60 protein-coding genes and 8 pseudogenes (2 of these 68 running past the window's edge) are annotated in these 53,549 nt (G+C 58.8%); 36 read left to right on the forward strand and 32 right to left on the reverse strand.

Going from position 1 to position 53,549, the window contains the following annotated elements:
* The 3 genes in view from IB244_RS18820 to IB244_RS18830 are tightly spaced (at most 2 nt apart) and all read left to right on the forward strand, a layout consistent with a single transcriptional unit that may run on beyond the window.
* A protein-coding gene (locus tag IB244_RS18820; RefSeq protein ID WP_169682111.1) for an amino acid ABC transporter permease crosses the window boundary here: on the forward strand, positions 1-677 show its 3' portion. Its footprint begins 472 nt before the window's first position; only the last 677 of its 1,149 coding nucleotides appear in the window; the start codon falls outside the window, past its left edge; the stop codon is at positions 675-677.
* A 2-nt stretch (positions 678-679) separates the two neighbouring features.
* Positions 680-1,777: an amino acid ABC transporter permease gene (locus tag IB244_RS18825; protein WP_169682109.1), complete on the forward strand. Its 1,098-nt coding sequence runs from the start codon at positions 680-682 to the stop codon at positions 1,775-1,777.
* A complete protein-coding gene (locus tag IB244_RS18830) occupies positions 1,770-3,212 on the forward strand; it encodes an amidohydrolase family protein (protein WP_169682108.1) in 1,443 nt (480 codons plus the stop codon). Before IB244_RS18825 ends, IB244_RS18830 begins: the two co-directional genes overlap by 8 nt.
* A gap of 325 nt (positions 3,213-3,537) precedes the next feature.
* Here the strand turns inward: IB244_RS18830 and vapB are convergent, their stop codons facing one another.
* The 4 genes from vapB to IB244_RS18850 form a co-directional block, all read right to left on the reverse strand.
* A complete protein-coding gene (vapB, locus tag IB244_RS18835) occupies positions 3,538-3,768 on the reverse strand; it encodes a type II toxin-antitoxin system VapB family antitoxin (protein ID WP_169682104.1) in 231 nt (76 codons plus the stop codon).
* Positions 3,769-4,114: 346 nt separating this feature from the next.
* A complete protein-coding gene (locus tag IB244_RS18840) occupies positions 4,115-4,867 on the reverse strand; it encodes an ABC transporter ATP-binding protein (RefSeq protein ID WP_192305233.1) in 753 nt (250 codons plus the stop codon).
* Positions 4,861-5,925 carry a FecCD family ABC transporter permease gene (locus tag IB244_RS18845; RefSeq protein ID WP_169682100.1) on the reverse strand — a complete coding sequence of 355 codons (1,065 nt, stop codon included), beginning with the start codon at positions 5,923-5,925 and terminating at the stop codon, positions 4,861-4,863. Before IB244_RS18845 ends, IB244_RS18840 begins: the two co-directional genes overlap by 7 nt.
* Before the next feature lie 3 nt (positions 5,926-5,928).
* Positions 5,929-7,059 carry an ABC transporter substrate-binding protein gene (locus tag IB244_RS18850; protein WP_192305235.1) on the reverse strand — a complete coding sequence of 377 codons (1,131 nt, stop codon included), beginning with the start codon at positions 7,057-7,059 and terminating at the stop codon, positions 5,929-5,931.
* Positions 7,060-7,161: 102 nt separating this feature from the next.
* On the opposite strand from IB244_RS18850, the gene IB244_RS18855 reads away from it, so the two are divergent.
* Both IB244_RS18855 and IB244_RS32285 read left to right on the forward strand, forming a co-directional pair.
* Positions 7,162-7,977, forward strand: coding sequence for a class I SAM-dependent methyltransferase (locus tag IB244_RS18855; protein WP_192305237.1), 816 nt, complete (start codon positions 7,162-7,164; stop codon positions 7,975-7,977).
* Between the two features lie 206 nt (positions 7,978-8,183).
* Positions 8,184-8,402, forward strand: coding sequence for a hypothetical protein (locus IB244_RS32285; RefSeq protein ID WP_246733690.1), 219 nt, complete (start codon positions 8,184-8,186; stop codon positions 8,400-8,402).
* 50 nt (positions 8,403-8,452) lie between these two features.
* Here the strand turns inward: IB244_RS32285 and IB244_RS18860 are convergent, their stop codons facing one another.
* The 5 genes from IB244_RS18860 to IB244_RS18875 form a co-directional block, all read right to left on the reverse strand.
* A complete protein-coding gene (locus IB244_RS18860) occupies positions 8,453-8,827 on the reverse strand; it encodes a hypothetical protein (RefSeq protein ID WP_192305239.1) in 375 nt (124 codons plus the stop codon).
* A 234-nt stretch (positions 8,828-9,061) separates the two neighbouring features.
* A complete protein-coding gene (locus IB244_RS18865) occupies positions 9,062-10,480 on the reverse strand; it encodes a DUF2252 domain-containing protein (protein ID WP_192305241.1) in 1,419 nt (472 codons plus the stop codon).
* Between the two features lie 53 nt (positions 10,481-10,533).
* Complete coding sequence (locus IB244_RS32290) at positions 10,534-10,824, reverse strand: sodium-independent anion transporter (RefSeq protein WP_312867247.1); 291 nt, start codon at positions 10,822-10,824, stop codon at positions 10,534-10,536.
* A 44-nt stretch (positions 10,825-10,868) separates the two neighbouring features.
* A complete protein-coding gene (locus IB244_RS18870) occupies positions 10,869-12,236 on the reverse strand; it encodes a SulP family inorganic anion transporter (protein WP_246733689.1) in 1,368 nt (455 codons plus the stop codon).
* A 189-nt stretch (positions 12,237-12,425) separates the two neighbouring features.
* The gene (locus tag IB244_RS18875; RefSeq protein WP_169682095.1) at positions 12,426-12,650 is read right to left on the reverse strand and encodes a hypothetical protein; all 225 of its coding nucleotides are present in this window, start codon (positions 12,648-12,650) and stop codon (positions 12,426-12,428) included.
* Positions 12,651-13,488: 838 nt separating this feature from the next.
* Here IB244_RS18875 and IB244_RS18880 point away from each other — a divergent pair.
* From IB244_RS18880 to IB244_RS32295, 4 genes are all read left to right on the forward strand, one after another.
* Positions 13,489-13,830 carry a DUF3302 domain-containing protein gene (locus IB244_RS18880; protein WP_169682972.1) on the forward strand — a complete coding sequence of 114 codons (342 nt, stop codon included), beginning with the start codon at positions 13,489-13,491 and terminating at the stop codon, positions 13,828-13,830.
* Complete coding sequence (locus IB244_RS18885; RefSeq protein WP_169682974.1) at positions 13,830-14,987, forward strand: HlyD family secretion protein; 1,158 nt, start codon at positions 13,830-13,832, stop codon at positions 14,985-14,987. Before IB244_RS18880 ends, IB244_RS18885 begins: the two co-directional genes overlap by 1 nt.
* Before the next feature lie 460 nt (positions 14,988-15,447).
* A complete protein-coding gene (locus IB244_RS18890) occupies positions 15,448-16,242 on the forward strand; it encodes a DUF2092 domain-containing protein (RefSeq protein ID WP_192241084.1) in 795 nt (264 codons plus the stop codon).
* Between the two features lie 22 nt (positions 16,243-16,264).
* Positions 16,265-16,465 carry a hypothetical protein gene (locus IB244_RS32295; RefSeq protein ID WP_246733760.1) on the forward strand — a complete coding sequence of 67 codons (201 nt, stop codon included), beginning with the start codon at positions 16,265-16,267 and terminating at the stop codon, positions 16,463-16,465.
* 95 nt (positions 16,466-16,560) lie between these two features.
* Here IB244_RS32295 and IB244_RS18895 read toward each other — a convergent pair whose 3' ends face one another.
* From IB244_RS18895 to IB244_RS18905, 4 genes and pseudogenes are all read right to left on the reverse strand, one after another.
* Positions 16,561-17,223: a hypothetical protein gene (locus tag IB244_RS18895; RefSeq protein WP_192241085.1), complete on the reverse strand. Its 663-nt coding sequence runs from the start codon at positions 17,221-17,223 to the stop codon at positions 16,561-16,563.
* Between the two features lie 236 nt (positions 17,224-17,459).
* A complete protein-coding gene (locus tag IB244_RS18900; protein WP_192241086.1) occupies positions 17,460-17,909 on the reverse strand; it encodes an EF-hand domain-containing protein in 450 nt (149 codons plus the stop codon).
* A 51-nt stretch (positions 17,910-17,960) separates the two neighbouring features.
* Positions 17,961-18,213: pseudogene (locus IB244_RS33145) on the reverse strand (haloacid dehalogenase); the annotation flags it as partial.
* A 155-nt stretch (positions 18,214-18,368) separates the two neighbouring features.
* The gene (locus IB244_RS18905) at positions 18,369-19,352 is read right to left on the reverse strand and encodes a zinc-dependent alcohol dehydrogenase family protein (protein ID WP_192305242.1); all 984 of its coding nucleotides are present in this window, start codon (positions 19,350-19,352) and stop codon (positions 18,369-18,371) included.
* A 155-nt stretch (positions 19,353-19,507) separates the two neighbouring features.
* Between IB244_RS18905 and IB244_RS18910 the strand changes: the two genes are divergently transcribed.
* A complete protein-coding gene (locus tag IB244_RS18910; protein ID WP_169682982.1) occupies positions 19,508-19,819 on the forward strand; it encodes a hypothetical protein in 312 nt (103 codons plus the stop codon).
* A 62-nt stretch (positions 19,820-19,881) separates the two neighbouring features.
* On the opposite strand, the gene IB244_RS18915 is transcribed toward IB244_RS18910, so the two are convergent.
* Positions 19,882-20,139 carry a hypothetical protein gene (locus IB244_RS18915; RefSeq protein ID WP_169682984.1) on the reverse strand — a complete coding sequence of 86 codons (258 nt, stop codon included), beginning with the start codon at positions 20,137-20,139 and terminating at the stop codon, positions 19,882-19,884.
* 149 nt (positions 20,140-20,288) lie between these two features.
* On the opposite strand from IB244_RS18915, the gene IB244_RS18920 reads away from it, so the two are divergent.
* Together IB244_RS18920 and IB244_RS18925 are read left to right on the forward strand one after the other, a co-directional pair.
* Positions 20,289-21,122 (forward strand): universal stress protein, encoded by an 834-nt coding sequence (locus IB244_RS18920; RefSeq protein ID WP_192305244.1) that lies wholly within the window; start codon positions 20,289-20,291, stop codon positions 21,120-21,122.
* A gap of 76 nt (positions 21,123-21,198) precedes the next feature.
* Positions 21,199-22,011, forward strand: a complete 813-nt coding sequence (locus tag IB244_RS18925) for a universal stress protein (RefSeq protein WP_169682988.1) — start codon at positions 21,199-21,201, stop codon at positions 22,009-22,011.
* On the opposite strand, the gene IB244_RS18930 is transcribed toward IB244_RS18925, so the two are convergent.
* Positions 22,008-22,334, reverse strand: coding sequence for a hypothetical protein (locus IB244_RS18930; RefSeq protein WP_246733761.1), 327 nt, complete (start codon positions 22,332-22,334; stop codon positions 22,008-22,010). The genes IB244_RS18925 and IB244_RS18930 overlap by 4 nt on opposite strands.
* A 242-nt stretch (positions 22,335-22,576) precedes the next feature.
* Here IB244_RS18930 and IB244_RS31890 point away from each other — a divergent pair, with 242 nt between their 5' ends.
* Both IB244_RS31890 and IB244_RS18940 read left to right on the forward strand, forming a co-directional pair.
* The gene (locus IB244_RS31890) at positions 22,577-22,933 is read left to right on the forward strand and encodes a hypothetical protein (protein ID WP_312867251.1); all 357 of its coding nucleotides are present in this window, start codon (positions 22,577-22,579) and stop codon (positions 22,931-22,933) included.
* Positions 22,934-23,037: 104 nt separating this feature from the next.
* Positions 23,038-23,976, forward strand: coding sequence for an ABC transporter ATP-binding protein (locus tag IB244_RS18940; RefSeq protein WP_113164021.1), 939 nt, complete (start codon positions 23,038-23,040; stop codon positions 23,974-23,976).
* Positions 23,977-24,035: 59 nt separating this feature from the next.
* Here the strand turns inward: IB244_RS18940 and IB244_RS18945 are convergent, their stop codons facing one another.
* Complete coding sequence (locus IB244_RS18945) at positions 24,036-24,419, reverse strand: phasin family protein (RefSeq protein ID WP_113164022.1); 384 nt, start codon at positions 24,417-24,419, stop codon at positions 24,036-24,038.
* Positions 24,420-24,457: 38 nt separating this feature from the next.
* Complete coding sequence (locus IB244_RS18950) at positions 24,458-24,895, reverse strand: universal stress protein (protein WP_169682992.1); 438 nt, start codon at positions 24,893-24,895, stop codon at positions 24,458-24,460.
* 350 nt (positions 24,896-25,245) lie between these two features.
* On the opposite strand from IB244_RS18950, the pseudogene IB244_RS18955 reads away from it, so the two are divergent.
* Positions 25,246-25,632, forward strand: a pseudogene (locus IB244_RS18955) (DUF2254 family protein); the annotation flags it as partial.
* Between the two features lie 480 nt (positions 25,633-26,112).
* Here IB244_RS18955 and IB244_RS18960 read toward each other — a convergent pair.
* Entirely contained in the window at positions 26,113-27,477 is a 1,365-nt protein-coding gene (locus tag IB244_RS18960) for an ATP-binding protein (protein WP_169682994.1), read from the reverse strand.
* Positions 27,474-28,133 (reverse strand): response regulator transcription factor, encoded by a 660-nt coding sequence (locus tag IB244_RS18965; protein ID WP_169682996.1) that lies wholly within the window; start codon positions 28,131-28,133, stop codon positions 27,474-27,476. The genes IB244_RS18960 and IB244_RS18965 overlap by 4 nt, the downstream gene beginning before the upstream one ends.
* A gap of 156 nt (positions 28,134-28,289) precedes the next feature.
* Between IB244_RS18965 and IB244_RS18970 the strand changes: the two genes are divergently transcribed.
* The 5 genes from IB244_RS18970 (at position 28,290) to IB244_RS18990 (ending at position 32,908) form a co-directional block, all read left to right on the forward strand.
* Positions 28,290-28,604, forward strand: coding sequence for a hypothetical protein (locus tag IB244_RS18970; protein ID WP_169682998.1), 315 nt, complete (start codon positions 28,290-28,292; stop codon positions 28,602-28,604).
* Positions 28,605-28,639: 35 nt separating this feature from the next.
* On the forward strand, positions 28,640-29,110 hold the full coding sequence (locus IB244_RS18975) for a DUF2271 domain-containing protein (RefSeq protein ID WP_025662080.1): 471 nt from the start codon (positions 28,640-28,642) through the stop codon (positions 29,108-29,110).
* Positions 29,111-29,128: 18 nt separating this feature from the next.
* Positions 29,129-31,327: a PepSY domain-containing protein gene (locus IB244_RS18980; RefSeq protein WP_169683000.1), complete on the forward strand. Its 2,199-nt coding sequence runs from the start codon at positions 29,129-29,131 to the stop codon at positions 31,325-31,327.
* Position 31,328: 1 nt separating this feature from the next.
* A complete protein-coding gene (locus tag IB244_RS18985; protein WP_169683002.1) occupies positions 31,329-32,249 on the forward strand; it encodes an FAD:protein FMN transferase in 921 nt (306 codons plus the stop codon).
* 269 nt (positions 32,250-32,518) lie between these two features.
* Entirely contained in the window at positions 32,519-32,908 is a 390-nt protein-coding gene (locus IB244_RS18990; protein WP_169683004.1) for a DUF302 domain-containing protein, read from the forward strand.
* Positions 32,909-33,092: 184 nt separating this feature from the next.
* On the opposite strand, the gene IB244_RS18995 is transcribed toward IB244_RS18990, so the two are convergent.
* Positions 33,093-33,788 carry a VIT family protein gene (locus IB244_RS18995; RefSeq protein ID WP_113164025.1) on the reverse strand — a complete coding sequence of 232 codons (696 nt, stop codon included), beginning with the start codon at positions 33,786-33,788 and terminating at the stop codon, positions 33,093-33,095.
* 374 nt (positions 33,789-34,162) lie between these two features.
* Between IB244_RS18995 and IB244_RS19000 the strand changes: the two genes are divergently transcribed.
* Entirely contained in the window at positions 34,163-34,996 is an 834-nt protein-coding gene (locus tag IB244_RS19000) for a universal stress protein (protein ID WP_169683006.1), read from the forward strand.
* Between the two features lie 401 nt (positions 34,997-35,397).
* Here IB244_RS19000 and IB244_RS19005 read toward each other — a convergent pair whose 3' ends face one another.
* Both IB244_RS19005 and IB244_RS19010 read right to left on the reverse strand, forming a co-directional pair.
* Positions 35,398-35,679, reverse strand: a complete 282-nt coding sequence (locus tag IB244_RS19005) for a hypothetical protein (protein ID WP_169683008.1) — start codon at positions 35,677-35,679, stop codon at positions 35,398-35,400.
* 131 nt (positions 35,680-35,810) lie between these two features.
* Entirely contained in the window at positions 35,811-36,029 is a 219-nt protein-coding gene (locus IB244_RS19010) for a hypothetical protein (RefSeq protein ID WP_169683010.1), read from the reverse strand.
* Positions 36,030-36,052: 23 nt separating this feature from the next.
* Between IB244_RS19010 and IB244_RS19015 the strand changes: the two are divergent.
* Positions 36,053-37,192: pseudogene (locus IB244_RS19015) on the forward strand (ABC1 kinase family protein).
* Here the strand turns inward: IB244_RS19015 and IB244_RS19020 are convergent.
* The 3 genes from IB244_RS19020 to IB244_RS19030 all read right to left on the reverse strand — a co-directional run bounded on the left by IB244_RS19020 (position 37,144) and on the right by IB244_RS19030 (position 39,786).
* A complete protein-coding gene (locus IB244_RS19020) occupies positions 37,144-38,055 on the reverse strand; it encodes a phosphatase PAP2 family protein (RefSeq protein WP_246733763.1) in 912 nt (303 codons plus the stop codon). The pseudogene IB244_RS19015 and the gene IB244_RS19020 sit on opposite strands and share 49 nt — an antisense overlap.
* Before the next feature lie 661 nt (positions 38,056-38,716).
* Positions 38,717-39,142, reverse strand: a complete 426-nt coding sequence (locus IB244_RS19025) for an ArsR/SmtB family transcription factor (RefSeq protein ID WP_169683012.1) — start codon at positions 39,140-39,142, stop codon at positions 38,717-38,719.
* Positions 39,139-39,786, reverse strand: coding sequence for a peroxiredoxin (locus tag IB244_RS19030; RefSeq protein WP_169683014.1), 648 nt, complete (start codon positions 39,784-39,786; stop codon positions 39,139-39,141). The genes IB244_RS19025 and IB244_RS19030 overlap by 4 nt, the downstream gene beginning before the upstream one ends.
* Positions 39,787-39,893: 107 nt before the next feature.
* Here IB244_RS19030 and IB244_RS19035 point away from each other — a divergent pair, with 107 nt between their 5' ends.
* The 8 genes and pseudogenes from IB244_RS19035 (at position 39,894) to IB244_RS19070 (ending at position 45,598) form a co-directional block, all read left to right on the forward strand.
* The gene (locus tag IB244_RS19035) at positions 39,894-40,832 is read left to right on the forward strand and encodes an MBL fold metallo-hydrolase (RefSeq protein WP_169683017.1); all 939 of its coding nucleotides are present in this window, start codon (positions 39,894-39,896) and stop codon (positions 40,830-40,832) included.
* Positions 40,833-40,838: 6 nt separating this feature from the next.
* Positions 40,839-41,267 carry a YeeE/YedE family protein gene (locus tag IB244_RS19040; protein ID WP_025662572.1) on the forward strand — a complete coding sequence of 143 codons (429 nt, stop codon included), beginning with the start codon at positions 40,839-40,841 and terminating at the stop codon, positions 41,265-41,267.
* Positions 41,267-41,707, forward strand: a complete 441-nt coding sequence (locus IB244_RS19045) for a YeeE/YedE family protein (protein ID WP_169683019.1) — start codon at positions 41,267-41,269, stop codon at positions 41,705-41,707. Before IB244_RS19040 ends, IB244_RS19045 begins: the two co-directional genes overlap by 1 nt.
* A gap of 38 nt (positions 41,708-41,745) precedes the next feature.
* On the forward strand, positions 41,746-42,537 hold the full coding sequence (locus IB244_RS19050; protein ID WP_169683021.1) for a sulfite exporter TauE/SafE family protein: 792 nt from the start codon (positions 41,746-41,748) through the stop codon (positions 42,535-42,537).
* A gap of 217 nt (positions 42,538-42,754) precedes the next feature.
* Positions 42,755-43,021, forward strand: a complete 267-nt coding sequence (locus tag IB244_RS19055) for a PepSY domain-containing protein (protein WP_169683023.1) — start codon at positions 42,755-42,757, stop codon at positions 43,019-43,021.
* A 1-nt stretch (position 43,022) separates the two neighbouring features.
* A pseudogene (locus tag IB244_RS19060) lies at positions 43,023-43,590 on the forward strand (cytochrome b/b6 domain-containing protein).
* Positions 43,587-44,264, forward strand: coding sequence for a response regulator transcription factor (locus IB244_RS19065; RefSeq protein ID WP_169683025.1), 678 nt, complete (start codon positions 43,587-43,589; stop codon positions 44,262-44,264). Before IB244_RS19060 ends, IB244_RS19065 begins: the two are co-directional and overlap by 4 nt.
* Positions 44,261-45,598, forward strand: coding sequence for a sensor histidine kinase (locus IB244_RS19070; RefSeq protein WP_192305246.1), 1,338 nt, complete (start codon positions 44,261-44,263; stop codon positions 45,596-45,598). The genes IB244_RS19065 and IB244_RS19070 overlap by 4 nt, the downstream gene beginning before the upstream one ends.
* Positions 45,599-46,070: 472 nt before the next feature.
* Here the strand turns inward: IB244_RS19070 and IB244_RS19075 are convergent.
* From IB244_RS19075 to IB244_RS19090, 5 genes and pseudogenes are all read right to left on the reverse strand, one after another.
* Positions 46,071-46,272: pseudogene (locus tag IB244_RS19075) on the reverse strand (transposase); the annotation flags it as partial.
* A gap of 341 nt (positions 46,273-46,613) precedes the next feature.
* Positions 46,614-46,895, reverse strand: a complete 282-nt coding sequence (locus tag IB244_RS32305; RefSeq protein WP_246733765.1) for a hypothetical protein — start codon at positions 46,893-46,895, stop codon at positions 46,614-46,616.
* Between the two features lie 9 nt (positions 46,896-46,904).
* Positions 46,905-47,204: a DUF982 domain-containing protein gene (locus tag IB244_RS19080; RefSeq protein WP_169683031.1), complete on the reverse strand. Its 300-nt coding sequence runs from the start codon at positions 47,202-47,204 to the stop codon at positions 46,905-46,907.
* A 70-nt stretch (positions 47,205-47,274) separates the two neighbouring features.
* Positions 47,275-47,751, reverse strand: a complete 477-nt coding sequence (locus IB244_RS19085; RefSeq protein WP_169683033.1) for an Hsp20 family protein — start codon at positions 47,749-47,751, stop codon at positions 47,275-47,277.
* A 641-nt stretch (positions 47,752-48,392) separates the two neighbouring features.
* A complete protein-coding gene (locus IB244_RS19090; RefSeq protein ID WP_169683123.1) occupies positions 48,393-48,617 on the reverse strand; it encodes a hypothetical protein in 225 nt (74 codons plus the stop codon).
* 233 nt (positions 48,618-48,850) lie between these two features.
* Between IB244_RS19090 and gatC the strand changes: the two are divergent.
* The 3 genes and pseudogenes from gatC to IB244_RS33150 all read left to right on the forward strand — a co-directional run.
* Positions 48,851-49,006: pseudogene (gene gatC / locus IB244_RS19095) on the forward strand (Asp-tRNA(Asn)/Glu-tRNA(Gln) amidotransferase subunit GatC); the annotation flags it as partial.
* Between the two features lie 243 nt (positions 49,007-49,249).
* Complete coding sequence (locus IB244_RS19100; RefSeq protein WP_246733767.1) at positions 49,250-49,552, forward strand: DUF982 domain-containing protein; 303 nt, start codon at positions 49,250-49,252, stop codon at positions 49,550-49,552.
* Positions 49,553-49,650: 98 nt separating this feature from the next.
* Positions 49,651-49,848, forward strand: a pseudogene (locus IB244_RS33150) (Tn3 family transposase); the annotation flags it as partial.
* Between the two features lie 216 nt (positions 49,849-50,064).
* On the opposite strand, the gene IB244_RS33155 reads toward IB244_RS33150, so the two are convergent.
* Positions 50,065-50,430, reverse strand: coding sequence for an SPW repeat protein (locus tag IB244_RS33155; RefSeq protein ID WP_169683038.1), 366 nt, complete (start codon positions 50,428-50,430; stop codon positions 50,065-50,067).
* Between the two features lie 561 nt (positions 50,431-50,991).
* On the opposite strand from IB244_RS33155, the gene IB244_RS19110 reads away from it, so the two are divergent.
* Complete coding sequence (locus tag IB244_RS19110) at positions 50,992-51,297, forward strand: DUF982 domain-containing protein (RefSeq protein ID WP_169683040.1); 306 nt, start codon at positions 50,992-50,994, stop codon at positions 51,295-51,297.
* Between the two features lie 332 nt (positions 51,298-51,629).
* Here IB244_RS19110 and IB244_RS19115 read toward each other — a convergent pair.
* Positions 51,630-51,893, reverse strand: a pseudogene (locus IB244_RS19115) (aspartate-semialdehyde dehydrogenase).
* Positions 51,894-52,172: 279 nt separating this feature from the next.
* Here IB244_RS19115 and groES point away from each other — a divergent pair.
* Entirely contained in the window at positions 52,173-52,487 is a 315-nt protein-coding gene (gene groES / locus IB244_RS19120; RefSeq protein WP_169683042.1) for a co-chaperone GroES, read from the forward strand.
* A 47-nt stretch (positions 52,488-52,534) separates the two neighbouring features.
* A protein-coding gene (gene groL / locus IB244_RS19125; RefSeq protein WP_169683044.1) for a chaperonin GroEL crosses the window boundary here: on the forward strand, positions 52,535-53,549 show its 5' portion. The gene runs 614 nt beyond the window's last position; 1,015 of the gene's 1,629 nt are visible here — the first part of the coding sequence; it begins with the start codon at positions 52,535-52,537; the stop codon falls past the right edge of the window.

Genomic DNA, 53,549 nt, shown 5'->3' on the forward strand with positions numbered 1-53,549 from the left:
ACAGCGGCCTCGTTATCCCCTCCGTCACCTTCGAACGCGGCCTTGCCTTGGGGGCCGCCGCTCTTGTCATCGGCATAGCCTGTGCCATTGTCATCCGGCACGTCGCCATGCGCCGCCGGGTTGCAACCGGCCAGCCGAACCACGGCGTACTTTTCGCCTGGATCTCCGCGATCACACCGATCGCGCTCGTGCTTTTCCTTGGCGGTATCGCCATGACATTCGATCTTCCGGAAAAAGGCCGTTTCCGTCTGAGCGGCGGCCTGCAGGTGAAGCCCGAATTCGTCGCGCTGCTGTTCGGGTTGGCGCTTAGCGTCTCGGCAAACGTCGCCGAGATCGTGCGCGCGGGCATCCAGGCCGTCAACAAGGGGCAATGGGAAGCCTCGATGGCACTCGGTCTCCCCCGGCGCCGCGCTATGCGTCTGGTCATCCTGCCGCAAGCGCTGCGGCTGATCATTCCGCCGCTCACCAACACCTATCTTACCGTCTTCAAGAACAGCTCGCTGGCGATTGCCATCGGATACCCCGATCTCGTGATGGTCTCCAACACCGTCATGAACCAGACGGGTCAAGCGATGGAAACCATTGCGATCTTTATGGGAACCTATCTCGGCCTGTCGATCGCCATTTCGTTGCTCATGAACTGGTATAACAGCCACGTAGCTCTAAAGGATCGCTGACCGTGACGGAACTTCAACTCGTGCTCGTCACAACAACCACAAGCCAAGCCCCTCCTCCGCGGCAATCCGGCTGGCGGCGCGATCTGTTCGGCACACCGGGCAATGCGCTGATAACGGTGCTTTGCGTCGTGGTCCTTGCCACAATAGGCTGGCTCGCAACCCAGTGGCTCGTTCTCAACGCGACGTTTACCGGCACGCCGGAAGCCTGCAAGACAGCGAGCGGCGCCTGCTGGCCGTTTCTCAGCACGAAGCTTCGCTACATGGCATTCGGCTTCTACCCCTTCGAAGAGCAATGGCGGCCGTTGCTGGCACTCATCGTCTTCCTTGGCGCCTCCTTCCTTTCGATGGTGCCGCGGCTGTGGAGCAGCAGGCTCCTACTGCTCTGGATCGTCGTTATCCTGCCGGGACTTTGGGTTTTGATGGCCGGCGGCATCTTCGGCCTGCCTGCGATCCCGACCACACAGTGGGGCGGCCTTCCGCTCTCCTTCATGCTTTCCTTCATCGGTCTTATCTGCGCGCTGCCGCTCGGCATCCTGCTTGCCTTATCGCGCGCCTCTGATCTGCCTGTCATCCGGGTGTTGGCGACAAGCTTCATCGAAATCGTGCGCGGCGTACCGTTGATCAGCATTCTCTTCATGGCAACGGTGATGCTGCCGCTGTTCATGCCAGATGGCATCACCGTGGATAAGCTGCTGCGCGCCCAGATCGCCATCATCATCTTTGCGGCTGCCTACATCGCCGAAATCGTTCGCGGCGGCCTGCAGGATGTACCGAAGGGCCAGCTCGAAGCCGGGGCGGCTTTGGGGATGGGCTATTGGCTCGTCATGTTCAAGATCGTACTGCCGCAGGCAATCAAGAAGGTTATTCCTCCACTTGTCGCGCTTTTCATCGGCTTCTTTCAGGACACAACGCTCGTCACCATCGTCGGTCTGCTCGACTTTCTCGATACGGTGCGCTCGGCGATGCGCGACCCATCATGGCAAGGCATCGCGGTGCTGGAGGGCTATATCTTCGCCGCTGTCGTCTATTTCATCTTTAGCGCGCTGATGGGAGCCTATAGCCGCTTCCTGGAGCGATATTTCAGGACCACCCATGACTAGGCCAGTTCATGTCATCAGAAAAGTCGAAACCATCGTCGCCCATGACGACCAGACCGGCACCCATGCTTATATGTCCGATGGCGATATCGCCTTCGATGAGACTGCGATCCTGCATGTTGGCGGTCGCTACAATGGTCCCTTCGACCGGGAAGAGTACGGGCACGGTCGCATGTTGCTCCCGGGCCTGATCAACATTCACTGCCATTCCGACGAAGAGCCCTTGTCTAAAGGCATTTTCGACGACGTCGGTACCGCCGCCCTCTGGGGGCAGGCGATGTATGAATATTCGACACTGATCGAGATCAGTGAGGAGGCCCGCGAAGCCTCTCTGACCGTCATGCTCGGAGACTTGATCCGCAGCGGAGTCACCACGCTGGTGGATATCGCGGGCCCGCACGATGCTTGGCTCCCCACGCTCGTCAAAAGTGGAGCCCGCGCCTACGCCGCGCCGGGCTTTCGCGAGGCCAGGTGGCATGTTGCAGACAGCCACCGCCTCGATTATCACTGGGACCGGCGCCGTGGGCGGGAGGCTTTTCAAGAAGCACTTGCCTGCGTCGACGCGGCACAAGCTCACCCATCAAGCCGTCTCGGCGGCATCGTTTCGCCGTCCCAAGTCGAAACCTGCTCGCCAGATCTACTTATCGAAGCCGCCACCGCCGCAAAAGACCGCGGCGTCCCGATCACGCTCCACGCAGCTCAAACCATGGCTGAACATGAAGAGTTGGTGCGTCGAACCGGCATGACCGCCGTGCAATATCTGGAAAGCATCGGTATTCTCGATGAAAGACTGATCCTCGGACATTGCATCTTCATCGACAGCCATTCCTGGACCCGAGAGCGCACCGAGACAGATATGGCGCTCCTTGCACGACGTGGCACAACGGTAGCACACTGCCCAGTTACCTTCTCCCGCAGCGGCATGATCCTGGAGTCCATCGGCCGCTATCGCCGCGCCGGCGTGAATGTCGGCATCGGCACGGATAGCTATCCCTACAACATGCTGGAAGAGATGCGCAGGGCGCTCATCTGCTCCCGCGTCGCCGGCAAAAGCGTGTTTGACATCAAGACATCCGACATCCTCGACATGGCGACCCTTGCGGGTGCGAATGCGCTGGGCCGAAAGGATATCGGACGGATCGCAGTCGGTGCCAAACCGGATTTCTCGTTGATCGACCTCAATCACCCCGCCATGCAACCGGTTTACGACCCGTTGCGCAATCTTCTCCATTGCGCAGCCGAGCGGGCAGTCAAGGCTGTCTATGTCGACGGAAGGCGCATTGCCAGCGACGGGAAGCTTGAGGGGCTGGACTATGACGGCGCGGTTCAGGTCATGCGGGAAGCATTGAAATTCACGACAGGCCGTATTGCTGCGAACGACCCGCGCGGCAGGTCGCTATCCGAGCTCGCGCCCTTGTCCCTTCCTACCAAAACGTAGGCAAACACACAGCTTTTAAATTCATAGTCGGGAGTACGCATCCTGAGAACGACGTCAGGAGTGGCTTTCATCGGCAGCGGAAAACGACGATCGGAATGATCGACTCGATTCGCTTTTTCCAATCGTACAGCGTTCATGAGTGCGGTTGGCCAGTCCAGTCCTCGACGCGTAAGCCGGGCACACAATCAAACTCGCGCCGATTACTCGATCGGGGGGAGCGTAGCAAAAGCCCTTGATAGAATACGAACTGCCGCCTCGCGCACCTGCTGCCGGCGGTTCTTCATCGTAAAGATACAGACGTTTGTATCCAGCATGTACTGCAGCATTAAAATGCTTCACGCTCCCGCAGGGCCGGTTGATCACGTTCGTTCATAAAATCCGAGGTAGCCGCTTCGCCATCGAACCAGCTGTCCCAAACTTCTCCGGCAGGGGCGATAATCCTCGTGCGTCCAACTGCGACAATATCGACGCGCTTTACATCATCAGGCAGAGCGACGGCCTTCGGCAACCGAACGGCCTGGCTGCGATTGCTTTGAAACACTGCACCTTGTTCCATTTCCTATCCTCCGCGATATACGAAAGCCATATCCCACTTAGTTTTGCGAATGGGATATGGCAATGGGATATACCTCGGCACACTGGGCGAGGTTTGAGAACTCGGTCCAACGCCGCGGCCTGTGTCGATGCGCTCAAGGCCGGACATCAGCACCATGCTGGAGGTATTTTCGACGACCTGCCACCAGACACTGCGATCATCGGTATCGCGGCACGCAGCTGACTCGAAGGTCAGGTCGTCGAATAGCCTGCCTGAAGCGAAAATGAGTCATCGTGCCTGCGCGAAGCGAGCGATTCTGGATTTGCGATCGGAATCGCTCCGGCTTATCGCGGCAGCATCAACTCGATCAGAGCGCACCGTCGACGACGACTACGGGTCGCCCGCGCGAGCAGGTTTCGATGCGGGCATCCACACGATAGATGTCGCGCAGCATTTTCGATGTGATCACGTCAGCGGTCGCGCCGCTCGAGGTCATTTCCCCATTGGCGATAACGATCGTGTTTGTGCAATAGCGCAAGGCGTGATTGAGATCATGGAGCGCAATGAGCACGATCGTGCCGGTGCGGCTGGCGAGATCGACGACGAATTCCAGTACATCGATCTGGCGATGGAGGTCGAGGGCCGAGGTCGGCTCGTCCATCAGCAAGACCTCGGGTTTGCGCACCAGCGCCTGGCCGAGCGAGACGAGCTGTCGCTGGCCGCCCGACAGGGCGTCTAGCCCCCGGAAGGCAAGGTCCTCGATATGCAACGCTTTCAGGATCGCGTCGATCTCGAAAAGCTCTTCGTCCTTTACCTGCCAGCCGCCGCCCTGTTTTGTGGCAAGCAGGAGCGACTCGTAGACCGTCAGCACGGCATTCGAGCCGGTGTCCTGCGGCATGTAGCAGATCGCCCGGTCGCCGCGCGTCGCATCCGAAAGCTGCACGACACCGGGGCCGGAAATTAGACCGGCGATTCGCTTGAACAGCGTCGACTTGCCGGCCGCATTTGGGCCGATCACGGCCGTGATGGAACCGGGCGTCAAGAGCTCGATTGCGACCTTTGACAGAACCGTCGTGCTGCCATAGCTGGCGCCGAGATCCTTAAGCACCAGACTTACCATGCACGCCTCCGGTTCGAGAAAATCAGGACGAAGAAGAAGGGAACGCCGACAAGCGCGGTGATGACGCCGATCGGCAGGATGGCGCCGGGGATCAGCACCTTGCTGACGACCGACGTCGCCGAGAGCAGCAGCGCACCGCAGATCACGGAACCGGGCAGAAAGAACCGCTGGTCCTCTCCGACGACCATGCGCGCGATATGGGGGCCGACAAGGCCGACAAAGCCGATCGTCCCGACGAAGGAGACAGGAATGGCGGCAAGCAGGCTGACGACAAGCATGGTGTGAAGGCGCAGGCGCCGGACATTGACGCCCATACTTGCAGCCTTGTCGTCCCCGAGCCTCAGGGCTGTCAACGCCCAGGCGTTACGCACGAAGAGCGGTAGCGTCACGACGAGAATTGCGCCGGTGACGAAGACTTTGTCCCACGTCGCCTTGGTCAGGCTTCCCATGGTCCAGAACACGACTGCGGCGAGCGCCTGTTCGGAGGCGAGGTATTCGAGAAGCGACAGGGCGGCATTGAACGTGAAGACGAGGGCGATGCCGAGCAGCACGATCGTCTCGACCGTAACACCGCGCAGCGTCGATGCGAAATGGATGAAGAGCGCGGCCACCATCGCCATGACAAAGGCATTGACCGGAACCATGTATTGAACCGCGCCCGGAAAAATGGCGACACCTGCAACGAGCCCCAGCGCCGCGCCAAAGCTGGCGGCCGCCGAAATGCCGAGCGTGAAGGGACTGGCGAGCGGGTTCGAAAGGATCGTCTGCATCTGCGCACCTGCCACCGAGAGCGACGCGCCGACCGTGATCGCCATCAGCGCAATCGGCATGCGGATATCCCAGATGACGACACGCAGCTGGTCACCGGCAGCCTCCGGGGAAGCGAGCGCCGACAGCACCTCGGCAAGGCTGTAATTCGCGGGGCCCAATGCCATGTCGGCAGCCATGCTTGCCGCAAGCGCGACGACAAGACCTGCCAGGATAAGGATGCGCCGAAAGGCAAGGGCGCGATATTGATCGCGCCCCGTCACCTTCGTTTCGATCGTCGCAACGCTCATCGCCTATTCGCCCTTCAACGAGACAAAGTAGCCTGGCTTGTAGTCGAGCGGCAGGAAGCGAGCGTGCAACTCCTTGAAGGTCGCTTCCGGGTCGAGTTCGTTGAACAGGTCAGGGTGCAGCCACTTGGCGATCTGCTGGATTGCGACGAACTGATAGGGATTGTTGTAGAACTGGTGCCAGATGGCATGGACATTGCCATCCTTGACTGCCTTGATGCCGGTAAAGGCCGGGCGTTTCGTCAGGTTTTCCAGCTTGCGGTGCGCTTCGGCGATATCTGCGCCATAGCCGACGCCGACCCACTTGCCACCAGGCACATAGCCTTCCCACATGCCGCCGGTGATGATGACCTGATCAGGATTGAAGGCGATGATCTGTTCCGGGTTCACCGTGCCGAAGGTGCCTGGAATGATGTCCTTTGCCATGTTGATGCCGCCGGCCAGCTCGACCATCTTGCCGAAATTCTCGCTGCCGAAGGACATGCAGCAATCGTCGGAATAGCCGCCCGCACGCTCCATGAAGACGACCGGCTTTGCGGGGTTACTCTTCTCCAGGACATCCGTGACCTTCTTGATGGCGTCGGCGCGGAAGGTGATGAAGTCTTCGGCAACCTTCTCCTTGCCCATCAGCGTGCCCATGATACGCATGCTAGGCTCGGTGTTTTCCATAGGCTTTTCCCGGAAGTCGACATAGACCAAGGGAATGCCGACCTTGGCGAGCTTGTCGATATAGCCGGCCTCTTCCGTAGCTGTCTTGGCGTCAACATTCATCAGGATGACGTCGGGTTTCAAGGCTACTGCCTGTTCGATATCGAACGTGCCATCCTTCATACCGCCGAAGGTCGGCAGCTTGGCGATGCCAGGGTATTTTGCGAGATAGGCCGCGTAGGATTCCGGGTCCGCCTTCGGCAGGTCGTCGCGCCAGCCGACGACGTGCTGGAACGGGTTGTCCTTGTCGAGCCCGGCAAGGAAATAGATCTGCCGGCCTTCGCCGAGGATGACGTGTTTTGCCGGTACATTGACTTCGACGTCGCGGCCCGTCACGTCCCTCACGACGACGGGGTCGGCAATCGCGGGCAGCACTGTGGACACGAGAACGCCAAGGGCGATCATTGCCGACTTGCCAGAAAAGCGCATGGTTGAATCTCCGGTGGAAACTGACCGGCACTTATTATTTGATGACTTTCATAGTCAAGATTTATCTTTTAGAAGTGTTCGAAGCTGAGATAAGGACGGAACATGCAGAGCGATCGAATGGCAGACAGCGCCAATTTCACCTTGCGCGATGAGATCAAGGCCTATTGGTCCGAACGCGCGGCAACATTCGACCAGTCGCCCGGCCACGAAATTTTCTCCGAGGAGGAGCGTGCGGCCTGGCACGCACTGATCGGGCGGCATCTCGGCCGCGGCGATGGCCGCAAGGCCCTCGACCTTGCCAGCGGCACCGGTGTGATCTCCCACCTGATGGACGATCTCGGCTACCAAGTCACCGGCATCGACTGGTCGGAAGCCATGCTGGAGCGGGCACGCGCCAAGGCGGCATCGCGGGGACGGGCGATCCGCTTTCACGTTGGCGATGCAGAGAACACGCTTGAAGCCGATGACAGCTACGACGTTATCATCACCCGCCACCTTGTGTGGACGCTGGTTGACCCCGAAGCCTGTTTTGCGGAATGGCTGCGCGTCCTGAAGCCGGGCGGGAAGCTGCTGATCATCGACGGGGATTTCGTCAACACGGGCCTTGCTGAGCGGCTCATCAAGCGTCTCGCGACCTTCCTCGAACGGACGAACCTCATCAAGACACAGGCACCCCATGCCCCCGCCACCATGGGCAGCATGCATGAGAGTATCCTGTCGCGCGTCCATTTTTCTGGAGGCGCACGAGTTGATACGGTTTCCCGCATGCTGACAGCAACCGGTTTCTCCCCCGTTGCGGCCGACACTAACCTGCGGAAGATCCATAAGGCGCAGTCGCAGTATTTCGGCTTCTTCAAAGCCATCGCACGAGGCCTTCAGCATCGCTACGCGATCATAGCGCAAAAGCCAGCTGAATAGTCAGCCGCGGATTTTGAGGAACCTCCAGCCCTTGAGATGTCATCAAGTGTGAATAGCGGCCGGCACCGTGGCACACATTAGCGACGGCCCCCGGTGAGCGTTTGGAGGCTATTCACCTGCAGGGCCGGCGCCGCTTAACAGCAGTGACGATAGGACCGCCCCCAATGCATGAGAGTGCAAATGAAGCATAGCTTGATGACGCGCTTATGGAAAAGGCCCGCTCCTTAACCGGCACTAAGGAAACCGCCGCGCTTGTCCGCGAAGCATCGGAGACGCTTGTCCGCGTTCAGTCGGGAAGACGTCTTATTGCACGTGGAGGAACCATGCCCGCCGGGCGACAGCGGGCGGAACAGATTTACAGATCCCACCCTTTGGGCTTTACGACGGCGGACGCGCCTCAAACCCATGAACCCCAAGACGCTTGACGATTGGCCGTGCGTACGCCGCCTTCGGCTTCATAGCCGACGGGAAACAATCATTTCCCGCCGTATTTCTTGGCAACGGCATTGCGGAGCTGCGATATGTACTCCGTCATTCTCCGCTCGTCGTCCTCAATGCTATTCCCGCGGCAGCCTTCGCCGCCGATCTCACTCTCCGCGTTGTGAGCGGCTTCGTCCAACCGCCTGCCGACCTCAACCATATCGACACCAGGAGCCTTGGCCATTATACGAAGAATGGTGTCCCTATCGTTGGGAACCTCCCGGCCGCAGTTCCTGCAGTCAACGACCTTCATCCCATAGATATTGGTGACTGCAAAGAACAGGTCAGCCACGTCATCGGCCCTCGCCATGAGGGCCAGACCCAACGAGAGCGCGGATGCGATGATAAGGATTTTCAGTTTCTCCGCCACCTTTTGATTCCAAGCTCGAATGAAAATGGGCAGTCTTCGCACGCCCGGTACCTGAGTTCAGTTATACGATCGTCTCGCTCGGCGAATGGCAGCTCCGGCTCCGCCAGTCTGCCTGTCACCTGAGCATCGTGACCGTTGCCAATTGCGGGCATATTTCACAATAGGCAAAGGCGAGATCCGCCGGCAGACAGCGTGCAACGAAAAACCAGCGTTCGCCTTATCCAATTTGCATGGCTATGCGTCTCTGATAGCTGCAATCCTTCCCTCGCGCACGGCAGCCTTGAGCAAAGCATGATCGCGCTCCGTCTGGTCCGCGTAAGCCAACGCGAAACTTCCCATTGCTGTGTCGAATGCGTCGTTTGAGGAACCGAGGTAGCCGCTAATCGTTGCCGATATCTCGCTGGCCTTTGCATGAGCGCGAGCAAGAACCCAGCCACACGCCTGGGCATAGGCGTCCAACATCTCGGCATCGAATGTATCCACCAAAGGCTTGATCTTGGCATCGTGTAACTGTCGCACATAGAACTGTCGCCCGTTTGGCGCGGTGACCCAACCGAGGAATATGTCCGAGGCCGGCTGCATCAGGCGCTGTCCCATCACGACGCGCTGCCCGTGATGGTCATATTTGCTCTTCCCAGCATACGCCTCAAGGACGGAGTTCACCGCTTCCTTGAACTGCAAAAACAAGGGGTGGTTCCCCTCGGACATCATCAACGCGATCCAGCATCTCCGGCCAACGCTACCGACGCCAACCACCTTGATGGCGACATCGACGAGTTGGTAGCGATCGAGCAGCATCCGACGATCCTCATCCAGCGATTGGCGGTAAATGTGCAAAAGCTGTTCGAGGGGTACCTCCGCTTCGGGAGTGCTGGTCGCCCGCTCATGAAAGATCAGTGGCGGTTGGTCCGTAATGCGGATCTGCCCGCCGACGGAAGCCGCGAGGTTTGGAAAATCAGATTCTGAACCACTACGGTTTGCTGCCTTCTCGATCCGCTTCTTGGTGCTCCCTTGCATGGCCGTCGGTAACGATTCGACAAAGTCTGAGGCCCCAGTTTTCGCGTACCAAATTGCAAGCGGGCTCTTTTTGAAGAGTTTGCGCATGTGCTCGCGATATCTGCGCGCGCAATTGACGGCACTATCCCGGCCCCGGTGGTCCGAGATTCCGTTCGATCTGGCTGCAAGAACGACTGATGCGACAAGTCGCTTGACGTCCCACTCCCAAGGGGCTGGCGCCGTTTCATCGAAATCGTTGATGTCAAAGATGATGCTGCGTTCGGGCGTGGCAAACCCACCAAAATTGACAAGATGACAATCGCCGCATGCCTGGACCTTCAGTCCCGTGGCTGGCGTTTGTGCCAGGTCGGCGGCCATGACGCCGGCCGCCCCACGATAGAACGCAAAGGGAGATGGCAGCATACGGCCATACCGGATCGGAATGAGCTTCTTCATTCGACCGTCATCCGACTCGCGCAACAGGTCGATCGGATCTCGCCGTCGCTGGATCTCATTCCATCGCCCCTGCTGCTCGCGCAGGATTTTGTCGCGCAGCGCCTTACCCTCCGCAAGCCGGGCGTTCGGCGTCACGAAATTCGCGGAATGCCCAGAGCCAGACGAGACTGAGGTTTTGGTGGCGTCTTCTGCGTGTACCATGTTCAGAAAGCCGACAGTTTCACTGAGGATTGAGAACCAGTCATGATATCAACTCAGGCCTCGGGGGGACTTTGTTGCTGCCAGGCGCGCACGCCATCGGTCGTCCGTTCGAAGAAGTTTGGTGGGCCTACCGCTGTCTCGATACCGGCTTTCCGCATATCGTCGCGGACGGCGTCGCGCACGCGGACAAAGCCCACAGCAATGCCGGCTTTTTGCAGCTCTTTGACTAGACCAAGCAGTTCATCTCCGGCGCTGATGTCGATGAAGTCGACGGAATCACAATCCAGAAGGACGCGCTTCACGTCGAGCCGCGTCGCGAGCGACGCCTTCAGGGCCGTGCTCACGTGGCCTATGCTTGCGAAGAACAGGTCGCCGCCGACCCGCCAGATCAGCAGCCCCGGAAACGTACTGCCTCCGGATGGCGCTTGACATCCCGATAGGCTTCCGTGCCCGGCAGCTGACCAAGCTCGGCCCCTTTTGGATGGCTGGTCAGATAGATCAAGGTTATCAACGACAGCACGACACCCAGCACGATTCCCTGCAGCACCCCCAGCGTCAACTCGCCCACGATGACAATGGCAGTGCTGCCGAACGCCGAGCGGCTTCGAGCCAGCAACTCCAGCAAATAGCTTGGCTTGGTCAGATGCAGCATCGCCGCGATGACAATAGCCGCCAGCGCCGGCTGGGGCATGTTTCGAAACAGAGGGGTCAGAAAGATCAGCGTCAAGAAGCTAAAGACGGCCGCAACCACATTGGCGATCTGGCTGCGAGCGCCAGCAGCGGTGGCAACCGAGGTTTTCGATAGGCTGCCGACCACGAGAAAGCCACCGAAAAGTCCGCTCAGAATGTTCGCAGGCCCATGTGCCACAAGCTCCTGATTAGGATCGATCGTACCACCGCTCTGTAGAGCGGCCGCCTTTGCCGCCCCAAGCGCCTCTGCGTAGCCGACCATCACGATTGCAAGCGCGCCCGGCACAAGCTCGCTTAGTGTGGAGATTTCCGGATTGGGCAGAGTTAGGTGGGGCAACCCGGATGGGAGGTGGCCAGCCACATGCACTCCAGTCGCCTCGCCGCCAAGTAGTCCGATAATGATTGTCGCAACGGCCATGACGACGAGGGCCGCGGGTATCTTCGGAGCCAGGTGGCGCAACAGCAGCATAGCGCCGAGAGATAGAACACCGGTTATGACCGGCGCCGCAGAAACCTCCGGCAAATGCTGCAAGATGTGCCAAAGCTTGGTGAAGAAGTTGCCCGACGCGCCACTGATTCCGAGCAGATGAGGCACCTGGCCGATGATGGTGACGTAAACCAGCCCTTCGATGAAGCCACGCATCACGGGCGTTGGGATGAAGCTCGCGACCCACCCCATGCGCATGATTCCAAAAGCGAGAAAGAAGAAACCGATCAGCACGGCAAGCGTAGAAGTCAGCGTGTTGAATTCCGCCGTTCCCTGAGACGCAATGGCGCCAATGGTCACCGCGGAGATCAACCCGGTCGCCGTGTCTGGTCCGACCACAAGCTGCCGCGACGTGCCAAGGAGGGCATAAGCGATTAACGCCGGCACGATCGTATAGAGGCCCATGATTGGCGGTACACCAACGATGCCCGCATAGGCCATGCCCTCAGGCACCATGACCGCCCAGAGCGCGAGGCCGGCAAGAACATCCGGCAATAACCAGTCGGGTTGATAGCCTGGAGCCCAATCCAGAATAGGCAGATATCTATGAGCTGCAGGTGCCACAGCGGCGTTGGCCATCGTCCACCCTCCCACGTGCGAATTGTCACATGCACACGCAAAGCCGAAGACAAATCACTGCCTTATCTTTCTCCGCCCCACCGGCTACGCCAACACAAGGAAGATGAGCCCCAGGTCCCGACGAGGATGGAGCCGATGACCCGAACTGGCGCTCGGTTCGAACTGATCAGACGCCAGTTCGGCGGCGTTTCATTGGTACTTCTGGCAGGTGTTTCCCGACCAGCGCAAGCAGCGGCGGTTGTGGCGCTTCTCGACTCTGGACTCGCATTTGCCATTGACCATTGTCTGGCCCACGCCGCAACCGGCGACGACAGGCGTGATCATGCTCTCTGATTGAATTGGCGAGCGAGGCATTGCCTGCGGCGTCGAAGCGATGGCGAAGACAAACCCCAGAACAGCAATTAGTCTGATCATTGTTCCCTCCTACTGTTGCGCTTCATTCAAACTTGAGAACGTCGATTCAACTCTGGAATCCGGGCAGCCGATGATCATGCTGCCAAAGAAGCTGTGCGCCTACCAGATATCTGGGGCCCAGCTTGTTGCGAGAGTTTTCCGAAAAAAGCGGAAGCACAGCCGATCTCGCATCTATGATGCTTATTTCGGAAGAGCCCTACTCCCCAAATTATGCTCCTAATTTCGGTCGTTGGCGAGCGAAAATCAACTTTAAGGCCATGTTGTATTGCAGGAGGTTGCGCAGAAAACCATGTGAAATATCACGCTTTCATGGAAGTGCAGTTTGCCATTGCTTTTCGCAACGGGTCCGGCAGGACATACCGTTGCGTGACTTCGCATCATAGCTAGCGCAACCAATCCGCTGATACCGGATCAGACTCGCCATTGGCTCCGTTCGGAACTGACTTGAGGGGCCGCAGCAGAAGACGACAAGCGACAACGTATCCGCTACCAAAGTCGCGCCAATCACGACGACGACCGGTTCAAATCCGAGAACTCCAAGACGCGCAACAATTGGTAGCGCGAGCAAAGTGTGCGATGACAACAGCGAGCCGATGACTGAACGATCGAGGTACTCGCTGGTCGTTGCGGAACGGTCAGCAACCTCTCCGTGCCGCGGACGAACACCCGCCGCTCCTAATGCAGCTACTCATCATACTACATCAACCGGTCTGGAGGCTACGTTCGAGATCCGTAACACCCTCTGGTGAGGTTGAGCTATAATGCCATTCCGACGGTATCCTTGAGGGCGCCGTCTAGGCCCCCAGGTGTGGCGTCTGAAGCCAAGGAGGGCAAGCTCATGTTTCTCGATTATTTCGCCCTGGGCGTCCTGATCTTCGTGGTGATAACCATTTTCTATGGGATCATCGCCATTCACGACATACCCCATCTCATCGCCAAGTCGCGCAATCACCCGCATCAGGATGCAATCCACATCGCAGGCTGGGTAAGCCTGTTCACACTCCACGCCATCTGGCCGTTCCTCTTTATATGGGCAACGCTCTATCGTGAGGATCGCGGCTGGGGCATCCGCCAAGATGGGAAGCTCCCATCTCAATTCGAAGCCAGTGCCCAGATCGCCCGTCTGCATGCTCGCATCGCCGAGCTTGAAGGACAAGGGACAGCGAGGGAGATAGTCTGATGGAACTCCTGCTTATGATGATCTACGCAGCGATCTGCATTGTAATCTTCAAGCTGTTCAGAATTCCGGTCAATCAATGGTCCCTCTCCACAGCGGTGCTTGGCGGCATCTTCATCATTTCCGCTCTGATCCTGGGGATGAGTTACAACCACCCGTTCTCAAGCGACGGCCGCATCTATTTCACCTCATCGCCGGTAATCCCGGCGGTCGGAGGGTTGGTGGTTGACGTGCCGGTCCAAGCGAACATGCCGTTGAAGAAGGGCGACGTACTGTTCCAGATTGATCGACGCCCCTACGAGTTCGCTGTCGATCAGAAGAAGGCGCAACTCGCCGAGGCCAAGCAGACGGTGCTGCAATTGAAGGCCGCGCTGGATGCAGCCCAGTCGGGGGTGGAGGGCGCCATCGCCACGCGCGACCGGACGCAGCAGAGCTACGATCGCATAGTACAGTCGAACGAGAAGGCCAAGGAGGTGGGGCGTGCCGCTGTCTATTCGGAACTCGAAGTCGACAACCGGCGCGGCCAGTATCTGACGGCCGAGGCTGCTGTAGCCACGGCACAAGCGCAGGCCACACAAGCGCGCCTTGCCTATGAATCTGAAGTCAACGGGGTAAACCCGACCGTTGCCCGTGTCACTGCCGAATTGAACAATGCTCAGTTCGAGCTCGACCAGACGACCGTTCGGGCGCCGAGCGATGGCTATGTGGCCCAGCTCTTTCTGCGTCCGGGCATGATGGCCAACCCGCTTCCCTTGAGGCCGGTCATGGTCTTCATCAACAGCGAAGACAGGCAACTTGCCGCGGCATTTATCCAGAATTCCCTCCAGCGCGTGCGGACGGATGATGAAGCGGAAGTCGCCTTCAAGGCAGTTCCCGGCAAGATCTTCAAGGCAAAGGTGGGGCAGATCATCGATGTCATGGCGCAGGGTCAACTTCAGCCAACTGGCGCCCTCATCGACCCGCAGTCGCCCGAGCGCCTTCAACCCGGCCTGACCTTGGCCCAGATCAACATCACCGAGGATTTGACCCCGTACCAACTCCCGGGTGGTGTCGTTGCCGAAGTCGCCATCTACACCGAGCACCTGCATCACCTTGCTCTGCTCCGCAAGGTTCTCCTGCGGATGAGCAGTTGGATGAACTACGTGTTCCTCGAGCACTGATGCGGGCGGGCGGCACGCCCGCTGGCTGGAAGGGCGATTCTCGCCGGTGTAGATGAGTGAGAGAGAACGAGGTTTTCCGATCTCGTGGGTCGTCTACAATTGCTCCTTCGCTCTCCCATCATGGGAGCAATCGAAGGCAAAGCAAGCCGCCTTGCCCTATTTGGTGGCGGCTTCCTTGCGCCGCTAGGTTGCTGTATATTAGGGAGAGCACCTGTGACATTGCGCGCACAACCAATCAATAGGCAAAGCCGGAGGTCTGCCGAACTTGGCCGCGCCGCTTGCGACAATCGCAATTCTTATGCAAGCCGTCATTTTGAAGGGTTAAGGTTGAGCCGAGAGTCGCAACCGGACCGTCCAAGCGAGAGCGGACCCAAGTGAGCGCTGTAGGGGCTATTCCATCCCGCGCCGTTGCTTAAGCCACGCGGAGTGTATTCTTACTGTGTCAGCGGAGGAAACACCCATGCGATATCGATCGGAATCCCCGTTTCAAAATGCCAGACTGCTTACCGTTACCTTGGCCCTCGCGGCGCTGGCCGGCGCGACGCCCGGCCACGCCGATGAAAAGCAGGCGAAGGACCTGCTGAAGACCATGTCGGACTATATGGCGGCGCAAGAGGCAATCTCGTTCGAGTATGACACGAGCCTGGAAGTCGTTACCAAGAAGCACCAAAAGCTGGCACTTGCGAGCTCCGGCGCCGTGACGCTCAAAAGGCCCGACAAGATACGCGTTACTCGTCAGGGCGGCTTCGCCAATGTCGAAATGGTATTTGACGGAAAAACGCTGTCGGTGCTCGGCAAGGACGCCAACCTCTTTGCTCAGACCGAAGTGCCGGGAACAATTGATCACCTCATCGACGCATTGCGGGACAAATTCCACAGGCCGTTGCCGGCCGGGGACATCTTGATGTCTCATCCCTACGACGAGCTCATGCCCCATGTCGTCGATGTGAAGGATCTCGGGAGCGGCGTCATTCGGGGTGAGGAATGCGACCACCTCGCCTTTCGCACCGATGATGGGGTGGATTGGCAAATCTGGATCGCCCAGGGTCAGAGCCCGTATCCTTGCCGTTATGTCGTCACCAGCACGAAAGTGGCGGGGTTTCCGCAATACACGATCGACATAAGGTCCTGGAAGGCGGGAGCGGACGGGGCAGCAGGCGACTTCAGCTTCAAAGTTCCCGATGGGGCCAAGGAGCGGAAGTTGAACGACCTTCCCGACACCGACGAACTGCCAGAAATATTCTCCGTAAAATGATCAAACTCGAAGGAGGAACGACATGCTCAGGCGAATCGCAATCATATTGCTGGCTTTGGCCGCCGGCGCTTCATGCATCGAAATTGGCGGCGGCCTACCGGTCGAATTCAACTTCGTGTCAAACGCCGAGGCCAGGGTCGGGCGTCCGCTGACACCTGTCAGCGTCGCCGGCGTTGCTCGCAGGAGCGCGCGCCGATGCGCGGCTGGGGTCTATAATTGTTAGCTAAGGTGGCGGCCGAAAGCGAACAGCATCCATCTCCTCCTCTTCGGGGAGCAACGACGGCAAGTTCGCCAGGAAAGCGTGCGTTGGTGAACCCCTCAAACTGCCTGCATGTAATCCGCCACACTGTAGCAATGGCTCGCCTGATAGGCGTTCCGCCCCCGGTTCATGTGCGTCAGGTTGAACGTGCGAATGGCGCTCAGTACGCGGCGGCTTCTGAGAAATTTGCGGATCGAGACAGAGCCGCGCACATTGATGCCGAGAATATCAGCACCACGCGGGAAGAAGTAACTGACGTGCTCTGGCATCGCGACACTTTGCTCGAGAAAGTGTTCGTCCACCCGGCTCGGTGTTGCTGAACCATCTGTAGTGAAATCCGAAAGATGCACGATGAATCGGGCGCGGATATCGTCACCGTGGGCATAGAGCGTGAAGAGCTCCATCCAGCTCGCATTGACTCGTATGAGCGGCTTGTCCGAGGTGGATGGCAGACAGGAAACCGACCAGTAGTAGCGCTCGGTCTTGCGCCTGATCGGAATGCAGTTTGGACCGTATAGCCCGAGAATCTCCAGCAGTTGCCTCGCTTGCGGGCGACTGAGGAGCTTCTCAAATCGAGCGACATATTTGAAGCGCTGTTCAAGGGACTCCGGGCGCTCGCCCGCGTCCAACAAGTCGATCTTCCCCGCTATCCAATCGCGCTGCTGCTGAAGATCGAGGAATTGTCCCACACCGGTTGTTCTCGGGCGTGAAGTCGCGCCCATGTCAGACGTCCTGCGAATTTCGTATGCTTGTCATCGTCCAGCTCCTGTCCCCGCTAGAATGTCAGCGGGTCTAAGCATCAATGCGCCTTCGAATGATACCTCGCCAATGGGAAATCTGGAAAGTCTGGGCAGCCAGGATCAGAAAGTTACATGACCGTTCGTCGTCTTGGCAACGGATCGCGGTCGCGCCAGCCGAATGGCGCGATCGTCGATCATCCCGGTCATCGTTCCGAAGCCTATTGCTGCCAGAACGTCTGCATCTCTTCGGGCGTGACCTTTCCGTCCTTGTTGGCGTCCACGCTGTCGAAGATTCGCCTGTGGATCGTCATCACCTCCTCGAAGGACAGCGCGCCATCCGCGTTCGTGTCGGCGATCGCAAACATAATCTTCATCATGGGTCCTCGGATACCCATCATAGGCATGCCGCCAACCATGCCGGACTGCATCATGTTCCCGGCCATCATACCACCAGCCATCATGCCTGGTCCGCCTGGCATAGCGCCCTGGCCCTGTCCCATCATGCCACCCCCCATCATGTGCGGCATTCCAGACTGTGGGGTGGCCTGCGCCAAATTCACAGGATGATGGAGATCGGCTCCGCTCGTCTGGCCGTAGACGGCGCCGGCTCCTCCTATAGCAATCAGCGCGGCCAGCAGGACCGCATTTGCAGTTCGTATGGTTCTCATGTCGTTTCTCCTTTTGCTGGTCTGTATCCGCGGCTTCTTACTGAACGAATTCTATTGTGGTTCCCGACGACCGCGCCGGGGGACAACTAGGCGATCGACGCGCGCCGCAGCCGCAGCCGCAGCCGATGACGCTGACCGAGGATCGGCGAGAGGCAGCCCGAAGATTGGATAGAGCACGCCTGCCGCTCCGGGCACACCCGCCGCGTTGTAGTATGCGAGCGAAGAACAGGTTCTGGCGGATGTTGCTCATCATCGCCTGGCTGAGCTTTCGCGCCCTCGCAATGCCCTGCAGTTCGCCCTCCACCGGGCTGCATATGCAGCCACTTTGACATGCGAACAATGAACCTGCCGGCTGCGTGCTTCTTTGATATGAATCAAGAGTGTGGAAACATCACCCTTCCGCTTCGGAACCCGGCATCAACCAAAGCAAATGCCGCGGTGCATCGTCGAGCGGCTGGGTCACGGCACGAGCACCGCTGCCCCATTGATCCGCCCTGCCCGCAAGTCGGCCAGCGCGTCATTGGCACGCTCCAGTGGATAGGAGGTGGTGACTGTTCGGATGCTCGCCTGTCCCATCAGCCCGAAGAATTCTCGAGCATCGTCGCGTGTGAGATTGGCTACCGATACGATGCGACGCTCTCCCCACAGGAGCCGATAGGGCATGGCCGGAATGTCGCTCATGTGGATGCCCCCGCAAACGACGGTGCCGCCTTTGCGGACCGCCGCCAGAGCTTTGGGAACCAACTCTCCTACTGGCGCAAATATGATAGCCGCGTCCAGTTGCACAGGTGGCATCTCGTCCGAGAAGCCCGCCCAGCTGGCGCCCAGCTCGAGCGCGAAGCGCCTTCCCGCCTCATCCCCCGGACGAACAAAAGCGTAGACCTCCTGCTTTCGCCACTGGCACACTTGCGCGAGAATGTGCGCCGCTGCACCGAAGCCATAGAGGCCGATCGCCTTGCCTTGTCCAGCCATTTTCAATGATCGCCATCCGATCAGACCCGCGCAAAGGAGAGGCGCGGTTGCGACAGGGTCTAAGCCCTCTGGTAAAGTGAACGCATAGTTCGCGTCGGCCACGACATGCGTCGCAAATCCGCCGTCGAGCGTATAGCCGGTAAAGCCGGGTGCGTCGCAAAGGTTTTCGGTTCCAGAGAGACAGAATGAGCAACATCCGCACGTGTGTCCGAGCCATGGCACGCCCACCCTCCATCCCTCAAGGTTTTTCGAGACACCGGGGCCAACGGCGACCACGCGACCAACGATCTCGTGTCCAAGCACCAAAGGCAGCTTCGGATTTGGAAGATCGCCATCGAAGACGTGAAGGTCCGTGCGGCAAACCCCGCAGGCTTCCACCGCTATCACAGCCTGACCCGCGGAAGGACACGGATCCGGCGTCTCCATAAGACGCAGCGGAACGCCGACTCTTTCCAGGACCATCGCCCTCATCTCTTTCTCCTTGTCGACACCCGATGGATCATTTCGATCAATCCGAAAGCCAAAGCTTGCCGCCTTGACCTGGATCAACAACCCTGACCCCGTCTCCGGATAAGCTTAAGTCGGTTCCCACGTCGTGGTGGCCGCAGCAACAGGAGGATAGCAGGATGAACCAGATGGTGACCGCCGCCAAGGACAAGGACGCATCGGCTTTCGCCGCGTGCACATCCGCCCCTCCTGCCAGAAAGAACGAAGGCGACATCCTGCTCGAGCGGGCGGACGACGACCATTGGGTCGTCACGATGATCTCACCGCGGGCTCTCGACTGGGCGACAAGGGAGCTCTGCTGTCCTCTTCGTTCCTGCTTCTCCGGAAGCATGCTGCTAGACATGATGAGCGCCGACCGTCTGTTGAAGCAAGCTCGCACCCAGGGATTCAGGACGGAGTTCGTCGGGCTTGGCGGAATGGACGTCTTTTAGCGCCCGACCGGCGCACGCCCACCAAATCGAGAGTCGACCGGGGTTAACCCGCGGCTTGCCGGCTATCCCGTACCCGCCTCGGGATGCGCATCGTAGAATCCGAGAAACCAATATACGTCCTGCTCGAGGTCGGCACATAGCTGACCGTACTCGCCGAGCAGCTTTTTATCTCCCGACGTCCGCAACCATTCGAGATAAAGAACCACCTCGCTGTAGGATTCGCATAGGTCCTTTACGCGATGCCGCTTGCCGCGAAAGGCCCGATACCGCATCTGCAGAAGCAGCCAGCCGTGAGCGAAAGGACCGAATGTTTGTCGCATTGCAGGCTGCCGGTACTGCGTTTCGATTGGACGTTTGAACGCAGAAGTCGTCCAGCGGTTCCCTGAGCTCAGCAATCGATTTTGACGAGCATCAAAGAAGCCTTCCAGGAAAGCGATATGATTGCAGCTATCAAGAAGGAGGCAGTGCAATGAGTATCAAAACCGTCATGTGCGTCTTCGACGTCGACCGCTGGGACCAGGACCTCAAGTCGGCAATGGAATTTTGCAAAACACAGGGCGCCCATATGACCGCCCTTGTGATCTGCATGGGGGCCGTTCCGGCGATCGCCACCTACGAAGCAATCTCAACAGCGTGGCTCGAAGGCCAACAGCAGGAAATAGACCGGCTCGCCGCGGAAACGAAAGCGGTACAGGAGATCCTGGAAAGGACGGAGCTGTCCTTCGACGTCCAGGAGGTCTACACAGAGTTTGCGTGGGCGGAAGGAGACATCGCTCAGCATGCGCTGTACGCCGATCTCGTTCTCGTGGGAGCCCAAGCTGCCGGCAACGAGGATCTTCAGAGACGTATCGTCGACGGTGCCCTGTTCGAGTCTCCGACGCCGATCCTGATCAACCCACGTACGCAGGCTGTCAGCTCGTTTCCAAAGTCGATCCTGCTCGCTTGGGATTCGAGCGACGAGGCAGCGCGTGCCACCCGCCAGTCGCTGGAATTCCTGAAGGGCTGTGGTGCCGTTCACATCACGATCGTAGACCCGGTCGCGAGAAGCTGGGAGAATGGCGAAGAGCCCGGATCCGACATCGCCATGTTCCTCACCCGTCACGGCGTGAAGGTCGAGGTCGATCGAGTTGCCAGCGGTGGACGCCGCGTGGACGAAACCTTGCGCCAACATGCCACGGACGTGGCAGCCGACATGGTGGTCATGGGTGCCTACAATCACCCGCGGATACAGCAACGCCTGTTTGGAGGCGTCACCCGTTCGATGCTGAAGGACAGCCGGGTTCCGCTTTTCCTGTCGCGGTAGTGGAAACGTCTAGCGGCCCTGCCGGTCGGCCCGGACGCTAGAAGCAATGGACCATGTAATGTCTTGGGAGGACGCCATGAAGCCACAGTTTCATCTGCCATTGACCACGCGTCCGGAAGCGAGTTCGTTTGCGATCATCGAGAACGCTATTCAGTTTTCGTTGCATCAGGGTGCCCATCTTGTCGCCAGCCTTGCTGCCGCGCGGCGCCATGGCGACGAAGCCGCCGAAGCATATTCAGACGATGACGAGTTCCAGGCAGACCGCTTTGATAGGGATGTCGCAGCTCAGCTCGTCAGGCATTTGCGGGAGGGGGCCGAACGGGTTGGCCTCGACGTGAGGCTTGTTCCCACTGAGGCCGAGGCGATGTCGGCGACAATCCGGCTGGCCGAACTTGCTCGCGCCTACGACGTTACGATCCTGGAAAACACCGAGCTGGCGAGGCCGATTGTAGAAAGCCTCGTCTTTGACAGCGGTCGCCCGCTGCTTCTCCTGCCGTCGGCCGATTTCTATGGCCGCATCGACAATATTGCGATCGCATGGGATGGGAGTGCAACGGCGGCCCGCGCCGTCGCCAACGCGTTCCCTATGATCCAATCGGCGACGAAAGCGACAGTAATATGTGTGGGCGCCGCGGCTCGGCGGAGTGAGGGTTTTCTTGATCGCTATACCGAAGCACTGAAGCATTCAGGGCTCGAAGTCGCGTTAGCTGTCGTGCACAGCGACGCAGAAGACGTCACCACCATCATCCAGGACAACGCCATAGAGGGCCATGCCGACCTTCTTATCGCTGGTGCCTATGGGCACACCAAGCTGCGCGAGGCCCTGGTCGGCGGTGTGACGCGCACCTTACTCGACAATCTCCGCATTCCGGCCCTGCTATCCCACTAAGCTAGCGCTCGAAGGGCGTTCACGACGACCGCGACATCGATCGCCTCCCGGATCAGAGCGCCCTGGACCGGCGGGAGAAGTCCGACTCCGGCGAATGCCATCGCGACCGCAGACAGACCAATACCAACTGCCACGCTTTGGAGTGCAATTCGCCACGACCGACGGGCGACCCCCAACGCGGCCACTATGCCGCTCAACCCGCTCTTGAGCAGCACGAGGTCCGCAGCCTCAGCCGCGGCGGCCAGCTTGCCGCGGGCGACCGATAGTCCGACGTCCGCTGCGGCCAGTGCCGGAGCGTCATTGACGCCGTCGCCCACCATCATCACGTTGCCCAGCGTCTTCGTCCTTAAAAGGACTTCTACCTTGTCTGCCGCACTGAGATCTGCCTAGACGGTGTCCATTCCAAGACGGTCAGCGATTACCTTAGCGACCTCGAGCCGATCGCCGCTTGCGAGCGAAATATGCTTTATGCCGAGCATGCGGAGATCTTCGATTGCCCGAACGGCATCCCCGCTTAGTGTTCAAGGCGTGGACGAACCCTGCCCTATTCCAAACGGGATGGTTCGTGGAGTCGCTGCTGACGCAGACTCTGGTCATACATATCATACGGACTTCCCGCATTCCGTTCGTCGAAAGCTCCGCCAACCCGGCCCTGGTGACAACGAGCCTCCTCATCGCGGGCGTCCGCGTTTTCCTACCCTTTACTGGCGTCGGAAGCGCGCTGGGCTTCGTGTCCCTGCCTCTTCTGTACTGGCCAATGCTGGCGGCAATCCTCTTTCTCTATGCAATCCTCGCACACTGGCGAAGGACTGGTTTGTCCGATGATGGGGCTTGTAGGAATAGGTGCTCGATCTCCGCGTGCCCTACCGACCGCCAGCGAAATTGCGGTGAGTCAATGAAGCGAGGGCCCGGATCTGGCTGAATGTCCCCTCAGGAGGACGCTCGATTGGATTTGAGGGGAGACGACACGAGGCGCCCGCACAGGCAGACACGGAGGCGAATATGCTATCTCGCAAGGAAGACGCCATGCCGCGGAGGCTTTCCGGGTTCATCTCGATGATGGGACGGGGCCATCAGGCAATGTTGGTTTTGCTGTCGGTTCTCTTGTTCGCCGTGGGAATTCTGCCGCTCGAGGTTCAACGACGCATCGTAAACGGCGCGACACAGGGAGCGACTCTGAACACGATCCTCGTACTCGTGCTCGCCTACCTGGCGCTCGTCCTGAGCGAAGGTGGGATCAAGCTTGTTTTGAACGTCTACCGCGGCTGGATCGGAGAAGTTTCCATTCGTTGGCTTCGCATGGCGGTCATCGATACGAGAGAACGCCATCCCGATGATCTTACCACCTTGGCCGAAGGCGTCGAAATGTCGATCGTGCTCGCGGAGGCGGAACCTGTGGGTGGGTTTGTCGGCACCAGCATCTCGGAGCCAATCCTACAGGCGGGCATCCTTTTGGCAGTCGGTAGCTACATGATCTACCTTCAGCCGCTCCTTGCTCTAGCCGTCATCGCCGTATTCGTCCCGCAGTCCGTCCTGGTTCCTGTTCTCCAAGGGCTAATCAATCAGCGGGTCAAGACGAAGATCACCGTCATGCGACACCTCAGTGAGGAGATGGTCGACCATACTTCGCCGAACTCGCCGAAGCACCAGGCAGCCCGCGTCCAACGACTATTTTCGACCAACATGAGCATCTACAAGCTCAAGTACGCGCTCAACTTCCTGATGAACCTGATGTTTCAGCTCGGTTTTGCCGGAATATTCGCGCTTGGGGGCTATTATGTCATAACGGGCAAGATCGAGATTGGGACTGTCGTCGCCTTCATTGCGGGCCTCAACAAAGTGTCGGACCCCTGGGGAGCGCTCGTCGACTGGTATCGCGACTTGAAGGTAACCCAGGTGAAATACGAGCTTATCCGTGACGCGAGCACGGCAAATGCCAGTCAGGCAAACATGCAGGCGAATTAGGTCTGCGATATCGTTGCATGGGCCTCCTGACATTGTCGCCAGGGAGGAGGAAAGGAAGGCTAGGCGACAGTTCGAGCGGCCATGTCTTCCAATCCCGAAGCGGCTTCCTCCTCTATGCGATGTGCTGCCTCCGAGGCCAGCTTCGAACCAATCATGAGCATATTGCTGATTTCGCTAGCGTAATCGGTTTTAGCAACTCGAACGAAATCGCCGATGACATCGAGCGCGTCGTTTCTTCCTGCACTGCCAACAAGATCACCAACGAGCCTCACATGCTGCTGGTAACGGCGCATCAGAAAACTAAAGGACTCGATCTGGAGGCGCGAGGCAGTGCTCAAGGCCTGGATCTGAAAGCCTACACCTGCTTCCAGAAACTTCTCCGCCGCTGCAACAGCCGGGAGATTCGAGGGAATGGGATAGATCTTGTCGGTGTTTTGGATCATTTCGGTTCTCCCGTTAGCGGATAAAATCCCCGATCCCTTCATCGATATACAAGCACGGGGATACGCGAATGACTGAGGACTTTGTTCGTAACGCTGCCAAGGATCAACGCAGCGACACCTCCGCGGCCATGCGATGCCATTGCGATCAGATCGCATCCATGAAGATCGGCTGTCTCGATGATGGCTTGGTGCACCTCATCGCTCCGGAGCTTGACAGTATAGCAGGTAACTCCCTGATGACGAGCGCGCAACTCGACCTCGTCTAGGAATTGAACGGCTTGTTCATCCGACAACCGATCGTAGTCTTCCCGGCTGGCCGCCAGCTTATCGCTGTCCGTTGTGAAGATGCGAAATGGTTCGATGACGCAGACGAATACGACCGATGCGTTCGCGTCTCTGGCAAACGCCACCGCGTTCTCCGCGGCCGTGACCGCAAGTCTGGATCCATCCGTTGGAACGAGAATCTTTGCAAACATGACACACTTCCTCCTCGCATAAATACTACGGCCGGTCGCTCGCCCGTCTTTGATCCGTGTCAATATTCGGCGAGGAAACTGCGGTCGTCACCTATCGCCAATTGCTCGCAAGGCGGCCCTACCTTGACCAAGATCAAGGAATTCATGGAGCGGATATGCAAAGAGGCCGTGAGGAATCAGCTAGGCGGAATCGCGATGAAACGCGAGAGGGTCATACGGATCGGACATCTGGTCACAGCTCTGGCGATCGGGGGGATCGGTCGCATTCTGGCTGGCGGCCTCGCGCGACATCGCACATATCCCTTACAGCGATGTGATGCGGATGGTCGCCGAAGGCAACGACAGCCGTCCTTGCGATCGACCAGCTTCAACGTCTCCTATGCTTCGTCAGTGGAAGGCACCTGCTCGGCGATGAGATGAGGAGCAAGTCCGGCAAGTTGCGGCTGATCTGCAGAACGACGAACTGGGAGGATTTCGTGCAGTTAACCTTCAGCGAGATCGGCCTCTACGGCGCTGAAAACTTCCAGATCGCCCGTCGATTTCGCGCGGTGATCGAATTTGCATCACAGGTTCTGCCTGACGATCGTCGCCCAGCCCTCCTCAGCGAACTGGATCTGCGCGACCGAATGCTCGAGAGGATCTATGTTTTTCCGGAGGATTTGAACCTGGCTCAGACGCCCGACTCGCAGGGGCTGGGCGGCTCGGAGAGACGGTCGAGACAGGCTAATTCGGATTGAGCTTCAGACGTGGATCCGAAGCCAGTCGATTCAGCAACTTTGCAAACGCAAGACCCAGCCAGCATCATACGGGTGCCGTTTCTGGAACGCTGTCCTCAAAGGCGCGATCTCCGAGCGGCAATGATGATCACGGTTTTCCGGAAGGACGAAACGGGGCAGTTCGTCGCCTCATTTGGACTGCCCGTAATGGGATGGTTGGCCACCAGCTGCATGGCGGCCGTGGGCATCACGATGTTCAGCCTGAGCTAGAATGCGATCATAGAAACGTGTTAACGGATATCATACTCGGGAAAATCGTCCACGTCGCAGATGCCGTCGCATGTCTGCAGTCGTAAGGAGAAATAATCTTCGGCGATTTCTTGGCCACACCTCGACAGAGCGCTTAGCGCCGCTAGTTCAGGCGCTCAATCCCGGAGGTCAAAACTCGATCAGGGATCGGCAGCTCCTTTGTTCGTCTCTTTTTGTCGGTTCCCGCGAAAGTCAGGCGAGAGGCAGCGTTACCTGGATCTGTACGCCTTCATGCTTGAGCGGCCTCGGGGAAACGACTTTCAAACTCATGCCTGTGCGGTCGGCGATTGCCTTTACGATGGAGAATCCCAAGCCGCTACCGCCGACCTTTCCCCCACCGCGCGCGAACCGCTTCCCCAGCCTCTCCGTGGCATCGGCGGACAGGACCGCGCCGTCATTGGCGACGCAAAGTAAGCCGTCTGTCTGCAACGCGACCTCGACTAAACCATTCTGAGCCCCGTGTTTCAGCGCATTTTCAATCAGGTTTCGAAACAGAATGCCAACGGCGTCGGGGTCTAACCTGGAAAGAACCGGTTCTTCCGGAAGGGTCAGCAGGATCCGTCCCTCTCCAGTCCGCGTGAAACCCTCGACGATCATCTCCAGGACAGGTCTCAGATCGGAGGGCTCGTCTGTTTGCAGCCGTCCTCCTTCGGCGCGGGCGAGTTGCATCAACTTTTCCGACGTGCGCATCAGTCGCTTCAGCGTGGTCTCTATCTCTGTTGCCCGCTGGCCCGTTAATTCCTCGCCGGTTTCAGTCCGAATGCGCTGAGCCTGCGCGATCGCGCCTGCAACCGGCGTGCGCAGCTCGTGCGCCGCGTTCGCTGCAAAGGCGCGCTCGGCATTGAACGCCGCCGTCAGACGGTCCAGCAATTGATTGACGCCTGCCGAGATCGGGCGAAGCTCGCTCGGCAGACCGCCATCTGGTAGGGGCGACAGGTCCTGCGCACCGCGGCGGGCAAGCTCTTGTCGAAGCAAGCGTACAGGGCGCAAGGAACGGCGCACCGCCAGAACGATTGCGAGAAGACTGAATGGGATCATCACGATCAACGGCAGCAGAAGCCCCAGCAGCATCTTGCGGGAAAGCTCCGTGCGACGATCCAGCGGTTCGGCAACGGCAATCGTCAGGCCGCCATCGACGCTAGCATCGTAATAGAGTTGGTGCGTTTCGGTGCGCAGAAAACCAGGCTTGACAAACGGCGGAAAGATGGAGGCATCCGCGCCTGCGGAGGCGAGAAGAACCCTCCCGTTGCGGTCACGCACGACAAAAGTTACGTCCTCGCCATACCGCGCCTCGCGGCCGATGCGCCTCTCGCCATGGTCGCCTTCCTCGTTACCATCATGTTCTACAGGATCGCCACGTTCGTCGCCTTCACGCAAGTCGTGCCGGGCAATCGGCAAAACGCGCAGCGCCGTGGCCTTCAGCCCGTCGTCGAACACCTCTTGCATTTCCCCGCCAAGGCGGTGCGCCGTGAGCGCCGCCGCCGCCAACCACAGAAGCGTCACTGAAAGCCCGATGGCAAGTGCCAGGCGCGTCTGAAGCGAAGCGCCGATCTTCACGGTTGCCCCAGCCGATAACCGAGGCCGCGCTCGGTCTCGATCACATGAGCGCCGAGTTTCTTGCGCAACCGGCTGACATGGACCTCGATGGCGTTGCTGTCGATTTCCGTATCGAAGGAATAGAGCCGCTCCTCGAGCTGTGCCTTTGATAGGAGCTGGGAGGGACGTTGCAGAAAGGCCTCAAACAGGACCCATTCTCGCGCCGTAAGAGCAACGGGCTTGCCATTCAACGCGACGCTTCTGGCCGCGAGATCGATGGCGAGCGGACCGAGCGTGATGTTCGGATTTGGGTTGCCGGCATAACGGCGCGCCACCGATCCGATGCGGGCCGATAGTTCTGCAAGGTCGAAGGGCTTCACCATGTAATCATCAGCGCCGGCGTTCAGTCCGGCAATACGGTCAGAGACCTGATCGAGCGCTGTCAGGATCATAACCGGCGTCACGTCGCCCCGCCCGCGCAATCCCTTCAGGAAGGGAACGCCGAGCCCATCGGGCAGCATCAGATCGAGCAGCACCAGATCATAGGCAGCCGCAACGATCGCATCGCCTGCCTGGTCGAGCCGGTTGACCCAATCGACGGAATGCCCATCGGCGGCGATCTGGTCGCGAATGGCCGCACCAAGCGCCGTATCGTCCTCGATCAGCAGAACCCGCATCGCAATCTTTCCTCTCTGCCTCTCTTTGGCCCCGTAGTCCACCCGCCAGCTTACGGGAACCTGAAGCGCTGTCGCGCCAATTGTCAGGTGGCGGTCAGCTTAGGACGCAATTGATCAGCCCGAAATCCCCGTCAGATGCCCAACTGGAGATCACTTATGACATACCGCAAACTTCTTCTGGCCGCGTGCGCCGGCATAGGCTTTCTCGCCCCCCTGGGCAGTCTCGCGATGCCGTTCCCCGCAGCGAAGACCACTGGGGCCATATTGGCCGGGTATCAAGAGAACGAGGACGATGATCACCAGGAACATCGCCTCCGTCATGACGACAATGGCCGCTACGCCGCCGACGACTGCGAAGACGAGGATGAAAATTCCTGCGGTCGAGGCGGCGTCTTGCAGCAGCAGAACGCCACCCCGCCAAGCAACGGCCTGTTCACGCCTGGCTCCAAGCCGCGCGCCCAGACGAACTGAACCGCCAAGTCCGACCAAGGAGACGATAAATGAGAATGAAGTCCTTCATTGCCCTGCTTGCTGTCACTACGGCCCTTACCGTTCCCGGCCTTGCCATGGCCCGCGAGGTGACCTTCACCACCAACATGCGCAGCTACGGCGGTGATGGCGCCTACGTTGCCTATTACGTCACCGATGCGCAAGGCAAGTATGTCGGCAGTCTCTGGATGGCGGGCGGCAAGACTAGATACTACGAGCATCTCGGCGGCTGGTACCGTGCCACCGGCGGTGACATCGGCGAGATCAACGGCATTACGGGCGCCAGCGTTGGGGCGGGTCGTTCGCTTAAGGTCACGGTCGACCTTGCCGATACGCTGTTCGATGCCGGCTATCAGCTTCACATCGATTCCGCCGTGGAGGACATGCGCGACAGTCCGAATGAGATCGTGGTGCCGCTGACGTCGGGCGGCTCGGGCCAGAACGTGAAAGGTACGCGCTACATCGCCGCCTTCACCTACGTGCGTTGAGGAGAAGGGACACCTGTCATGAGTCGCTCGCTCCACCGCTGCTTCGGACTGATCGCTACCGTCCTTCTCACCGTCGTCGCGCTGAGCGGCGCCGCACTCTCGATCTTCCCAGCCGCAGAGGCGCTCACCACACCTGCGGCGCAGCGTATCAGCGTCGCGGAACTCGCCACGCGAGTCCAGGCGTCAGAACCTACGGTCGAACAGATCAGGCGCGCGCCGTCTGGGCGGATCACCGCCTATTACTACGAAGGCGACCAACCCGCCTCCGCTGTCATCGACCCTGCCACTGGCCAGCCGGTCGGCAGCGCCGGCACCTCGGAGCTGGAGCGTTGGTTGACCAATCTTCATCGTTCGCTTTTCTTGGACGATCCCGGACGCTTCATAACTGCTGGCAGTGCAGCGGTTGTGCTTGCCCTTGCAATCTCCGGGCTATTCCTGATGGCGCGGCGCGCCGGCGGCTGGCGGTCCGTCCTGACATCCGTTCGCGGCTACGGCGATGGACGCTTACACGCCGTCGTCTCACGCCTTGCCCTGCCCGGCCTCTTCCTCTCCGCGCTCACCGCGTTCTGGATGACGGCTGCTGTTTTCGGGCTATTGCCGGAAGGCGCGAATGCGCCGGCCTTCCCGGCCAACGTCAGCGGCAAGACCGGCGTGGCCCTTACCTCTGTCGCCCTGCTTCAAGAGACTATGGTCGATGACCTGCTCTCGCTTAACTTCCCTGCCACCGGCGACTCAACGGACGTTTTCACACTCAAGAAAACAGGAGGAGAAGCTTACATCGACCAGGGCAACGGTGCGCTGCTGGCTTGGTCTGACGCCGGCTGGGTCGACAAGGTCACACGCCTCATGACCATGCTGCACACCGGGCGCGGCGTGGCGTGGCTTGGGCTCGTCCTCGGGTTCTCTGCGCTTGCGGTACCCGTCCTTGGCTGGACTGGCATGATTGTCTGGCTGAGGGGGCGCCGCAACCCCAAGGCAGCCTCGGTTGCCGCCGACGAGGCCGATACGATCCTGCTAGTCGGCAGTGAGAACGGAACGACCTGGGGCTTCGCCAATACGCTGCAGACTGCTCTTTCCGCACAGGGTCTTTGCGTTCATGTCGGCCCGATGTCCAATTTCGAGCCGGCCCACTGGCCAAAGGCGCGGCGTGTCATTCTGTTCGCCGCCACCTATGGCGATGGCACGGCGCCTGCAGCCTCCAAGGAATTCGTCGAACGCTTCGAGCGTGTGCCGGCAATGCCCGGCCTGCCGCTCGCCGTGCTCGGTTTCGGCGATCGCAGCTTCCCGGCCTTCTGCGGTTTCGCCACCGAGATCGCGAGGATCGCTGAGGACAAGGGCTGGGCCGTCCTTAGCCCCTTCGACACGGTAGATCGACAATCGCCACAGGATTTCGCCCGTTGGGGGCGGCGCCTGGCTGAAACGCTTGGCCTCGTTTTCGAGCTGAACCACCAACCGACCGCTCCGAAGACCTGGAGATTGCCGGTCATATCTCGCCGCGATTATGGAGCAAGCGTACAGGCGACAACCGCCATCCTGCGCTTTGCCCTTCCGAAGATATCGCTTTGGCAGCGTCTAACGGGCAAGGGCTTCTCGCGGTTTGAGGCCGGAGACCTGATCGGCATCGTGCCACAAGGCTCGGATCTGCCGCGATTCTACTCGCTTGCTTCCGGTATGAAAGATGGCTTTCTCGAAATCTGTGTCCGCAAGCAAGTCGGAGGGCTTTGCTCCAACCAACTCACCGCGCTGGAACCGGGCGAGACTATTGCGGCCTTCGTGCGTCCAAACCCGGCGTTCCGTCCGGCGCGCGGACGCAAGCCCGTCATCCTCATCGGCGCTGGCGCGGGGATCGGTCCGCTAGCCGGCTTTGCCCGCGGAAACCGGGGATGCCGTCCCATGCATCTCTATTTCGGAACCCGCCATCCAGCTAGCGATGCGCTCTACGCGGAGGAACTTTCCAACTGGAACAAGGACGGCCGGCTGACCTCGGTCTCGACCGCTTTCTCGCGAACCGCCAACCCGGTCTATGTGCAGGATATCCTGTGCAAGGATGCCGAGCGAATCGGCAAGCTTATCGCTGCGGGCGGTCAGGTTCTCATCTGCGGGAGTCGGGACATGGCGGCGGCTGTTGCAACCGTGCTCGCCGACATTCTCGCGCCACAGGGTTTCAACCTCGCGGTCCTGAAAGCCAATGGTCGCTATGCCGAGGACGTGTACTGACATGACGCGCTACGCGATGAACGGTCCGACTATGGGCACGCGCTGGTCAGCCCTCTTTCACATGCCATCGGATTTCGATGTCCACCGCGCCCGCAAGGCGATGGCCGACGCCGTGACGGAAGTCGACGAACAAATGTCCACCTGGCGGCCTGAAAGCGACCTTAGCCGCTTGAGTGCCGCAAAGCCCGGTGAATGGGTTTCTCTGCCCGACAGCCTGCTTACTGTGCTGGGAACGGGTCTTAAAATCGGCCAGGCCTCGGGCGGCGCTTTCGATATCGGCATGGGTGACGCCGTCTCCGCCTGGGGTTTCGGCCCGGCGGACGCAAGCGAGGGCCGGATCAAGACCGCCCGTCTAGCGAGACGCAGCCCCGCCTATGATGTTCTGGAGCTAGACAAGGCCGCCGGACGCGCCCGCAAGCACTCAGAGATGTGCTTCGATCTCAATGGCATCGCTAAGGGTTATGGCGTCGATCAACTGACCCGGGCTGCGCGCCAGCTCGGTATCGAAGCCGGCCTGTTCGCCATCGACGGCGAACTGCGAGCGCTTGGCACACAGCCCGACGGTCGCGGCTGGACCGTCGCCGTCGAAATGCCAAACGTGGAAACGCGTGCCGCGCATTCCGTCCTCGTGCTAGAAGATGCCGCCGTTGCGACGTCAGGCGACTATCGGCACTGGATCGATGTCGGCGGCCGCCGTCTGTCGCACACCATAGACCCGCACCTCGGCATGCCGCTCAGGCATCCGCCCGCGTCCGCTACCGTGATCGCCTGCGATTGTATGAGCGCCGACGCCTGGGCGACGGCGATGATGGTTCTCGGCGAAGCACGTGGTCTTGCGCTCGCCGAAACGTTTGGGCTGCCGGTTCTCTTCATCGAGCACGACCAGTCGAAAGGGATCGGATGCGGCCTGTTTGCGCGCTGATCGGCGCCGCGAAACAGCCAGCTCAAAAGCTCAACGGTTATGAGCCCTGAAATGAGCCAATCGTACTGAAAGAACCCTTGCTCTCGGGTCGGGCGGCTCGATCCTCAGCATTTCATCGGCATTGCGGCTTGTGGTTTGATCCATCGCAACGTTTGAACCCGGCATTCATCGTATCCTAAAAAACAGTTCCATGCTCGGCGATGATAACGGCTCAAGGAGAGATGCGGAAAGTCTATGTTGAGACGTCCAACTGCCAAAGGAGATATCGTATGACCTACACGCTGGATAGAACCTTGTCGGCAACCAGTTTCGACGATGCCGTCCGCAGGACGAAATCCGCTCTTTCAAGGCACGGTTTCGGTGTTCTGACGGAGATCGATGTCAAGGCAACCATGAAGAAGAAGATCGAGGTCGACATCGACGACTACCTCATCCTCGGAGCCTGCAATCCGCACATGGCGTTCGAGGCGATGAAACTGGAGCCGAAGATCGGAGCCATGCTGCCGTGCAATGTCATCGTGCGCGACGTCGGTGGCGGCGAGGTCGTGGTGAGCGCCATCGATCCGGTCGCGTCGATGCATTCGATCGACAATGAAAGGCTGAGCCTTCTGGCAGGCAAGGTCCGCTCGATGCTCGCCGACGCGGTGGCGGAGGTTTGACATCGGATATTGCGAGAGCCGGCTTCCCAAGCCGTTCTGATTGTGGATCCAAACAGCCTGCGCCGACCAGAGAACTTGGATCGGCTTCTCGTTCATTGCGCGACGCGAACCGCAGCATCGGAAGAAGCTCACTTCGTCCGACAAGCCAGGCGTGTAGAAAGGTAGAGTGGGTTGAGGCCGCCTCTCAGACCGCAGTGCCAACCAGCGCACCGATTCCAGCCGTCAATGCCATGGCGAAGGCACCCCAGAAAGTGACCCGGGTGGTGGCTCGCCAGACGTTCGCGCCGCCCGCTTTCGCACCGATTGCGCCCAGCAGCGCGAGGAAGGCCAAAGAAGCGGCTGCAACGGTGTAGATGAGCATCGAGGTGGGTGAAAGGACGACCGTAAGAAGGGGCAATGCGGCCCCTACGGCGAACGTGGCAGCCGACGTCAGCGCTGCCTGAACGGGCCGGGCCGCCGTGTGATCAACAATACCGAGTTCATCGCGCGAATGCGCGTCGAGAGCATCATCACGGGTCAGTTGGGTCGCGACTTGCCTGGCCAGCTCTTGGGTGAGACCGCGTTTGACATAGATTTGCGTCAGTTCCTCGAGCTCCGCTTCGGGCTGCGTCTCCAACTCCATCCGCTCCCGCGCAAGATCGGCTTCCTCAGTATCCGCCTGCGAACTCACCGACACATATTCGCCGGCCGCCATCGACATCGCGCCCGCGGCCAGACCCGCGACGCCCGCCACCAGGATCTGTGACGGTTCCGCCGACGCGGTGGCGACGCCCATGATCAGGCTCGCCGTCGAGACGATTCCGTCGTTTGCGCCGAGGACGGCTGCCCGGAGCCAGCCGATGCGGGAGATCAGGTGATGTTCGGAATGCAGTCTGCCCATGAGTGTCTCCAAGACAAAACCGATTTGACGTGATGAGTGCGAGATTAACAGAAGAGCATAATGTCGATCACGAGCACGGCGTGCGCCAAGCTTGGCGTGCGTGCGAGTCTGGGCTGCATCCCCGCGGTTTCGGCCGTGGTTGATTCACTTCGCGCTCCCATTGTCAAAGGCTCGTCCTCCCGAATTCAATACTGGACCTCGGCCATCAAGGATTTGACTACGATCAACTTACGAAGACTTCCAGTCAAAAGGCAGCCTGTGCGAACTTCCTGTCGGCTTCTTCGGCATTCGCGCAATTGCGTTACATCAATGCCGAGCTGCCAAAACAGATAGATAATTATAATAGTTGCGGTCTCCGAGAGGTGCAGTAGGACATGAAGGCACAGTATTTTCTTCCGCTAGCGACCTATCCCTATTCAAGTTCTGAATTGATCATTTCCAACGCTGTAGCCTTTGCGGGGTACTGTGGCGCAAATCTTCACGTATGCGCATTAAGAGTCGTGATCCCGCACATTCCCAAGGAATGGTCGTCGTTGCTGCTGGATACCCCGAAGATGATCGAGCAGGCCGAAGCTTTGAGCGCAAATCGCGCCGCAAAACTGGTTGAAGCGGCGACCAATCTCGGAGCGAATGCCAAGATCGGATTATTTTGCCGAACAGTCAAAATCAGCTTGCCTCTATTGCACGAGACGGCGGCCGCCGAAGCACGGTTTTTCGATCTGACTATTCTCGAATGTATCCCGGACGTTCCGGATACCCGTACCATTGCCGAAGCAGTGATATTCGGCTCCGGCCGGCCGGCCATCATCTTTCCCAACAAGACCCTTGCAGGCCCAATCGACCATTTGGTTATTGCCTGGGACGGAAGCCGAGCAGCCGCTCGGGCGGTCAACGATGCAAGGCCGCTCATTCGCATGGCCCGGCGTGTCTCGGTGTTGTCTCTGACGGGCGAAAAGCCGCTGCCGGAGACGACCGGGGCACATCTTGCTGAGATCTTGGTTTCGGGCGGTGTCAATGCCAGCGCCACGGTAGCTCGGTTCACCTCGTCATCCATCGGCCTCAGCATTCAGCAGGCCGCGTTGGAACTTGGCGCCGATATTCTGGTGATGGGAGGATTTGGGCACTCGAGGTTGCGAGATTTTGTCCTTGGAGGAGCAACCGATGGCGTCTTGCACGTACCTCTTTTACCTGTCCTCATGTCACATTGACGAACTGTGAAGATTTCTTCTCCGCCATCGCAGCCAACGCATCTGCGCCTGAATGGGCGGTCCGAATGATCGGAGTGGTCCCAAACCTAGCCTCATATGACCTCGCGTATGGAAAGTCGCGATCGGGAACCGGCTTGAACCCACCGCATGTCTCGACAGCCCTCTCGCAAAATAGTTCGTCGAGATTTGCGCGGACGCCTGTACAACGCCGGGGTCAAGTCCCCCCTCAAGCGAAATCAATCGCGGGGGTGAGGCGGCTGCGATAGGTCGTGCCGAATTCCGCCATAGGCGGCAACGGCCAGAGGTATGAATATTTGGACTTCCTCGGGCACCGTCTCGCCGTCCTGTTGGCACGGGCAGACATGCGCCCATAACATCTGCGAAAGATAGGCGTTGGGATGTCAGCGCAAATGGTGCCGCCGCTTCCAATCAGTCACGTCGGCCTCACTAATCCGGATGGACCGCCCCATAGCGACCGGGTGCAGAAGCTTCGCCTCCGCGATATCGCACAATGTCTGCACGTTTTCCTGGAGACGTGTTTCATCCGCGCGTGGCGGCGATCCAAGCGCCATCAGAGCCTTTCGATCGACCAGCACCGTCTTTTGTTCGCCCCCGCTTTCGAGCATCACGATGCCGTTTTCGCCGGAGGATTTGAGAAACGCGGTGAGAAATCTGACGGACATGTTAACAACCTCCTCCCGCCGACTGCCCCGTCTAACTTGGACGAGCCAAGCGCTCTTGTGACATCCAGCAACTGCGCTGATCCAGAACGATTGAATTCTAGGCGAACAATGACAGAGTTCTTTGATCAGGATCAAAGTCTGTGGGCCACGCCGTCGGATCCATGTTTTTGGGCCTTCCGCTGCCTGCCTTGCCATGACATTCCTTGAATTCCGGAAGGTGGCGTCGCCCAGGCGAGCGTCGGATTGGGATGATGCGGATCGACCGCGGTCGTTTGTGCGGCGGCGCCGACGGTGCTGGCGACAGCGACAAAAGTGGCAAGCGTGGCCGGACGCAGCAATGCAGTGATCATCAGGGCATTCTCCTCTCGTCGCCGTGCTAGAAATCGAGCACGGCCTCGGCAAATCCCTAGCGGAGTTGTTTGCGGACTTCGAGGAAACGCCACTTGCAGCGGCGTCCGTCGCGCAGGTGCACGCCGCACACTTGCACGACGGACGAAGCGTCATCGTCAAGGTTCGCCGGCCTGGCCTGAAACGCCAGGTCAATCAGGACATGCGTTCACTCTTCTGGCTGGCGCGCGTGGCTACGGTGATCATGCCGCGCCTGCGCCACTACCAGCCGCTGCGCATCATCACGGAGATATGGACAAACCTCCTGAAGGAGATAGATTTTTGCCGCGAGGCAAGAAGCGTCAGGCACTTCGTGGCGGCCTTCGCCGATTGGCCGGCGCTCGAAATTCCAGATGTGGTCGACGACCTGGTCGCAGAGACCGTGATCGTACAGCAGCGGAGCAGCGGGCTGCGGATCGACGACGCATCTTTGAAATCCGCCGGTCCTCGCCTCGCAGCAAACTTCGTCGACGCCTATCTGCATCAAATTTTCGTATAGGGCGTCTTTCACGGCGACCCTCATCCGGGAAACATCCTTATCACTGAAGACGGGCGGCTCTGCCTCCACGATTTCGGGATCGTCGGATTTCTTGACAAGGCCATGCGCCGCAAGCTTGCCGCCTTTGCTTTGGCCTTCGTTCGCCAGGACGCCGACTGGCTCCTTGAGGCCGCAATAGATCTTGGCATCCTGGGGGGAGACCTGGACCGAAGCGAGTTTCGCCGCGGCCTTGTGGAGATCATTGGCGACTATGCCGCACTGCCGCTCAAGGACTGGTCCCTGGCCGAAGCTTTCCTGCGAGTGACGCGGCTCGGACAGGCGCAGAATGTCTTTGTCCCGCTTGACCTTCTCATTCTAATGCGGGCGATGTTTCTCGCCGAACACACCGTGCGCATCCTCGATCCTAATCTGTTCGTCTGGGAGACGGTTGCTGTCCTCTCAATGGGCCAGAGCTCAGAATGGACTATTTCAACGGCACAAGGTGAAGACCGGCGCCCCTCTGCTGGTCATCGGGCCACCGCACTCACTGGAATCTTGCAAAATCAGTCGGACACGTCGTATATCGAACTCACTTCTGCCTATCCTCCCGAAGTGATGTCCCCGCCCCCTCTTAGGGAACGGGTCTGAAATAGTCCACCAACTTCTTGGGGCTTGCAGGATCCTTCAGAGCGGGCTGTTTGCGACCCATCAACGGAGGTTCGACGCCACCGGCCCCGCAAAGAACGCTCGCTCGCCTTTTTTGAACTTCTATCCCAACCGGCAAGGATCTTACTTTCCAAAATAAGCATCCCCATGAATACGATTACCGCCAGAAGCCACCCGAGAAGCGCGTCGGAAGCGTAGTGAGATCCAACCGCGACACGCAAAGCCGCCATGGTTGTGGAAGCAATAATCAACGGCGGTGCAATCCACACGCGAGCATTAGCCGGAACCAAGAAAAGAAGGCACAACAGCCAGCCCGCTCCCGACGCTTCTCCGGACACGAATGAGCAGTTTCGGGTGCACTCGCCGACGAACGTTCCGGCGGCAGTAAAATCCAGATTTCCGCCAAAGAGATTCGTTTGGAAGGGCCTCGGTCTACCGGAAAAAGTCTTCAGGAACGAATTCACCAATAGGCCAGGTCCGACACCAAGACTGATCAACGCCACCAAAAGGCGCGTCATCGGTAGATGTTCCCGCAGCTGTCTCGAGAAGGCGCCGATCAATCCCATCACAACGATGAGCATCGCGGCGACGTATGGAAGGAGGTAGAGCATCCAACGAATACCCTTGAACACTTCCATTCGACGAAGCGGGAAATATCCGCATTCGACCCCGGAAAGAGCCCCAGCGCAAAGTGGCCCTCTGAAGAACGCCGAGGACACGCTGATATCGATAGTGGGATGAGTGTAGAATGTCGCAAGCAAGGTAAACCAAGCCACGATCAAGGCGAAGAACATCGTTACCGATGGTGTTGCGCAGTACGACTGGTGGCGTGCCTGGGATATCATTGTCTTAGCGCTCGAAGCCGATGGTTGCCCCTTTATCCAACGCCACCATAGCCTGACAGCTACCCGAAACCGCTTAAGAACGGCAATTTTGTTCTCGGAAACCAGTCTGTTGCTCTCTTTCTTCGCCCCTAGTCTGTGACAGCGTCCTGCACTGAAAGGCAGGAAGCTTTGGGCCCAGAATAGGAGGCTGTGTAGATAGATCCCAATCCAAGCGCCATATCTTCCTGTCGTGACAACAGATCGCTGAGCGACGCCTCCATTTGCGGCGTGAAGATGTTGGCAAGCCATTAGGGCGGCGATCGTCAAAACTCAACGTCTTCGCGATCAAATCGAGAGTGGGCCGTGGTGACTGCAATTGGTTCTGCATATCTTCCTTGAAACTACCGCCTGGAGTGGCACCCAAGCGGACACGGGAGACGCATGGGGCGCTGCCGCCCAGGTATGAGCTGGATTTTCGCCTCTGTTTGATTTGCATTTCGTCCGGATACCCCATCCCCATCATCACTTTTGGATCACTGCAGAAGAACGAGTCCCTTGGATCAGGCGCAGAATGCCTTGGCGGTCCTGTTGGTCACCTGATCGCCTACGGCTGCTAGCGCCCTACCGAGCATGGTCGAGCGACGCTTCGAAACCGAGCATCTCCATCCGGCACCCTCCAAATTCAGTCCATCTTCTCCAGTCGCGCCCAGTGCGCCATTTCTCCCGGAATAGCAGCCCCGGCCCCCGCACGGGATTGTCGTTTGGCGGGACTAACCGGCGCGATCTGCGCGTCACTTGTCGGTCCAACCTCACAGAACATCTGCGTGAGCATACTCATGACGGCCGCGACGCGCCCATCGGAGATCGAGTAGTAGACTTGGCGCGAGTGGCGACGGGTCTCGACCACGCCCGCCTGGCGAAGTTCCGCGAGTTGCTGCGAAAGCGCCGGCTGCTTAAAACCGAGTTCTTCCTGGATCTCGCCGACAGAACGCTCTCTTTGCGCAATGCAGCAAAGAAGCATCAGCCGGCTTGGTGTGCTGAACAGTCGCATGAACTCGGCAGCCTCAACGGCCTTCTCCTGCATTTCTTCCAGAGCAGCGCCGCTCATCCGCGTCGCTCCCGGTAGTACCAGGACTCGCCTTTGCGAAGGTCGTTGCCTTCATCCATTGAAGCCGCAGCAGGCTCAAGCAGTGCTTCCCCATGCTTCCAGCCCTCGGGCGTCAGAGCCCCTTCCCTTTCCGAGGTCTGCAATGCCTCGACAAGACGGAGGAGCTCGCCTACCGATCTCCCGACATTCATCGGATACCAGACGATGGCCCGGATGATCCCCTTCGGATCGACCACGTAGGTGGCACGCACGGCCCCGCTATTTTCGGAAGAACTATCCAACATGCCATAGGCTCTGGCGATCACCATCGCCGAATCTTCGATCAACGGAAATTTAACCTTCACTCCAAAGCTGTGCTCGATGTCGCGCAGCCAAGCGACGTGAGAATAGAGGCTGTCGATGGACAGGCCGAGAAGGTCGCAGTTTAGTTTGGAAAAGCTCTCATGGGCACGAGCGAATGCGATTAGCTCGCTGGTGCACACTGAGGTGAAGTCGGCCGGGTGAGAGAAAAACAAGAGCCATCGTCCCCGATAGCTCGAGAGCGACACTTCCCCGCCTGTGGAGCGCGCAACAAAGCCCGGCGCCCTGTCATTGATCCGCAAAGCCCCTGACGCGGCCTCCATATTTTCAGTCGTCGTGTCCATTCCTACCCCTGTCTATCGGACAGTATCGCAAAGCCGTTCGACATCAAAGTACATGCTTGCATGTTTAATGTAAATATGTATTTTAGCTTTACCAAATGGAGTAGGCCATGCCCAGCTCGGCTATAGACACCCCTCTTTCACATGCGTCCGGGATCGTCCGGGAAGCTCTTCAAAATCATTCGAAGCGGCCTGACGTTCGATCATTCTTCGATCCTTCGACCTTCACCGTCAGCCATGTCGTCCGCGATCCGAACTCGAACGCCTGCGCTATCATCGACAGTGTGCTCGACTACGACCCAGCATCCGGGCGAACGACAAACGTGTCCGCTCGTGCCCTTATCGATTACGTGAAATCCGAAAGTCTCGAAGTTCAATGGCTTCTCGAGACGCATGCGCATGCCGACCACTTGTCGGCCGCGCCGCTCCTTCAAGTTGAACTCGGCGGCCAGCTCGCCATCGGCCGCGAGATCGTTCGCGTCCAGGAGGTCTTCGGTAAGATCTTCAATGCCGGCACGGAGTTTCAAAGAGACGGCAGCCAGTTCGACCAGCTCTTCCAGGACGGCGACCGCTTTAAGATCGGCGATCTGAATGCGACGGTTCTTCACGTTCCCGGCCACACGCCCGCCTGCCTGGCCTACGTCGTCGGCGATGCCGTCTTTCCCGGCGACACCCTGTTCATGCCCGATTACGGCACGGCGCGCTGCGACTTTCCGGGTGGTGACGCCCGCACGCTTTACCGGTCCATCAGGCGCCTGACCCAACTTCCCGACGAGACGCGCATGTTCATGTGCCATGATTACAAGGCATCGAAGCGCGACGACTACGCCTGGGAGACGACCATCGGCGCCGAACGCACAGGCAACATCCACGTGCATGAGGGAGTGACCGAAGACGACTTCGTCAAGATGCGCAACGATCGCGATGCCACGCTAGCGATGCCGAAGCTGATCCTCCCCTCCGTGCAGGTGAACATGCGTGGGGGCAAACTACCCCCGGCCGAGGACAACGGCATTCACTATCTGAAGATTCCAATCAACGCACTGTAGGCACTCATGTCTCACTTGAACTACATCTGGCCGCTTTCCGGCGGCCTTCTGATCGGCCTGTCAGCAGCACTTTACCTGCTACTCGACGGCCGCATCGCAGGCATATCCGGCTTGACTGCCTCTGCCTTCGGCTGGACGGGTGCTGGCGTCAGTCCCCTGGGCATCGGCTTCATTGGCGGGATCGTCGGCGGCGCTGGCATCGCGTTCACCTATATTCGGCATGCCGAGTTGATGATCGTATCGTCGCCAATCCTTCTCATTGCCGGGGGCCTGCTCGTAGGCTTCGGCACACGACTGGGCTCGGGCTGTACCAGCGGTCACGGCGTCTGCGGTCTGGCAAGATTGTCGCCGCGTTCGCTCGTTGCCACAGCGACTTTCATGGCGGTTGCGGCAGTGACTGTCTACATGATGCGCCATCTGATTGGAGGGCTGTGATGACCAGCCGTATCCTTGCTTCGATCTTCTGCGGCATTCTTTTCGGCATTGGCCTGGTCGTGTCGGACATGGTCAACCCGGCTCGCGTGCTTGCCTTCCTCGACGTCGCCGGAGACTGGGATCCGTCTCTCGCCTTTGTCATGGGCGGCGCGTTGATCCCCTCGTCCGTAGCCTATGCGATTAAGCAATATCGATCACGCCCGGCCTTCGATACAGAATTTCACGTTCCGACTAGCCGCTCTATAGACGCCAGGCTCGTCTTGGGCTCGGTTCTCTTCGGCCTGGGATGGGGCCTAGTCGGTTTCTGCCCCGGCCCGGCGATCGCATCACTCGTCACCGGGCGCTGGGAGACCGTTCTGTTCGCTATGGCCATGATTGCGGGCATGTTCGCCTACCGCATCGCCAAATCAAGGCTAAGCGCGCCACTTCGCTTTAGTTGAGTATGAGGAGGCCGCGCGGCGGCCCAAAAACCATCGCCATGTACCTCGATGCAATGCAATATATTCTTGGGACCGTTTCCGGCGGACTTGTAGGCTTCACCCTTGGGATGTTCGGCGGTGGCGGTTCAATCCTTGCCGTTCCACTCATGGTCTACTTCGTCGGCGTTCCGAGCGCTCACCTCGCAATCGGGACGAGCGCCTTTGCAGTTGCCGCCAATGCATTTGCAAATCTCCTCGGGCATGCGAGGCTTGGCAATGTCAAATGGCGATGCGCTGGCGTCTACAGTGTCGCGGGCATCATCGGAGCCTTCATCGGGTCGACCGTCGGCAAGATGATCGACGGACAGAAGCTGCTTGTCTTTTTCGCACTTCTCATGCTTGCGGTCGGTTTCCTGATGCTCCGCAAGCGCGGAGCGGAAGGCGATCCAGGTGCGCAATGCTCACGAGGAAACGCGCACAAGGTGGTCGGTTTTGGCGGACTGACAGGTGTGTTCTCCGGCTTCTTCGGTATTGGTGGCGGCTTTCTCATCGTTCCAGGTCTGATCGCCTCGACCGGAATGCCGATCCTCTTCGCAATCGGATCGTCACTCGTCGCCGTCGCTGCATTCGGATTGACGACGGCGCTCAACTACGCCCTGTCCGGATATGTTGACTGGTTGCTCGCAGCGGTTTTCATCGCCGGCGGCGTGGTCGGAGGATTGGTTGGTGCCAATCTCGCCCGACATCTTTCGGCGCGTAAGGGGCTTTTGAACAGCCTTTTTGCGGCCCTAATCTTCGTCGTTGCCGCCTACATGCTTTATCGAAGCGCCGGGCAGACATTGGGTGCGTAGTATCGGATACGAAAATCGACCCTTGCCTGTCGGTCAGATTGTCCGCACGCTGCCGCGGCCTATTGTGATGCTTGGGCTACCGACCGGAACGCCGCGCCGGCGCGAGCGGCAAAACAACGCTCGGCGGATCATCGCGCATCGCACAGGAAATCGACAGCTTCGCAGCCTTAACGATGTGCCTGTCGCCCGCAACGGGTATCAACAGAGGACATTGTTCATGACGCTGAAACTTATCACCGCAATCGCCATCGCATCCGCAACGCCCGCCCTGGCGCTCGCAAGCCCGAGCTGCACCGGTGAACCGAAGTCCAACTGGATGTCCGAAGGAACCATGAAGGCGAAGATCGACGCCATGGGCTACAAGGTGAAGACGTTCGAGGTTACGGGCAACTGCTACGAAATCTACGGCAAGGATAAGAGCGGCAACCGTGCCGAGGTCTATTTCAATCCCGTTTCCGGTGCCATTGTCCAGAAGGGGGACTGAGATGACGATGGTCTCACCGCAGAAGGAGGGCTTAGCGCCCTCCAACACTGCCCAGCGCATGATCAAGGTGTGGGATCCTGTTGTGCGGTTGTTTCATTGGACGGTGGTTGCGGCATGCATCCTCAATCTCGTTGTGCTCGAGGAGGGAAAGTACTGGCACCGCGTCACAGGATACGTCGTTGCCACCGCCATCGCCGTCCGCGTCGTTTGGGGGGTTCATTGGCACGAAGCACTCCCGTTTCGTTGATTTCTTGCCGACGCCTTCGAAGGTGATGGGGCACATCCTGGACATCCTCGATCGGAACGAAAAGCGCTACGTTGGCCATAATCCGTTAGCTTCAGTGATGATGCTTTGCCTGATGGCATTGCTGGCCGCAACGACGCTGACGGGCTGGATGACGACGCTCGACGCCTTCTGGGGAGAAAAGTGGCTGGAGGAATTGCACAGCGCAATCGCCAACAGCATCATGGTCCTCGCTTTCATCCATGCCGGCGCCGCTGTCATCGAAAGCTGGAGACACAGGGAAAATCTGGTCTGGTCGATGGTTACAGGTCGAAAGAAGGCATGAGAATTCTGCTGATCGAGGACAGCTTACGGCTTCGCGACCTACTTTGCGAAGCTATCAGGAGCGTCGGTTGGAAAATCGACGCCTTCGCGACGGCGCAGGAAGGACGTCTCGCTCTCAACGGAGCGGAGTACGATCTTCTCCTTCTTGATCTCGGCCTGCCCGATGAAGACGGAATCGATGTTCTGAAATCACTGCGAAGTGCAAAGGTTCAGACGCCCGTTCTCGCGTTGACGGCCCGCGGCGCGATCGACGAGCGCATCGTTGGCCTGGATGCAGGCGCGGATGACTATCTTGCGAAGCCTTTCCACAATGGCGAACTGATCGCGCGCATTCGTGCTCTCATGCGGCGAGCTCCCCTCACCACCATGCCAATATTGGAGTTTGCTGAACTTCGACTCGATGTCGCTTCGCGATGCCTAACCTGCGCCGGCGCCGAGATCGCACTGGCCCCATCGGAAAAGGATCTGCTCGAACTTCTGATGCGCAATGGCGGCAAGGTCGTCTCCAAGGCTAAGATAGAGCATGCGTTTTCAGAATTCGGCGACGAAAGAAGCAGCAATGCGGTCGAGCTCGCGATATCGAGGCTGCGCAAGAAGCTCGAAGGGCATCCGACCGGCTCTTCGATCGAGACCGTCCGAGGTGTCGGCTACATGATGCGAGAGGAAAGCGCATGAGCCGCTCGCATCCTACCCTGGGTGTGATTCTGACGAGACGGATTGCGTTCTTTGCCGTACTTGCCGTGGTCCTGCAGCTTGCCGTGATCTTCTCCGACTACTACTGGAATGTCGGCGAGCTATCGCGTCTGTTTGTCGAACAGGAAACTGAGCGGCTTGCCTCGGGCATCACCATCGATGGCCAAGGCGTGCAGTATCGGCTCCCCGAGAACCTCAGGCAGCGCTACCAGGAGCGGTCGACCGGCTACGTTGCTCGAATTCGCGACGCCGGCGGCGCGCTGGTATTCGAGTCTTGCGACGATGCCTGCGAAAACCGCTTTCTTCCTGCCGATGTCAATCCTCCCGATTTCTGGCTAAGGTCTCTGCGGCCCGGCAAGCCGTTGGCGCTGGTGGGAGGTCGTGCATTCGTGGTTGGTAATCAACGGTTCGTCGTCGACGTCGCAACAATCGACGATCCGCAAAACGTCGTCACCTCGGTCTTCTGGAAGGAAGTCATCGAACATATGCTGGTGCCGATGAGCATCTTGCTGGTCCTGGTTCTCGGCGCCACCTTGCTCTCCGTACGACAGGCATTGAAGCCCGTGCGAGCCGCAGCCGACGCGGCTGATAACATTGATCCCATGGATGCAAATTCGCATCTGAATTTCGATGCGATGCCGCGCGAGGTCGCCCATCTCGCTATCGCCGTCAATCGCGCTTTTGAGCGCGTAGGCGAACTGATGACGTCACAGAAGGTTCTTACATCAGGCATAGCTCACGAAATCCGCACGCCACTTGCGGCCATAAAGCTTGAACTGGCAAACATCGACCATCCGCGTGCTCGCAAAGCGGAAGCCGATCTGGATGACCTCGTACGCTTCGTCGCAGAACTGACGACCCTCGCCCGGCTTGATAGCTTCGATCATGGCATGTTTGAGACCATCGATCTCGTAGCGCTTTCGTCCTCCGTCGTCGAGCAACTCGCTCCGTGGGTCTATGGGCAAGTTCATTCCCTCGAGTTTTACCCTCAAGTCGAAACCGTCCTCGTTCAAGGGGCGCCGGCGCTGCTGAAGGACGCGTTGCGCAATCTCATCGAAAACGCCGTGCGCCATACGCCGACCGGAACTGATATTCTTGTGTACGTGGGGAGCAATACGGTTCGTGTCGAGGATCGGCATCGAGGTGGTATGCGGCGAGAAACCAGCGCGTCCCGCTGCAGTGACAGCCTGGGCATCGGTTTGAAGATCGTCAGACGAATAGCTGAACTGCACCGAGGCTCGCTTCGCCAGTCTACTTCCAAGCTGGGGCACGTCTTCGAGATAACTTTCGGCAACCCCGACCCGAAACATGCCTAAGAGGCGGGTCTGTTCTCGGCGCAAAATGCCGAGTCATTTCTCAGTGCAAACCTATGGCCCGCCCTGTTCGCGAGTAGAATTTTAGATCCCTGCAGTCTGCTTCAACGTTTTCGGTCTCACGGTCACGCCGCGGCCAAGATGGATATTCGCACGTCCGGAGCCTCAATAATCAACGCGGCTTCAACGAGCCATTTGCACTGCTGGGCTTTCCGCACGCCGGTCGACAGTCGGGCCATCTATAGTCCTTCTCGCAAACATCATGGGCCGTGAGGACGCGCAGCCAATCCTCCCTACTAAGCTGGCGCCATGCCATAAGTTCGCTCGAACGGTCGGTCCTTACGGAGAACTGCCCAAGCGATACGGGCGAGCTTGTTTGCGAGCGCGACGATCGCCACGTTGCGATGGATGCCTCGAGAAAGTAACGCGCGAAGCTAATGTCCGATGGGTGTATTGCTTTGACTGAGTGCAGGCATTGCCGCTCGCGCGCCGTGCACGACTAGGGTTCTGAGGTAGACGTTGCCGCGCTTCGGGATACCGAGCAGACGGGGCTTGCCTCCGGTCGTAAACTGCCACGGAACGCGGCCTAGCCATGCACTGAGATCGTGAGCACGATCGAAGCTGGTGGCATTGCCTATTGCAGCAACCAGGGTCGAGGCGTTCAGCACTCCAATACCCAAGTGTGGCCCGTTGGGCGGCCAGGTCGTTTGCCAGGCTGCGCTTTATGGAACTGGCTCGCGGAGCAATCTCATTATCGTCCGCTTTGTCGGCCAGACGACGCACCAAGCGCCACCAATTTCCCCTAACCACCGCTTTTGCCTCGCCCCATATGGCCATGCCCTCGCACACGACACCGAGGCGATCGCCGCTGCTAGTAGAGCCTTCGCGACTAACGCCCGTTCGCGAGCCGGAGTCATTAAACTCCGTAGAGCCTGGCGGCGACGAACAACGCTCGCTTGTTGGTGCACCGTCAAGCAGCTGCGGAAGTCGCCGAGATAGACGGCCTGACAGCCTGATCTCAGGTATCGTAGCGCCGATCGAGTTCTCTGAGGGCAGACTGAACCTCATCGATCGAAACTGGCTCCGGTGTTCCTGGAACGTGACGGAGAGACGGTTTCGAATCGATCGCGTAAAAGTCCGAAGCCCATGCCGCGAGGATAGTTCGCTTATCATCGACAGAAAGTACTGGCGCCCTTACCACATCGATTGGCCGTCGAAACAGCAGACCTTGCGGCGCTAGAACTGTTGGCCCGATCGCCATGGCATTGCTGGCAGCCAGCTCCAACATCTTGTCCATCATCGATTTACCTCAGCGTATGTGCGGATCCCTGTCCCGGCGCAGGCGAGACGCAACGAGGACGTTGGTTTCCGGCGCCAGCAGATCGTGCTTTTCAGCAAAGGCGGCAAATAGGCCGCGGGCGGTCTCCGCTTCGATTTCACCGCGCAGCGCAGCTCCGCATGCCTTAAGCGCAACGGAGTGCGCGCTATCTCTGAGCGCCTCAGGCCACTCGACGAGATGCCTGTAGGCATCCATCGCGCTGCGAACTTCGGCCGGAAAGCCCAGGCCGACCAGAATAGAAACAGGCTCTTTGAACATATCGGGTTTCATTACGCTCTCCTTTCCAACCCGCGATGTTGACGGGCGCCGCCGCAGCGACGCCCTCCTTGAGGGGTTCTACTTAGGCGGCCTTCTGCGCTTCGATCTGCGTGGGAGAAGCCGACGGCTCAACACTTGAAGCGGTCTCGATGGCGATTTTCCGCGGCTTCATTTCCTCCGGAACCTCACGAACGAGATCCACGGACAGGAGACCGTTCTTTAAATCCGCTCCGTTCACCCTGACATGGTCGGCCAGCTCGAACCGGTGTTCGAACGGCCGGCCGGCTATGCCGCGATGAAGGTAGGCTTCGGCAGCCGCCTCCTGCTTCGTGCCGGTCACGGTCAGAAGGTTGGACTGGAATGTTATGTCGAGATCGTCCAAGGCGAAACCTGCCACCGCTATTGAGATCCGATAGCTGTCATCGCCAGTCTTGACAATGTCATAGGGCGGCCAGTCGTTGATCGAGCGGGCGCGCTGAGCATTTTCGAGAAGATTGAAGACCCGATCGAAACCGACGCTGGATCGGAACAGCGGTGCATAGTCGTAGGATGTTGCCATAGCCATATCCTCCTTGAAGCAACATGGGTACGGAGCGCCGAAAGATGGCGCTTCCAGCAAGGCCAGCCCTATCCTCAGCGGCTGGCGGATATCGATTTGGTTTTTGAAAACTTCGGATTCAAGAGCTGCGCTTGAGAAAAATTAGCGTGTTTCAGTCCTGGCGAAGCATACAATCGAGCTCATAGCTTGGAGCTATATTCTGTATATCGCGCAAGCCTTCACATAAGGCGGGCGCAGATTGCCGCCGTCGGTCCCACCACGGAATTCAAACCCGACAATCACAGGCGCAGAACGACATTAAAGGCACATCGTCACGCCATCTCTGGTGCTCCGATGTAACAGCGATTGAAATCCTCCTCGATGGCGACTGTTCACTATCGTACACCCCAGCGAAACCCAGACCGGGGGGATTTGTCCGCATCCGATCACGGGACGTGCTTGTTTCCTCCTCGAGCGGAGTGCCCTTATCGACGACGCGTGGGTTCGGATATATTTGAAACCTGACCGCCCGCCATTCATCTAGCAGCCATAGCCATCTTTACGATCTCCGTCCTCCGCTGGCCAGTCGTGGTGGAGGTGATCGATCGCAAGGGCTATATGACCGGTCGGGTCGATCGCGCCGGGGGGCAGTGGCCAGAACGCTATTCATCCTGCTCTTCCTCGTCGGCGGACAGCAGATCAACGAGCACAGCAACCCTCCCCGTCGGCAGATGCCGGCCTTCACCCAACAAGACTTCGTCGTTGCTGGCCCACGCAAATGCCTCGGCAAGTTCAGCCTGCGTAGCGCCTGTCGCGATGACCTCGGCCACCAGCGTTTCGTCGACAGGTCCCAGGACGGCAATGACGTCGTCCGAAGTCATTGTCATAGCCATTTACTCCTCCCTCTACCTCGGCCAAAATATGGTCGCGCCTCGGTTTTCCACCTGAGATAATCCACTCTCCTTGAAACATTAACGCACTGAATTATATTGATATTAGTCGATTTCCCGATGAGAGTCGACACAAGTCCAGGAGACGCCGGCCGCTCTTGGCGTCGCGATCCTCGCCGCAGCCAGCATCTGGTTCAGTCATTCGTTGTCGACTGCCACATGGGACGCAGATCACGTCGATAGATATCGCTACCGTCAGGTATGTTGCGCGCCTTGCCAGCCTAGCACTCACTGAAGACGAGGCTGAAAAAATGTGCGGCGAGCTTAAGGAGATTCTGACCTTTATCGAGCAACTTTCGGAGGTTGATGTCCAAGGCGTCCCCCCAAATCGCAGGAATTGGAGAACTTAGCATCGGCGGGCCACCGGCGTAGCGCGATCCTTAGTGCCTTTGCCAGGCGCGCGCCTCCGCTGTCATTGTGTATGGAAGGGGTGAGGTGACGATCTGTTCGCTACGATGGTCAGTCGGCGTCGACGATGTGGCAGGTTCTGAGGCCTTGAAATTCACTCGCTCGGCACCGATATTTTTTTTCTTCTTTTTCATCCGGTTTGAATGCGAAAGGAGGACATCATGCTTCACCCGGAATTGGTTTGGATGACGCCCGTCGCCGTCCGCATGAAGGACGAGAGCTCCCAGGTCTTCGCTTCTGTCAACGACGCGCTCGACTTTCTGGAAGGCGATTGGGCCATCTATCGAGGCAGAAATTACAATCGGGCGGTTCAAACGTGCCGCCGTGCTCTAAACCGAATGACGCCAGTCACCATCGCGCGCGAAGCGTTCATTGACGCCTGCCGCGATGCGGGATTGTCAACGGGCGTAGATGGACCGTTCGGGACGAAGACCGGCGCTGGCGGTCAACACTCGCTTGCCTAGAATGGCTGGGTTGGGGCACCTCTTAGTGCCCCAACCTTCGAACGTTCATCGCGCGGGGCACCTTAGGCAATTCGGCTGCATTATGTTTACGCTGCCTTGATCTCCTGCGACTGGCGGCCTCGATCACGACGCGCACCGTTGCGCCATCGACGATCCTCAAAGTCGTCAGCTTATCGAAATCCAGCCCCTTGCCGAAGCGCCGAGCGAACTCGGCCGCATTGAGCCAACCAGGTTGAAAATCGCATGGAATACAAAAGTCGTTGCGTCGGCGCTGTCCGGCTGCGCCCAACGCGGGCCGGTATAGCGATACGCGGATTGGGTCCAGGTCAAATCTGCGAGCTTTGAGCTCGTTGCACATCCCTGGCTATCATAACCCCAATCATGTCGATCACTTGCCTATTCTGTTCGTTGACCCCCTCATACCCATGCTCCGGCGGTGTTCAATTGAGCTCAGGCAACCACCGCCGAATTCCTATACCGACGGTTCGAGCCGTTGACTTGCGGCGGCAACTTCATTGATGCGGTCTCGTGATCCATCTGCCACCTAAGCATACAAGGGGGACAAGAATCGCTATGGCCCCTGCCGCGAGGTGTGAGGTGGTAGGGTCGGCTTTGTTCGGAAAGTCCAGGATCCATGGGGCTGCGAAGATCCAGACGCCTATCGACAGACATACCAGATTTAGCTTTGGCCAGATGTCCGTTGCAGCAGCACCGGCGAGAACCATCAACGCCAGCCCACCGATCCACGCGTTGATTGATGCGAGCAAAGCCCCTTCGTAGCTCAGAACCCATGGGCAGAAAAACAATACCGCTCCTGCGACAGCATTCACCGTGTTGAGTTTTGATAAAGGAGAAACCCGTTCTTCGACCTTCCGCATCCTGAGACCTTTCGACCTGGCGGTGGCGCTAGAAGATCTGGTGTGGCGGGTTTCCCAAGACAAGACGGCTGATGACACCTATTTCGTACGATCGCGCGTATGGCTTGCAACTATGTGCCACTTCTTCCGCCGACCGCTCCAACATCCATAGACATCCTATCTCGGCAAGGCTTACGGGGGGCTCGGGCGCATCGGAACGCCTCGCGGCGAGGAGAGGCCATACGAAACCCGGTCATGGATCCTATCGCTCTGCTGCCGCGCCATGCCCGTTCGAGCAGCTCCCCGGCAGCGTTCCGGAGACCTCTCGCCAAAAATGCGTTGGGCCGCCTTTTTGGAATTCGCCCTGGTCGACCAGCCGGAACCGCATGAGGGTATAATCGGCCTCCGAGCCACATCGGCTGCTGATCCGAGGCATTGCGCTGAGGGCTGGCTCTGAGACCCTCGCGTATGGCCGGCCGGGGGTCTTGAACCGCCTAGCGGCGCTCACCCGCTGGCCCTTGCACGCGCCCGTCTCCAATACTAACTTTTGGTTATTGTCGTTGGTAGGAAAAGGAGGAAAAAATGCCGACGTCAGATATCCTTTGGAATAGTCCCGTAAATGTTCGGCTTCCGAATGGCACTGAGAAGTCGTTCCAAAGTATCCACGACACCTTGGACTTTCTTGAGAACGATTGGCCCAAGGTACACGGTGCGTATCACGACGCAGCAGTAGCGAGCTGCCGAAATGCCCTCAATCGACAAACTCCTCCCGCGGTAAGTAAAGAACTCTTTCTCGCGGCATGCCTAGAGGCGGGCTTTACGGCTCGAAGCGTTATCAGGCGAGCGAGCGGCCACGGCTTATCGGAAACCGCTCACCGACATTTCTGATCCGACAACGCCGGAACGAATGACCGGCAACCGCCTTTATCGGCCAGAGGCATTTGCCTCAACCCTTCAGTCCCAACGCTTGCCCCGCTCTTCTAGCGGGGCCTCCAAAGCGATCGAAACAGAGACGTTCTTCATGGAGGATGTTGTGATGTCTCGAAAACAGTTCAGTCACAAGATGAGCCCCTAAATTCCGACGACCTACGCAAGCAGTCTGGAGCAACTGGCTTCCGCGACCCATCATCACACGGAGACCGGTGACGTGCGATAGGCCGGGCTCATCAAACCTGCGTCACGAAAAAAGCCAAGAACCGAAGAATCCGGAAATTCAAGTCTCAGTGCAGCTTGAACTCGCCTTCGACGCGGCACCATTCGTTCTGTCCGGTCAGGCGCTGATGCGTATAGCGGATGGAACGCAGCACCCATCGAGATTGGCCCGCCAGTAATCAAGGAACTTCTGCATCGCAGGAAAATCGGGAGCAATCTTGCCAAACGAAGGGTTGCAGCACGGATTCAAAATCAGGAATGCGGTAGAGTTTATGGGCAGTGGTGAGGCCGAAGCCATTGAGCTGACACTCCAGATCCGATGAAAATCCCATGCTTCATCTCCGTTTAGTGACACTGGCGAATGTGGCGCAAAATTTTGAGGCCAGCAACGGATTTTCAAACGTAAAGACCCCTGTTGTTGTTTTTTTCCAGCGTGTTAGCAGCCGCCTCTGAAGAGAGCCATTTTTTGTTTTGACCTCTTGAAATCGAAAAATCGCAAAACCAGATCATTTCGCGTAAAACGCTCGACTGAGGTTTTGCTCCCGCCCGGACTGGTCATCCGGTTCGGCCAGGGGAACAACGTCATCATTGTTTGTCCATCGGAGGAAAACATGTCGTTCCGACCGCTTCATGATCGCATTCTTGTCCGCCGGGTTGAGTCCGAAGAAAAAACCAAGGGTGGCATCATCATTCCCGATACCGCCAAAGAAAAACCACAGGAAGGCGAGGTCATCGCCGTCGGACCCGGCGCGCGTAACGATGCCGGCCAGGTCCAGCCGCTCGACGTCAAGGCTGGCGATCGCATCCTGTTCGGCAAATGGTCCGGCACTGAGATCAAGATCAACGGCGAAGACCTGCTGATCATGAAGGAAAGCGATGCCTTGGGCATCATCGAAGCCCCGGCAGAGCAGAAGCAGGCCGCCTGAAGGCCGACCGATCAGTTAAATTAGCTGCCTATTGAGGAGTTAAAGAAATGGCTGCGAAAGAAGTCAAGTTCCACACCGATGCCCGTGAACGAATGCTGCGTGGGGTGGATGTGCTTGCCAATGCTGTGAAGGTGACACTTGGCCCGAAGGGTCGTAACGTCGTTATCGACAAGTCCTCCGGCGCGCCGCGCATAACCAAGGATGGCGTAACGGTCGCCAAAGAAATCGAGCTTGAGGACAAGTTCGAGAACATGGGCGCGCAGATGCTGCGCGAGGTGGCTTCGAAGACCAACGATCTCGCTGGCGACGGCACAACGACCGCGACGGTGCTTGCCCAGGCAATCGTCAGGGAAGGTGCCAAGGCGGTGGCGTCCGGCATGAACCCAATGGACCTGAAGCGCGGCATCGACCTTGCCGTCGACGCTGTCGTCAAGGAACTGAAGACCAACGCGCGCAAGATCTCCAACAATTCCGAGATCGCCCAAGTCGGCACGATCTCCGCTAACGGTGATTCCGAGATTGGCCGTTACCTTGCTGAAGCAATGGAGAAGGTCGGCAACGAAGGCGTCATCACCGTGGAGGAAGCCAAAGCCGCCGAAACCGAGCTCGAAGTCGTCGAAGGCATGCAGTTCGATCGCGGCTATCTCAGCCCCTACTTCGTCACCAATGCTGACAAGATGCGGGTCGAGTTCGAAGATCCTTGTATCCTCATCCACGAGAAGAAGCTCTCGAACCTGCAATCGATGCTCCCGCTTCTCGAAGCCGTCGTGCAGTCCGGCAAGGCGCTTCTCATCATCGCCGAGGACGTCGAAGGCGAGGCACTCGCTACGCTGGTCGTCAACAAGCTGCGTGGTGGCCTGAAGATTGCTGCCGTCAAGGCTCCGGGCTTCGGCGATCGGCGCAAGGCTATGCTGGAAGATATTGCCATCCTGACCGGCGGCACGGTCATTTCCGAAGACCTCGGCATCAAACTGGAGAACGTGACGCTGAACATGCTTGGGCGTGCCAAGAGGGTCGCGATCGAGAAAGAGAACACGACGATCATCGATGGCGTCGGTTCCA

The sequence above is a fragment of the Rhizobium sp. RHZ02 genome (assembly GCF_014851575.1).
Classification (GTDB): Bacteria; Pseudomonadota; Alphaproteobacteria; order Rhizobiales; family Rhizobiaceae; genus Rhizobium; species Rhizobium altiplani.

What these genes read in the sequence shown, in the direction of transcription:
- IB244_RS18830 (WP_169682108.1), top strand. Translation starts at nt 1,770, where the DNA reads ATGACTAGGCCAGTTCATGTCATCAGAAAAGTCGAAACCATCGTCGCC.
- vapB (WP_169682104.1), bottom strand. Translation starts at nt 3,768, where the DNA reads ATGGAACAAGGTGCAGTGTTTCAAAGCAATCGCAGCCAGGCCGTTCGG.
- IB244_RS18840 (WP_192305233.1), bottom strand. Translation starts at nt 4,867, where the DNA reads ATGGTAAGTCTGGTGCTTAAGGATCTCGGCGCCAGCTATGGCAGCACG.
- IB244_RS18845 (WP_169682100.1), bottom strand. Translation starts at nt 5,925, where the DNA reads ATGAGCGTTGCGACGATCGAAACGAAGGTGACGGGGCGCGATCAATAT.
- IB244_RS18850 (WP_192305235.1), bottom strand. Translation starts at nt 7,059, where the DNA reads ATGCGCTTTTCTGGCAAGTCGGCAATGATCGCCCTTGGCGTTCTCGTG.
- IB244_RS18855 (WP_192305237.1), top strand. Translation starts at nt 7,162, where the DNA reads ATGCAGAGCGATCGAATGGCAGACAGCGCCAATTTCACCTTGCGCGAT.
- IB244_RS32285 (WP_246733690.1), top strand. Translation starts at nt 8,184, where the DNA reads ATGGAAAAGGCCCGCTCCTTAACCGGCACTAAGGAAACCGCCGCGCTT.
- IB244_RS18865 (WP_192305241.1), bottom strand. Translation starts at nt 10,480, where the DNA reads ATGGTACACGCAGAAGACGCCACCAAAACCTCAGTCTCGTCTGGCTCT.
- IB244_RS18870 (WP_246733689.1), bottom strand. Translation starts at nt 12,236, where the DNA reads ATGGCCAACGCCGCTGTGGCACCTGCAGCTCATAGATATCTGCCTATT.
- IB244_RS18875 (WP_169682095.1), bottom strand. Translation starts at nt 12,650, where the DNA reads ATGATCAGACTAATTGCTGTTCTGGGGTTTGTCTTCGCCATCGCTTCG.
- IB244_RS18880 (WP_169682972.1), top strand. Translation starts at nt 13,489, where the DNA reads ATGTTTCTCGATTATTTCGCCCTGGGCGTCCTGATCTTCGTGGTGATA.
- IB244_RS18885 (WP_169682974.1), top strand. Translation starts at nt 13,830, where the DNA reads ATGGAACTCCTGCTTATGATGATCTACGCAGCGATCTGCATTGTAATC.
- IB244_RS18890 (WP_192241084.1), top strand. Translation starts at nt 15,448, where the DNA reads ATGCGATATCGATCGGAATCCCCGTTTCAAAATGCCAGACTGCTTACC.
- IB244_RS32295 (WP_246733760.1), top strand. Translation starts at nt 16,265, where the DNA reads ATGCTCAGGCGAATCGCAATCATATTGCTGGCTTTGGCCGCCGGCGCT.
- IB244_RS18895 (WP_192241085.1), bottom strand. Translation starts at nt 17,223, where the DNA reads ATGGGCGCGACTTCACGCCCGAGAACAACCGGTGTGGGACAATTCCTC.
- IB244_RS18900 (WP_192241086.1), bottom strand. Translation starts at nt 17,909, where the DNA reads ATGAGAACCATACGAACTGCAAATGCGGTCCTGCTGGCCGCGCTGATT.
- IB244_RS18905 (WP_192305242.1), bottom strand. Translation starts at nt 19,352, where the DNA reads ATGAGGGCGATGGTCCTGGAAAGAGTCGGCGTTCCGCTGCGTCTTATG.
- IB244_RS18910 (WP_169682982.1), top strand. Translation starts at nt 19,508, where the DNA reads ATGAACCAGATGGTGACCGCCGCCAAGGACAAGGACGCATCGGCTTTC.
- IB244_RS18915 (WP_169682984.1), bottom strand. Translation starts at nt 20,139, where the DNA reads ATGCGACAAACATTCGGTCCTTTCGCTCACGGCTGGCTGCTTCTGCAG.
- IB244_RS18920 (WP_192305244.1), top strand. Translation starts at nt 20,289, where the DNA reads ATGAGTATCAAAACCGTCATGTGCGTCTTCGACGTCGACCGCTGGGAC.
- IB244_RS18925 (WP_169682988.1), top strand. Translation starts at nt 21,199, where the DNA reads ATGAAGCCACAGTTTCATCTGCCATTGACCACGCGTCCGGAAGCGAGT.
- IB244_RS18930 (WP_246733761.1), bottom strand. Translation starts at nt 22,334, where the DNA reads ATGATGGTGGGCGACGGCGTCAATGACGCTCCGGCACTGGCCGCAGCG.
- IB244_RS18940 (WP_113164021.1), top strand. Translation starts at nt 23,038, where the DNA reads ATGCCGCGGAGGCTTTCCGGGTTCATCTCGATGATGGGACGGGGCCAT.
- IB244_RS18945 (WP_113164022.1), bottom strand. Translation starts at nt 24,419, where the DNA reads ATGATCCAAAACACCGACAAGATCTATCCCATTCCCTCGAATCTCCCG.
- IB244_RS18950 (WP_169682992.1), bottom strand. Translation starts at nt 24,895, where the DNA reads ATGTTTGCAAAGATTCTCGTTCCAACGGATGGATCCAGACTTGCGGTC.
- IB244_RS18965 (WP_169682996.1), bottom strand. Translation starts at nt 28,133, where the DNA reads ATGCGGGTTCTGCTGATCGAGGACGATACGGCGCTTGGTGCGGCCATT.
- IB244_RS18970 (WP_169682998.1), top strand. Translation starts at nt 28,290, where the DNA reads ATGACATACCGCAAACTTCTTCTGGCCGCGTGCGCCGGCATAGGCTTT.
- IB244_RS18975 (WP_025662080.1), top strand. Translation starts at nt 28,640, where the DNA reads ATGAAGTCCTTCATTGCCCTGCTTGCTGTCACTACGGCCCTTACCGTT.
- IB244_RS18980 (WP_169683000.1), top strand. Translation starts at nt 29,129, where the DNA reads ATGAGTCGCTCGCTCCACCGCTGCTTCGGACTGATCGCTACCGTCCTT.
- IB244_RS18985 (WP_169683002.1), top strand. Translation starts at nt 31,329, where the DNA reads ATGACGCGCTACGCGATGAACGGTCCGACTATGGGCACGCGCTGGTCA.
- IB244_RS18990 (WP_169683004.1), top strand. Translation starts at nt 32,519, where the DNA reads ATGACCTACACGCTGGATAGAACCTTGTCGGCAACCAGTTTCGACGAT.
- IB244_RS18995 (WP_113164025.1), bottom strand. Translation starts at nt 33,788, where the DNA reads ATGGGCAGACTGCATTCCGAACATCACCTGATCTCCCGCATCGGCTGG.
- IB244_RS19000 (WP_169683006.1), top strand. Translation starts at nt 34,163, where the DNA reads ATGAAGGCACAGTATTTTCTTCCGCTAGCGACCTATCCCTATTCAAGT.
- IB244_RS19005 (WP_169683008.1), bottom strand. Translation starts at nt 35,679, where the DNA reads ATGTCCGTCAGATTTCTCACCGCGTTTCTCAAATCCTCCGGCGAAAAC.
- IB244_RS19010 (WP_169683010.1), bottom strand. Translation starts at nt 36,029, where the DNA reads ATGATCACTGCATTGCTGCGTCCGGCCACGCTTGCCACTTTTGTCGCT.
- IB244_RS19020 (WP_246733763.1), bottom strand. Translation starts at nt 38,055, where the DNA reads ATGATATCCCAGGCACGCCACCAGTCGTACTGCGCAACACCATCGGTA.
- IB244_RS19025 (WP_169683012.1), bottom strand. Translation starts at nt 39,142, where the DNA reads ATGAGCGGCGCTGCTCTGGAAGAAATGCAGGAGAAGGCCGTTGAGGCT.
- IB244_RS19030 (WP_169683014.1), bottom strand. Translation starts at nt 39,786, where the DNA reads ATGGACACGACGACTGAAAATATGGAGGCCGCGTCAGGGGCTTTGCGG.
- IB244_RS19035 (WP_169683017.1), top strand. Translation starts at nt 39,894, where the DNA reads ATGCCCAGCTCGGCTATAGACACCCCTCTTTCACATGCGTCCGGGATC.
- IB244_RS19040 (WP_025662572.1), top strand. Translation starts at nt 40,839, where the DNA reads ATGTCTCACTTGAACTACATCTGGCCGCTTTCCGGCGGCCTTCTGATC.
- IB244_RS19045 (WP_169683019.1), top strand. Translation starts at nt 41,267, where the DNA reads ATGACCAGCCGTATCCTTGCTTCGATCTTCTGCGGCATTCTTTTCGGC.
- IB244_RS19050 (WP_169683021.1), top strand. Translation starts at nt 41,746, where the DNA reads ATGTACCTCGATGCAATGCAATATATTCTTGGGACCGTTTCCGGCGGA.
- IB244_RS19055 (WP_169683023.1), top strand. Translation starts at nt 42,755, where the DNA reads ATGACGCTGAAACTTATCACCGCAATCGCCATCGCATCCGCAACGCCC.
- IB244_RS19065 (WP_169683025.1), top strand. Translation starts at nt 43,587, where the DNA reads ATGAGAATTCTGCTGATCGAGGACAGCTTACGGCTTCGCGACCTACTT.
- IB244_RS19070 (WP_192305246.1), top strand. Translation starts at nt 44,261, where the DNA reads ATGAGCCGCTCGCATCCTACCCTGGGTGTGATTCTGACGAGACGGATT.
- IB244_RS32305 (WP_246733765.1), bottom strand. Translation starts at nt 46,895, where the DNA reads ATGATGGACAAGATGTTGGAGCTGGCTGCCAGCAATGCCATGGCGATC.
- IB244_RS19080 (WP_169683031.1), bottom strand. Translation starts at nt 47,204, where the DNA reads ATGAAACCCGATATGTTCAAAGAGCCTGTTTCTATTCTGGTCGGCCTG.
- IB244_RS19085 (WP_169683033.1), bottom strand. Translation starts at nt 47,751, where the DNA reads ATGGCAACATCCTACGACTATGCACCGCTGTTCCGATCCAGCGTCGGT.
- IB244_RS19090 (WP_169683123.1), bottom strand. Translation starts at nt 48,617, where the DNA reads ATGACAATGACTTCGGACGACGTCATTGCCGTCCTGGGACCTGTCGAC.
- IB244_RS19100 (WP_246733767.1), top strand. Translation starts at nt 49,250, where the DNA reads ATGCTTCACCCGGAATTGGTTTGGATGACGCCCGTCGCCGTCCGCATG.
- IB244_RS33155 (WP_169683038.1), bottom strand. Translation starts at nt 50,430, where the DNA reads ATGCGGAAGGTCGAAGAACGGGTTTCTCCTTTATCAAAACTCAACACG.
- IB244_RS19110 (WP_169683040.1), top strand. Translation starts at nt 50,992, where the DNA reads ATGCCGACGTCAGATATCCTTTGGAATAGTCCCGTAAATGTTCGGCTT.
- groES (WP_169683042.1), top strand. Translation starts at nt 52,173, where the DNA reads ATGTCGTTCCGACCGCTTCATGATCGCATTCTTGTCCGCCGGGTTGAG.